The sequence below is a fragment of the Pseudomonas sp. JV245A genome (assembly GCF_032424515.1).
Lineage (GTDB): Bacteria > Pseudomonadota > Gammaproteobacteria > Pseudomonadales > Pseudomonadaceae > Aquipseudomonas > Aquipseudomonas protegens.
On the sequence record NZ_VYKE01000016.1, the window covers coordinates 1 to 57671 of the forward strand.

Below are 57671 nucleotides of genomic sequence, written 5' to 3' on the forward strand. Positions count from 1 at the left end.
CCAGGCTCATCCAGCCGGCCAGGTCGTCATTGCCGGCAGGCTGCAACTGATCGGTCGGCAGGGCGGCAATCAGTGCCCAGATGGCTTCGTGGTTTTTGGCTGCTGCATCATCCTTGAGCAAGGGCGCGATAACGATGCGCTCTTTGGCGGCGGCCAATGTCTGGCCGTCGGCTTCCAGTGCGCGAGCATGAACGCTGCCGGTGCGAATCTGTTGAGCTGCCGGCAGTTCGCTCAGGTGTTGCAGGCTTGGATGGCTCAGTGCGGTGAGGGCAGCCTTTGGCTGGTTGCGCACCAGGGCCAGCTCTGCGGACAGGGTGCTGGCGAAGATTTGCTGGGCAGGCTTGAGTTGATCCAGCGGCACTTGCTGCAGGATTTGTCCGGCGCGTCCGGCATTGCCTTGACGATACGCCAGGTCGGCGGCGCTCAGGCGCAGCAGGGCTGCTTTTTCCGGAGTTTTGCTGGTGGCGGCCTGTTCGAGCAGTTGCTCGATACTGGCATCCGGTGTCCGTGGAAGTTCGCCAAGGCTGGAAGAGGGCGAGCTGGCGCAAGCCACCAGAAGGGTAGCCAGGCAGAGGGCAAGAAACAGCCGCAGGCAAGCGATCATGTAAGTGTTCCTGATACTCGATCAAATGAGCGTGGAATTGTACCCAAGCGCTGGCTGGGGTGCGATGTTACTGGCGATAAACCGTCGATTTAGCTCAAGCAAATGTTGCTTGGCTGCCTGAAAGGTCGCGGCACAGCGCCATACCGGCTGATCGCAAGGCGTATTGAGAATGCTTCAACGCGCTACAATGGCGCTTTTGCCGATCAAGAGGTGTGCGCTTTGACTGCTCCAGGTCCTTTGAATTCCGCTGCTGGCTCGCTTTATGTGGTGGCGACGCCCATCGGCAACCTGGACGATATCAGCGCCCGGGCCTTGAAGCTGTTGCGCGAGGTGTCGTTGATCGCTGCCGAAGATACCCGGCATTCCCAGCGCCTGATGCAGCACTTTGGTATTTCCACGCCCCTGGCTGCCTGCCATGAGCACAACGAGCGTGATGAGGGCAGTCGCTTCATTACTCGTCTGCTGGCTGGGGATAATGTCGCCTTGATCTCCGATGCGGGCACGCCGCTGATTTCCGATCCCGGCTACCACCTGGTGCGCCAGGCGCGGGCGGCGGGTATCAATGTGGTTCCAGTACCGGGGGCTTGTGCTCTGATCGCGGCGTTGTCGGCGGCGGGCTTGCCTTCAGACCGGTTCATCTTCGAAGGCTTTCTGCCGGCCAAGGCGGTCGGGCGCAGGGCGCGGCTGGAAGCGGTCAAGGAAGAGCCGCGTACGCTGATTTTCTATGAGGCGCCGCATCGCATACTTGAATGCCTGCAGGATATGGAGTCGGTATTCGGTGGTGAGCGGCCGGCATTGCTGGCGCGTGAATTGACCAAGACCTTCGAGACCCTGAAGGGGCTGCCACTTTCCGAGCTGCGCCAGTTCGTCGAGTCCGACAGCAATCAGCAGCGTGGGGAGTGCGTGGTGCTGGTCGCGGGGTGGACAGCGCCGGAAAGTGATGAGGCGATCAGTAGTGAGTCGATGCGTATCCTCGACCTGTTGCTCAAGGAAATGCCGCTGAAGCGGGCTGCTGCTTTGGCTGCGGAAATCACCGGCGAGCGCAAGAATGTGCTGTATCAGGTGGCCCTGGATAAACAGAAAGAACAATAAATTGCGTAGCAGGGTGGCCAAAGGCTTTTAGCGCTTGTTCTTCGTTCGCTCTGCCGTTAACCTGCGCGGCGGAGAGTCGATTGGACAGTCGCTGCCCTCTATGAAAATTAGAGGGGGGAGGAAAGTCCGGGCTCCATAGGGCGGAGTGCCAGGTAATGCCTGGGGGGCGTGAGCCTACGGAAAGTGCCACAGAAAATAACCGCCTAAGCACTTCGGTGCCGGTAAGGGTGAAAAGGTGCGGTAAGAGCGCACCGCACGTCTGGTAACAGTTCGTGGCTAGGTAAACCCCACTCGGAGCAAGACCAAATAGGGTTCCAAGGCGTGGCCCGCGCTGGAACCGGGTAGGTTGCTAAAGATGTCCAGTGATGGCCATCGTAGAGGAATGACTGTCCTCGACAGAACCCGGCTTACAGATCGACTCTCCACCTTTTCCCTCCCTGCTTGAATCAATAGCAGAAGCGTTTTTGTAATACCGAAAAAATCTTACTCTTAATAAATTACTTTAACTTCGCGCTGCAGCTTATTGAGCTGTCGGAAGTTGATGCTCTGAAACACCCTTCGAATTCCCGTTACCTCTCCTTTAAGTCTCCTAAATCTCCGTTCTATAAGGCTTTTCCGTCGCCGCGCGCCTTGACGGTGGTGTGGGCGCATTCCTATAGTGTGCGCAAGTGGCGGAAAGTGGCATGAAGTGGGTTTTTTGAGCGCAAAACGCTAAAATTTGGAGAAACGCTGACGTGTTTCGCGGAGCTAACGCTATCAGTCTCGATGCAAAAGGCCGTCTCGCCATGCCGAGCCGGTATCGTGACGAGCTCGTTTCGCGAAGTTCCGGGCAGTTAATCGTCACCATCGATGCCGTTGATCCCTGTTTGTGTGTTTACCCCCTCGATGAGTGGGAGCTGATTGAAACCAAACTGCGCGCACTGCCTTCTCTTCGTGAAGAGAACCGTCGTTTGCAGCGTTTGCTGATTGGTAACGCCGTCGACCTTGAACTCGATGGCAGTGGTCGTTTTCTGGTGCCTCCGCGCCTGCGTGAATATGCCAAGTTGGATAAGCGCGCAATGCTGGTGGGCCAACTGAACAAGTTCCAATTGTGGGACGAGGATGCCTGGAATGCTGTTTCCGCAGCGGACCTGGCAGCTATTCAACAACCGGGCGCCATGCCTGATGAACTGCGTGATTTGATCCTGTGACTATTGATAGCGGCTTTAACCACATCACCGTACTGCTTGACGAAGCCGTCGAGGCTCTCGCCGTACGTCCTGATGGCTGCTATCTGGATGGCACCTTCGGGCGTGGCGGGCATAGCCGGCTGATTCTCAGCAAGCTCGGGCCCCAGGGGCGCCTCCTCGGATTCGACAAGGATCCCCAGGCGATTGCCACCGGGCAAGCGCTAGCGGCCGAAGACGGCCGCTTTGTCGTTGTACAGCGCAGTTTCGCCGAGCTCGGTTCGGAAGTTGCCGAACGCGGCCTGGCGGGCAAGGTCAGCGGTGTCCTGCTGGATCTGGGGGTGTCTTCGCCGCAGCTGGACGACCCTGAACGCGGCTTCAGTTTTCTCAATGACGGCCCGCTGGATATGCGCATGGACCCGACTCGCGGCATCAGTGCTGCGCAGTTCATCGCCACCGCTCCGGTAGAGGAAATTGCCCGGGTATTCAAGGAGTACGGCGAGGAGCGTTTCTCCGGTCGCATGGCGCGAGCCGTGGTCGAGCGCCGCGAGATCCAGCCGTTCGAGCGTACCGCCGATCTGGCTGAAGTGTTGAAAGTCGCCAACCCGGCTTGGGAGAAGGGCAAGAACCCGGCTACCCGTGCTTTCCAGGGGCTGCGCATTCACGTCAACAATGAACTGGGTGATCTCGAGGCTGGCCTTGAAGCTGCACTGGAGTCCCTGGAAGTGGGTGGTCGCCTGGTGGTGATCAGCTTCCACTCCCTGGAAGACCGCATCGTCAAATTGTTCATGCGTCGTCTGGTCAAGGGCGAATCGGACAACCTGCCGCGCAATCTGCCGGTACGTTTCGAAGCCTTTGTGCCGAAAATCAAGATCCACGGCAAAGCGCAGTTCGCCTCCGAGGCAGAGCTCAAGGCCAACCCGCGTGCCCGCAGTGCCGTCATGCGCGTCGCGGAGAAGCTTCGGTGAGCAAGCTTTTCGCCAAGCCACTTCCGGGCGGAAGCTTTTTCATGTTCCTGCTATTCGTCGGCGTTCTGGTTTCCGCGATTGCGGTGTCCTACAGCGCCCACTGGAACCGTCAGTTGCTTAATACGCTGTACGGCGAGTTGAGCGTGCGTGACAAAGCCCAGGCCGAATGGGGCCGTCTTATTCTTGAGCAAAGCACCTGGACTGCTCACAGCCGCATTGAAGTGCTGGCCACCGAACAGTTGAAAATGCACATTCCCGGCGCGGCCGAAGTCCGCATGGTGGCGCCATGAAGCTCGAAGGCGCGCTCTATCCATGGCGTTTCCGTGTAGTGCTGGGTTTGCTGGCGGTCATGGTGTCGGCGATTGCCTGGCGCATCATCGACCTGCAAGTGGTCGACCGTGACTTCCTCAAGGGGCAGGGCGATGCACGCAGTGTCCGGCACATTCCGATTCCCGCGCACCGCGGTCTGATCACCGATCGCAATGGCGAGCCTCTGGCCGTCAGTACGCCCGTGACCACCCTCTGGGCCAATGCCAAGGAAATGCAGCTGGCCAAGGATCGCTGGCCGGCGCTGGCCATGGCACTTGGCCAAGACCCGAAAGCCCTGGCCGAGCGGCTTGAAGCCCAGGCCAATAAAGAGTTCATCTATCTGGTCCGAGGCCTGACGCCTGAACAGGGCCAGGCCGTATTGGATCTGAAGGTCCCCGGTGTCTATGGCATCGAGGAATTCCGACGCTTCTATCCAGCCGGCGAAGTAACCGCGCACATGGTGGGTTTCACCGATATCGACGACCGCGGTCGCGAAGGGGTGGAACTGGCCTACGACGAATGGCTCGCAGGGGTTCCGGGCAAGCGCCAGGTGATCAAGGACCGGCGCGGCAGGCTGATCAAGGACGTCCAGGTCACCAAGAACGCCAAGGCCGGCAAGCCCTTGGCGTTGTCGATTGACCTGCGCCTGCAATACCTGGCCAACCGCGAGCTGCGCAACGCCATCGTCGAGAACGGTGCCAAGGCTGGCAGCCTGGTGATCATGGACGTGAAGACCGGCGAGATCCTGGCCATGGTCAACCAGCCGACCTACAACCCGAACAACCGGCGCAACCTGCAGCCGGCGATGATGCGCAACCGCGCGATGATCGACGTGTTCGAGCCTGGCTCGACCATGAAAGCGATCTCCATGAGTGCCGCACTGGAAACCGGACGCTGGAAGCCCAGCGATACCGTCGAGGTCTACCCGGGCACCCTGCAGTTGGGCAAATACACCATCCGTGACGTTTCCAAGACCGAAGGTCCGGTACTCGACCTGACCGGCATCCTGATCAACTCCAGTAACGTCGGCATGAGTAAGGTGGCCTTCGATATCGGCGGCGAAACCATTTTCCGCCTGGCACAGAAAATCGGTCTGGGCCAGGACACGGGGCTCGGCTTCCCTGGTGAACGGGTCGGCAACCTGCCGAACTACCGCGAATGGCGCAAGGCGGAAACCGCGACCCTGTCCTATGGCTACGGCCTGTCGGTGACCGCGATCCAGCTGGTGCACGCCTTTTCCGCATTGGCCAACAACGGCCGTATTGCGCCGCTGACACTGATCAAGTCCGACAAGACTCCGCAGACCACCCAGGTGATTCCGGAAAATGTCGCCAAGACCATGCAGGGCATGCTGCAGCAAGTGATCGAGGCCCCGCGCGGAGTATTCCGTGCACAGGTTCCGGCCTATCACGTGGCCGGCAAGAGTGGTACCGCGCGCAAGACCTCGGTGGGTACCAAGGGCTACGCCGAGAACTCCTACCGCTCGCTGTTCGCCGGCTTCGGTCCGATGAGTGATCCACGCTACGCCATCGTGGTGGTGATCGACGAACCGAGCAAAGCCGGTTACTTCGGTGGCCTGGTATCGGCGCCGGTTTTCAGCAAAGTGATGTCCGGCACCCTGCGCCTGATGAACATCACCCCGGACAACCTGCCGACCACGCAGCAGGCCAACGCCGCATCCGGCACCCCTGTACGAGCCAATGGAGGGCGCGGCTGATGTCTCTTAGCCTGAACAAGATTTTCGCCCACGCCGGTCGCGATCTGCTGATTCGTGAGTTGACCCTGGACAGCCGTAACGTGCGGGCCGGGGACCTGTTTCTTGCAGTGCCCGGCGCCAAGTTCGATGGGCGTGCGCACATTGCCGATGCCCTGCAGCGCGGCGCTGCAGCGGTGGCTTATGAAGTGGAAGGGGCAACTGTGTTGCCGCTGACCGATGTACCGCTGATTCCGGTCAAGGGCCTGGCGGCGCAGCTGTCGGACATAGCCGGGCGCTTCTATGGTGACCCGAGCCGCCAGTTGAACCTGGTGGGCGTGACCGGCACCAACGGCAAGACCAGCGTTACCCAACTGGTGGCTCAGGCCCTGGATCTGCTCGGCCAGCGTTGTGGCCTGGTGGGTACCCTGGGGACCGGGTTTCATGGCGCGCTGCAAAGCGGGATGCACACCACGCCGAACCCGATTGCCGTGCAGGCCACCCTGGCGGACCTGAAGAATGCAGGAGCCAAGGCGGTGGCCATGGAGGTCTCGTCCCATGGCCTGGATCAGGGGCGCGTGGCGGCACTGGCTTTCGATGTGGCGGTGCTGACCAACCTGTCCCGTGACCATCTGGATTACCACGGGACCATGGAAGCCTATGGCGCAGCCAAGGCCAAGCTCTTTGCCTGGAACGACCTGCGTTGCCGGGTGATCAACCTCGACGACGATTTTGGCCGGCAACTGGCGGCGGACAAACATGAGTCACGACTGATCACTTACAGCCTCGAAGACACCGCTGCCTATCTGTACTGCCGCGAAGCGCGTTTTGACGATGATGGCGTGCGCGCGACCCTGGTGACCCCGCAGGGTGAGCACCACCTGCGCAGTTGCCTGCTCGGGCGCTTCAACCTGAGCAACGTGCTGGCTGCGGTAGGTGCGTTGCTGGGTCTTGAGTACGCGCTGGACGAAATTCTTGCGGCCCTGCCCAAGCTTGAAGGCCCCGCCGGACGCATGCAGCGCCTGGGTGGTGGTACTCAGCCGCTGGTGGTGGTGGATTACGCCCACACCCCGGATGCCCTGGAAAAAGTCTTGCTGGCCCTGCGTCCGCATGCCAAGGGCCGCCTGCTGTGCCTGTTCGGTTGTGGCGGCGACCGGGACCGCGGCAAGCGTCCGTTGATGGCTGAGGTGGTCGAGCGTCTGGCCGACGGCGTGCTGGTGACTGATGACAACCCGCGCAGCGAAGAGCCGGCCCAAATCTTCGACGATATTCGTGCCGGCTTCAGCGCGGCAGAAAAGGTGGAATTCGTAGCCGGTCGCGGGTTGGCCATTGCTCGCCTGATCGCTTCCGCGTCGGCCGATGACGTGGTGGTGCTGGCCGGTAAAGGCCATGAGGATTACCAGGAAATAAACGGCCAGCGACATGACTTTTCTGATCTCGCCGAGGCGGACAAAGCCTTGACCGCGTGGGAGGTGGGCCATGCTTAAAGCCCTGCAACTCAGTGAGGTCTCGGCTCCATTGGACGCCCGCCTGATCGCGGGCGATGCTCGTTTTAGCGGCGTCAGTATCGATAGCCGGGCGATTCAGGCCGGCCAACTGTTTATTGCTCTGACCGGCCCACGTTTTGACGGCCACGATTACTTGAATGAAGTGGCGGCCAAGGGCGCCGTGGCGGCGTTGGTTGAACGTGAGGTTCCCGACAGCACGCTGCCGCAACTGCTGGTCAAGGACACTCGCCTGGCGCTGGGGCAGTTGGGTGCGCTCAATCGCGCCGCGTTCAGCCGCCCGGTCGCTGCGGTAACCGGCTCCAGCGGCAAGACCACGGTCAAGGAAATGCTCGCCAGCATCCTGCGCACCCGTGGTCCGGTACACGCCACTCGGGGCAACCTGAACAATGACCTGGGTGCGCCCCTGACCCTGCTGGAACTGGCCCCGGAACACACAGCCGCAGTGATAGAGCTGGGCGCTTCGCGCATCGGCGAGATTGCCTACACCGTGGCCATGACTCGCCCCCACGTAGCGATCATCAATAACGCCGGTACCGCTCACGTCGGTGAGTTTGGCGGGCCGGAGAAGATTGTCGAGGCCAAGGGGGAAATCCTGGAGGGCCTCGATAGCGCCGGGATCGCCGTGCTCAACCTGGACGACAAGGCTTTCCCTATCTGGAAGGCCCGTGCTGCCGGCCGTCAGGTGCTGAGCTTCGCCCTGACTGACAGCTCTGCCGATTTCTTTGCCTCCGATATCGGTCGCGATGCCCGTGGCTGCCCATCCTTCAAGTTGCACAGCCCCAAGGGTGTGGAGGCGGTGCAATTGAACCTGCTGGGCACCCATAACGTTGCCAATGCCCTGGCTGCGGCAGCCGCGGCCCACGCCATGGGCGTCTCGCTGTTCGGCATCGTCACCGGCCTGAATGCGGTGCAGCCGGTCAAGGGGCGTACCGTCGCCCAACTGGCCAAGAACGGCATGCGGGTCATTGATGACACTTACAACGCAAACCCCACCTCAATGTGCGCCGCCGTTGATATACTCGCCGGCTTTTCCGGCCGCACCGTCCTGGTGCTCGGAGACATCGGCGAGTTGGGCGAGTGGGCGGAGCAGGGGCACCGCGAAGTAGGTGCATATGCCGCTGGCAAGGTTTCGGCCCTCTACGCCGTAGGCCCGATGATGGCTCATGCCGTTGCCGCCTTCGGCGAGCACGCGCGCCACTTCGCCAGCCAGGCTGACCTGATTGCCGCCCTGGGCGTCGAGCGAGACCCAAATACCACCATTTTGATCAAAGGATCGCGCAGCGCGGTGATGGAAAACATCGTCGCGGCTTTGTGCGGCTCCAGTACGGAGAAACATTGATGCTGCTGCTGCTAGCGGAGTACCTGCAACAGTTCTACAAAGGCTTCGCGGTCTTTCAGTACCTGACCCTGCGCGGGATCCTCGGGGTACTGACTGCGCTGTCTTTGGCGCTGTGCCTGGGGCCGTGGATGATCCGTACTCTGCAGAACCGCCAGATCGGCCAGTCCGTGCGTAACGATGGTCCGCAATCTCACCTGTCCAAATCGGGCACACCGACCATGGGCGGCGCGCTGATTCTCTCGGCCATCGGTATCAGCACCCTGCTGTGGGCCGACCTGCGCAACCACTATGTGTGGGTCGTGTTGCTGGTGACCCTGGCCTTTGGCGCCATCGGCTGGGTCGACGACTATCGCAAGGTGATCGAGAAGAATTCCCGTGGCCTGCCCAGCCGCTGGAAGTATTTCTGGCAATCGGTGTTCGGCCTGGGCGCGGCGATCTTCCTTTATATGACTGCCCAGAGTCCGGTGGAAACCACTCTGCTGATTCCGATGCTCAAGGACGTGAGCATTCCCCTTGGCATCGGCTTCGTGGTCCTGACCTATTTCGTCATCGTCGGTTCGAGCAACGCGGTCAACCTGACCGATGGCCTCGATGGCCTGGCGATCATGCCGACGGTGATGGTGGGCGGTGCGCTGGGGATCTTCTGCTACCTGTCGGGTAACGTGAAGTTCGCCGAATACCTGCTGATTCCCTATGTCCCCGGGGCGGGAGAGCTGATTGTCTTCTGTGGTGCGCTGATTGGCGCGGGCCTGGGCTTCTTGTGGTTCAACACTTACCCGGCGCAGGTGTTCATGGGTGATGTTGGCGCCCTGGCGCTGGGCGCGGCCCTGGGCACTATCGCGGTCATCGTCCGTCAGGAAATCGTTCTGTTCATCATGGGCGGCGTGTTCGTGATGGAAACCCTGTCCGTGGTGATCCAGGTTGCCTCCTTCAAGTTGACCGGCCGCCGTGTGTTTCGCATGGCGCCGATTCACCACCATTTTGAACTCAAGGGCTGGCCCGAGCCGCGCGTGATCGTCCGTTTCTGGATCATCACCGTGATTCTGGTGCTGATCGGCCTTGCCACCCTGAAGCTGAGGTAGAACGAGTGTCTCTGATCGCTTCTGACCACTTCCGCATCGTTGTCGGCCTCGGCAAGAGCGGCATGTCCCTGGTTCGCTTCCTGGCGAGCCGGGGCGTTGCCTTTGCGGTGGCCGATACGCGGGAAAATCCACCTGAGCTGGCCACGCTGCGGCGTGACTACCCGCAGGTGGAGGTGCGTTGTGGCGAGCTGGACGTGGACTTCCTGTGCCGTGCCGACGAGCTCTACGTGAGCCCCGGCCTGGCCCTGGCGACCCCGGCCCTGCAGGCTGCTGCAGCCCGTGGGGTGAAATTGTCCGGTGATATCGAGCTGTTCGCGCGTAACGCAAAGGCACCGATCGTGGCAATCAGTGGTTCCAACGCCAAGAGCACCGTGACCACCCTGGTGGGCGAGATGGCAGCGGCGGCGGGCAAGCGCGTGGCGGTCGGCGGCAACCTCGGGACCCCGGCCCTGGACCTGCTCAGCGATGACGTCGAGCTGTACGTGATGGAACTGTCCAGCTTCCAGCTGGAGACCACCGACCAGTTGGGCGCCGAAGTGGCCACCGTGCTCAACATCAGCGAAGACCACATGGACCGTTACAGCGGCCTGCCGGCCTACCACCTGGCCAAGCACCGGATCTTCCGTGGCGCCCGGCAGGTGGTGTTCAACCGCCAGGACGCTCTGACCCGGCCATTGATCGGTGAAGGCCTGCCATGCTGGACCTTCGGCCTGAGCAAGCCTGATTTCAAGGCCTTCGGCCTGCGCGAAGAGGACGGCGAGAAGTACCTGGCCTTCGAGTTCCAGAACCTGATGCCCGTGCGCGAGCTGAAGATCCGCGGCGCCCATAACCAGTCCAACGCCCTGGCAGCCTTGGCCCTGGGTCATGCAGTGGGCTTGCCGTTCGACGCCATGCTCGCGGCGCTGCGCACTTTCGCCGGCCTCGAGCATCGCTGCCAGTGGGTTCGCGACCTGGATGGCGTGGCGTACTACAACGACTCCAAGGCCACCAACGTGGGCGCCGCCCTGGCGGCCATCGAAGGCCTTGGCGCCGACATCGAAGGCAAGATCGTGCTGATCGCCGGTGGTGACGGCAAGGGCGCCGACTTCAAGGATCTGCGCGGCCCGGTGGCGGCTAATTGCCGCGCGGTGATCCTGATGGGGCGCGACTCCGATCAGATCGGCGAAGCCATCGGTGACGCCGTGCCGCTGATTCGTGTCGGCTCGCTGCAGGAAGCCGTGGAGCAATGCCGCGTCACTGCCCAGCCCGGTGATGTGGTGCTGCTGTCGCCGGCCTGCGCCAGTTTCGACATGTTCAAGAACTACGAAGACCGTGGCCACCAGTTCGTCCGCGTTGTGGAGGAACTGGCATGAACCTGAGAAACATCATCAAGCCCTATCCATCGCCGATCATCACCGGTCGGGGCATCGACCTCGATTTCCCGATGCTCGCCGGTTGCCTGACCCTGCTCGGCCTGGGCCTGGTCATGATTGCCTCGGCCTCCACTGAAGTGGCGGCGGCGCAGTCGGGCAGCGCCCTGTACTACATGATTCGCCACCTGATCTACATCCTGCTGGGCCTGGGGGCCTGCATCGTAACCATGATGATCCCGATCGCCACCTGGCAGCGCCTGGGCTGGTTGATGCTGATCGGTGCCTTTGGCCTGCTGGTGATGGTGATCATTCCGGGGATCGGCCGGGAAGTGAACGGTTCGATGCGCTGGATCGGCTTCAGCTTTTTCAACGTCCAGCCTTCCGAGATCGCCAAGGTGTTCGTGGTGATCTACCTCGCCGGTTACCTGGTGCGGCGCCAGAAAGAAGTGCGCGAGAGCTGGATGGGCTTCTTCAAGCCGTTCATCGTGCTGCTGCCCATGGCTGGCCTGCTGCTGATGGAGCCGGACTTCGGCGCCACTGTCGTAATGATGGGCGCCGCTGCGGCCATGCTGTTCCTGGGAGGGGTCGGGCTGTTCCGGTTTTCCCTGATGGTGGTGCTGGCGGTTGCCGCGGTGGTGCTGCTGATCCAGATGCAACCCTATCGTATGGCTCGTCTGACCAACTTCGCCGACCCCTGGGCCGACCAGTTCGGTGCCGGCTACCAGCTGTCCCAGGCGTTGATCGCCTTTGGTCGCGGCGAGTGGCTGGGCGTCGGCCTGGGCAACAGCGTGCAGAAACAGTTCTACCTGCCGGAGGCCCACACAGACTTCGTGTTCTCGGTACTGGCTGAAGAGCTGGGCGCCGTCGGTTCGCTGTGCACGGTGGCGCTGTTCGTCTTTGTCTGTATCCGCGGCATGTACATCGGCCTGTGGGCGGAAAAGGCCAAGCAGTTCTTTGCCGCCTATGTCGCCTACGGACTGTCGTTTCTGTGGATTGGTCAATTCCTGATCAACATCGGGGTGAACGTCGGCCTGTTGCCGACCAAGGGCCTGACCTTGCCTTTCCTCAGTTATGGCGGCAGCTCGCTGGTGATCTGCTGCGCCTGTCTGGGGTTGTTGCTGCGTATCGAATGGGAGAGCAGGACCCACCTGGGCAGTGAAGAGATGGAGTTCAGTGAAAGTGACTTTGCCGAGGAGCCGAGCCATGGGCGCTAATGTCCTGATCATGGCCGGCGGCACCGGAGGCCACGTGTTCCCGGCACTGGCCTGCGCCCGCGAGTTCCAGGCCCGTGGCTACACCGTGCACTGGCTAGGCACCCCACGTGGCATCGAAAACGATCTGGTGCCTGCGGCCGGGTTGCCGTTGCACCTGATCAACGTCAGCGGTTTGCGGGGCAAGGGCAAGCTGTCCCTGCTCAAGGCGCCGTTCGTGTTGATCAAGGCCGTGCTCCAGGCGTGGCGGGTCATTCGCCAGTTGAAGCCGGTCTGTGTCCTGGGTTTTGGCGGTTATGTGACCGGCCCTGGTGGAGTTGCCGCGAAGTTGTCCGGGGTGCCGGTCATCGTTCACGAACAGAACGCCGTGGCCGGTACCGCCAATCGGCTGCTGGTGCCGTTGGCTGCCCGAGTCTGCGAAGCTTTCCCGGACACCTTCGGTGCCTCGCAAAGCCGGCGCACCACGGGCAACCCGGTACGCACCGAACTGTTCCTCGAAACACCGCGCGAGGCCCTGGCCGGACGCAAGGCGCGTTTGCTGATCCTGGGCGGAAGCCTGGGCGCAGAGCCGTTGAACAAGCTGTTGCCGGAAGCCTTGGCACAGGTCGCCCCCGAGCTGCGCCCGGAGGTGTTCCACCAGGCCGGCAAAAACCACGATGAAGTCACTGCAGAGCGCTATCGCGCCGCCGGCGTCGAGGCGCAGGTGCAGCCCTTTATCAAAGACATGGCCCAAGCCTATGGCTGGGCCGACCTGGTGGTCTGTCGCGCAGGCGCGTTGACCGTCAGCGAACTGGCTGCCGCCGGTCTGCCCTCGATGCTGGTGCCTTTGCCCCACGCGATCGACGACCACCAGACCCGCAATGCCGAATATTTGGCTCGTGAAGGTGCTGCCTTCCTGATGCCGCAAAGAACGACTGGTGCTGCGGACCTTGCCGCTCGCCTGACAGAGGTTTTGATGCAACCAGAACGACTCGACAACATGGCCCAGGCCGCCCGCCGCCTGGCCAAGCCCGGCGCCACCCACGACGTAGTGAATATCTGCCTGGAGGTGGCCCATGGTTGAGAATCAGAAAGCCATGCCGCAGCCGGAAATGCGCCGCATCCGCCGCATCCACTTCGTCGGTATCGGCGGCGTGGGCATGTGCGGGATTGCTGAAGTGCTGCTGAACCTGGGCTACCAGGTTTCCGGTTCCGACCTCAAGGCATCGCCGGTTACCGAGCGCCTGGAGTCCTTTGGCGCACAGATTTTCATCGGCCACCGCGCCGAGAACGCTGCCAATGCCGATGTGCTGGTGGTTTCCAGCGCCGTGAACACCTCCAACCCGGAAGTTGCCACCGCTCTGGAACGGCGTATTCCAGTGGTGCCGCGGGCGGAAATGCTCGCCGAACTGATGCGCTACCGTCACGGCGTGGCCGTGGCCGGCACCCACGGCAAGACCACCACCACCAGCCTGCTGGCCTCGGTATTCGCCGCTGGCGGCCTGGACCCGACGTTCGTCATCGGCGGGCGGCTGAATGCAGCGGGCACCAATGCACAACTGGGCACCAGCCGTTACCTGATTGCCGAAGCCGACGAAAGCGATGCCAGCTTCCTGCACCTGCAACCGCTGGTGGCTGTGGTCACCAACATCGACGCCGACCATATGGCGACCTACGACGGTGACTTCAACAAACTGAAGAAAACCTTTGTCGACTTCCTGCACAACCTGCCGTTCTACGGGCTGGCAGTGATGTGCCTGGACGATCCGGTGGTGCGCGAGATCCTGCCGCAGGTCAAGCGTCCGACCGTGACCTACGGCTTCAGCGAAGAAGCCGACGTGCGCGCCATCAATGTACGCCAGCAAGGCATGCAGACCTTCTTCACCGTACTGCGTCGCGACCGCGAGCCGCTGGACGTGTCGGTGAACATGCCGGGCAACCACAACGTGCTGAACTCCCTGGCGACCATCTGCATCGCCACCGACGAAGGCATCAGCGATGAAGCCATTGTCCAGGGCCTGTCGGGCTTCCAGGGTGTGGGCCGACGCTTCCAGGTCTATGGCGAACTGCCAGTGGAAGGGGGCAACGTGATGCTGGTGGACGACTACGGTCACCACCCGACCGAAGTCGCTGCGGTGATCAAGGCCGTGCGCGGTGGCTGGCCGGAACGCCGCCTGGTGATGGTCTACCAGCCGCACCGTTTCAGCCGTACCCGCGACCTGTACGACGACTTCGTGCAGGTACTGGCCGATGCCAACGTATTGCTGCTGATGGAGGTCTACCCGGCCGGCGAAGAGCCGATCCCGGGCGCCGACAGCCGTCAGTTGTGCCACAGCATCCGTCAGCGTGGCCAACTGGACCCGATCTACATCGAGCGTGGGGTCGACCTGGCACCGCTGGTCAAGCCGTTGCTGCGCGCCGGTGACATCCTGCTGTGTCAGGGTGCCGGTGACATCGGTGGCCTGGCGCCAAAACTGCTCGGCAGCCCGCTGTTCGCCGGTGCTGTAGCCGCTGGCAAGGGGGCGAAATGACCGCTGCCTACGCCAACCTGTTCTCTACCGTGAAACCGAGCGATTTCGGTCGCGTCGCCGTTCTTTACGGTGGCAAGAGCGCCGAACGCGAAGTGTCGCTCAAGTCCGGCAAGGCCGTGCTTGAAGCGCTGCAGAGCGGCGGTGTGAACGCCTTCGGCATCGACGTCGGCGATGATCTGCTGCAACGTCTCTTGAGCGAGAAGATCGATCGTGCCTTCATCATTCTCCACGGTCGTGGCGGTGAAGACGGCAGCATGCAAGGGCTGCTGGAGTGCCTGGGGATTCCTTACACCGGCAGCGGCATCCTCGCTTCGGCCCTGGCCATGGACAAACTGCGTACCAAGCAGGTCTGGCACAGCCTGGGCATTCCGACGCCGCGCCACGCCGTATTGAGCTCCGAGGCCGATTGTATTTCCGCGGTGGCGGAACTGGGCCTGCCTTTGATCGTCAAACCGGCTCATGAAGGCTCCAGTATCGGTATGGCCAAGGTGACTTCCGCGTCCGAATTGATCGACGCATGGAAGGCGGCCAGTACCTACGATTCGCAAGTGTTGGTCGAGCAATGGATCCAGGGTCCGGAGTTCACCATCGCGACCCTGCGTGACCAGGTGCTGCCACCCATCGCCCTGGGCACTCCCCACACATTTTACGACTACGACGCCAAGTACCTGGCTTCCGATACCCAGTACCGGATCCCGTGCGGGCTCGACAGCTCCAAGGAACAGGAACTCATGGAACTCACGGCGAAAGCCTGTGAGGCGCTCGGTATCGCCGGTTGGGCACGTGCCGACGTGATGCAGGACGCCCAGGGGCAGTTCTGGTTCCTGGAAGTGAATACCGCTCCGGGCATGACCGATCACAGTCTGGTTCCGATGGCGGCCCGCGCGGCCGGCCTGGATTTCCAGCAACTGGTATTGGCCATCCTGGCAGCCAGTCTTGAGGCGAGAGGTTAAGTCCATGCAAGGCGCGTCGCTTCGTCATCAGCAACCCGCACCCGGCCGCAAGCCGGTGCCGCGGGGTGCCAGCCGAATGGTGGCCAAAGAGCCGATGTCGGCGCGCCTGCCGAAAGCCAACTTCGGCTTTCTGAAAAGCTTGTTCTGGCCGGTGCTGCTGGTGGCTCTGGGGTTTGGCACCTATGAAGGGGCCCAGCGCCTGCTGCCGTACGCCGACCGCCCGATCACCAAGATCGCGGTGCAGGGGGACTTGAGCTACATCAGCCAGCAGGCGGTGCAGCAGCGGATCGCGCCTTATGTCGCGGCGAGCTTCTTCACCATCGACCTGGCGAGCATGCGCACCGAGCTGGAGCAGATGCCCTGGATCGCCCACGCCGAGGTACGTCGGGTGTGGCCGGACCAAGTGGTGATTCGCCTGGAAGAACAACTGCCGGTGGCCCGCTGGGGCGACGAGGCGCTGTTGAACAACCAGGGCCAGGCCTTCACCCCGCGTGAACTGGCGAACTATGAGCACTTGCCGCAGTTGTTCGGGCCGCAGCGGGCCCAGCAGCAAGTGATGCAGCAGTATCAGGTGTTGAGCCAGATGCTGCGGCCGCTGGGCTTTTCGATCGCCCGTCTGGAGCTGCGCGAGCGCGGCAGCTGGTTCCTGACCACCGGCGCCGGCAGTGCCGGCCCGGGTATCGAACTGCTCCTGGGCCGCGATCACCTGGTGGAGAAGATGCGCCGCTTCATTGCCATTTATGAAAAAACGCTGAAAGAACAGATCACGAACATCGCGCGCATCGATCTGCGCTACGCCAACGGCCTGGCCGTCGGCTGGCGCGATCCGGCGGCACCCACGACGGCGCAACCTGCCGTCGCGAAGAATTAAGAAGAGGCAGGACCATGGCAAATGTGCAAAGCGGCAAAATGATCGTCGGCCTGGATATCGGTACCTCCAAGGTTGTGGCGCTGGTGGGCGAAGTCGCGGCCGATGGCTCGCTGGAAATCGTCGGCATCGGCACCCATCCTTCCCGCGGCCTGAAGAAGGGCGTGGTGGTGAATATCGAATCCACCGTGCAGTCGATCCAGCGTGCGGTGGAAGAGGCGCAACTGATGGCGGGCTGCCGTATCCACTCGGCGTTCGTCGGTGTGGCGGGCAATCACATCCGCAGCCTGAACTCCCACGGCATCGTGGCGATTCGCGACCGTGAAGTCAGCTCGGCGGACCTGGAGCGGGTCCTCGACGCTGCCCAGGCCGTGGCGATCCCGGCTGACCAGCGGGTTCTGCACACCCTGCCGCAGGATTACGTGATCGACAACCAGGAAGGCGTGCGTGAACCCCTGGGCATGTCCGGCGTACGCCTGGAAGCCAAGGTGCACGTGGTCACCTGTGCAGTGAATGCCGCGCAGAATATCGAAAAATGCGTGCGCCGCTGCGGCCTGGAAATCGACGACATCATCCTCGAGCAACTGGCTTCGGCCTACTCGGTGCTCACCGACGACGAGAAAGAGCTGGGCGTGTGCCTGGTGGACATCGGCGGCGGCACCACCGACATGGCGATCTTCACCGAAGGCGCGATCCGCCACACCGCGGTGATTCCGATTGCCGGCGACCAGGTGACCAACGACATCGCCATGGCCCTGCGTACCCCGACCCAGTACGCCGAGGAAATCAAGATCCGTTACGCCTGCGCCCTGGCCAAGCTGGCCGGTGCCGGCGAAACCATCAAGGTGCCAAGCGTTGGCGACCGCCCACCGCGCGAACTGTCGCGCCAGGCCCTGGCCGAGGTGGTCGAACCGCGTTACGACGAACTGTTCACCCTGATCCAGGCCGAACTGCGCCGCAGTGGCTACGAAGACCTGATCCCGGCGGGCATCGTGCTCACTGGCGGCACTTCGAAGATGGAAGGCGCGGTGGAACTGGCCGAGGAAATTTTCCACATGCCGGTTCGCCTGGGCGTACCCCACAGTGTCAAGGGCCTGTCCGACGTGGTGCGCAACCCGATCTATTCCACCGGTGTCGGCTTGCTGCTGTATGGGCTGCAGAAACAGTCCGACGGCATCTCGTTCTCCGGCATCGGCAGCCGCGACAGCTACAGCAGCGACGAGCCCAAGGCGGCACTGCTCGATCGCATCAAGAGCTGGGTACAGGGCAACTTCTAAAGATTTACCGCAACACCGTTTCAAAGCAGTAGGCAGTAGGCGAAAAACTAGAGAAATGAAAGGAGAGGGAAAATGTTCGAACTCGTAGACAACATCCCGCAAAGTCCGGTAATCAAGGTTATCGGTGTTGGCGGTGGCGGCGGCAACGCGGTCAATCACATGGTCAAGAGCAACATCGAAGGCGTCGAGTTCATCTGCGCCAACACTGATGCTCAAGCGCTGAAAAACATCGGCGCGCGGACCATCCTGCAACTGGGTACCGGCGTGACCAAGGGCCTGGGTGCGGGTGCCAATCCGGAAGTCGGCCGTCAAGCCGCCCTGGAAGACCGTGAGCGTATCGCTGAAGTACTGGCGGGCACCAACATGGTGTTCATCACCACCGGCATGGGCGGCGGTACCGGTACCGGTGCGGCGCCGATCATTGCTGAAGTGGCCAAGGAAATGGGCATTCTCACCGTTGCGGTGGTGACCCGTCCGTTCCCGTTCGAAGGCCGCAAGCGCATGCAGATCGCCGATGAGGGCATCCGCGCGCTGAGCGAAAGCGTCGACTCGTTGATCACCATCCCCAACGAGAAACTGCTGACCATCCTCGGCAAGGACGCCAGCCTGCTGTCGGCTTTCGCCAAGGCGGACGACGTGTTGGCCGGTGCCGTTCGCGGTATTTCCGACATCATCAAGCGTCCGGGCATGATCAACGTCGACTTCGCCGACGTACGTACCGTGATGAGCGAAATGGGCATGGCGATGATGGGCACTGGCTGCGCCAGCGGTCCGAACCGTGCACGTGAAGCCACTGAAGCGGCGATCCGCAACCCGCTGCTGGAAGACGTGAACCTGGAAGGCGCACGCGGCATCCTGGTGAACATCACCGCCGGTCCTGACTTGTCCCTGGGCGAGTACTCCGACGTGGGTAGCATCATCGAGGCCTTCGCTTCCGAACACGCCATGGTCAAGGTCGGTACCGTTATCGATCCGGACATGCGTGACGAGCTGCATGTAACCGTAGTGGCCACCGGCCTGGGCGCAAAAATCGAGAAGCCTGTGAAGGTCATCGACAACACCGTCCAGACTTCCATGTCCGCCCAGTCCCAAGCGCCAGCCCCTGCTCGCCAGGAACTGCCGTCGGTGAACTACCGTGACCTGGACCGTCCGACCGTCATGCGCAATCAGGCGCAGTCGAACGCAGCGACCGCGGCGAAGCTGAATCCGCAAGATGATCTGGACTACCTGGACATCCCGGCATTCCTGCGTCGTCAGGCCGATTGATGGAATGCATCAGGGGTATTAGGGTGATTGGTGTTCAGCAAAGGCATGGTCTGCTATTATCGCCAGCCTTTGTTGATACCAGTTCGCAATTTGCGCTGAAGCGGCCCAAGCCATGATTAAACAACGCACCCTGAAGAATATTATCCGTGCCACAGGTGTAGGCCTGCATTCCGGGGAGAAGGTATACCTGACCCTCAAGCCTGCGCCTGTCGACACCGGCATTGTGTTTTGTCGTGCCGACCTGGACCCTGTGGTGCAGATTCCTGCTCGCGCGGAAAATGTTGGCGAAACCACGATGTCGACCACTCTGGTCAACGGTGACGTCAAAGTGGACACGGTGGAGCACTTGCTCTCGGCCATGGCTGGCCTGGGCATCGATAACGCCTACGTCGAGCTCTCCGCGTCTGAAGTCCCGATCATGGATGGCAGTGCCGGACCCTTCGTATTCCTGATTCAATCTGCTGGCCTCGAAGAACAGGACGCAGCTAAAAAGTTCATCCGCATCCTTCGTGAAGTGACCGTGGAAGACGGCGACAAGCGCGCCACTTTCGTGCCTTTCGATGGTTTTAAAGTGAGCTTCGAGATCGATTTCGATCACCCGGTTTTCCGTGACCGCACCCAGAGTGCAAGCGTGGACTTCTCCAGTACTTCGTTTGTAAAAGAAGTCAGCCGCGCCCGTACCTTTGGTTTCATGAGTGATATCGAGTACCTGCGCAAGCACAACCTCGCACTCGGCGGCAGCGTGGAAAACGCAATTGTGGTCGATTCGGATGGCGTACTGAATGAAGACGGTCTTCGCTACGAAGACGAATTCGTCAAGCACAAGATCCTGGATGCAATTGGCGACCTCTACCTGCTGGGCAACAGCCTGATAGGTGAGTTCAAAGGCTTCAAGTCGGGCCATGCACTGAACAACCAGCTACTGCGCAAGTTGATTGAGCAGAAAGATGCCTGGGAAGTCGTGACCTTCGAAGATGCCAGCACTGCACCGATCTCTTACATGCGTCCGGTTGCGGCCGTGTAAGTCACTCTCTCTTTCCTTTTGTTTTTGAAGGCCATCCCCCCGGATGGCCTTTTTTTATGCCTGCGGTTTCAAGCGCCGCGCTTGGAGCCGCCCTGGGACATGTTGGAAACCACCCGGTTGCGCCCGCTGTACTTGGCCTGATACAGCGCCTTGTCGGCGTCGCTCACCCATTGTTCAAGACCGATATCGGCGTTACCCGACCAGGTGTTGATGCCAATGCTCACGGTCAGCGGCGCGGCGTGTTCGCTGATGGCCGGCAAGGCGGCGATGCTGGTGCGGATCTTCTCGGCGAGTACGGCGGCGCCGGCACTGTCGGTACCTGGCAGGATGACCGCAAACTCCTCGCCGCCATAGCGCGCCGCCAAGTCCGATGGGCGCCCGACGCAGGCGCCAATGCTCTGTGCCACCGCACGCAAGGCCTGGTCCCCCAGCGGATGGCCGAAGCGGTCGTTGAAGGATTTGAAGTGATCGACATCGACCATCAATAGCGACAACGGCAGGTTGGCGCGCCGAGCCCGCGACCATTCGTTGCCCAGCACCTGGTCCAGGGTACGGCGATTGGCCAGGCCGGTGAGGGCATCGACGGCTGCCAGGCGCGCCAGTTCCTGCTCGGCGCTCTGCCGGCGCCGCAGTTCGCGGCACAACTGCCAGGTCAGCCAGAACAGGGCGATGCAGAGGGCGCCAGTGGCGCCGCTGATCAGCACCGCGGTGCGTTGCCAGGCTCCGAAGACCTCGTCGATGGACAGCGCGACAATCACGATCAGGGGCAGATCGCCGACCTGGGAAAAGGTGTACAGCCGTTGCTTCTGATCAACGCTGGAGACGCTGCTGAAGCTGCCGTTGCCTTCACGCAGAATGCGGACGAAGTTGGGGCGGCTGCTGAAGTTCTTGCCTATCAGGTCGTCTGCCAGCGGCGGTTGCTGGGCCAGCAGAACGCCGTCGCGGCTCACCAGGTTGATCGTACCGTTGCGACCGATATCCAGATTTCTGAACAGCTCGTTGAAGTAGCTCAGGCGCATGGCCGCTTCGGCCACCCCGATGAACTGGCCATGCTCGTCGCTGAGCCGGCGGCTGAAGCTGATCCGCCAGTCGTGATCGGCGGTGCGCGCGCGGAACGGCGGGCTGATCATCATCCTCGGGTCCGGATTGTCGATGTGCGATCGAAAGTACTCGCGATCGGCGTAGTTGCCCGTGCGCGGCACGACCGAGGCCGAGTCGGCCAGCACGTCGCCGTGCCTGTCCAGCAGCAGGATGTCGCCCTTGTAGGGCGCTGCGGTGGCCCGGTCGAACAGCGCCAGGTGACGTATGGACGCCGAAACATCCTTCAGATCGTCACGTTGCGCGGCACTGATCAGTCCCTTGAGAGACAGGTCGTAGAGCTCGACGTTGCGCAATACATCGGCGTCGATCAGTTGCACGATGTTGTTGGCGGCACGTGTGGCAGCCTGTTCGGCAGCGGCGTGTTCGCGGATCAACAGGTAGGTGACGATGCCGAGAATGGCTACAACGATCAGCGAGCTGGAGAGGATCAGCAGGCGCTCGGTATTTGACGCGATCTTCCCTGTGCGGGGTGTCGCACTACTCACGTTCATGATTTTGATTTCTGCTGCGTCGACAGTTTTGAGTCTAGTGTGGACGTGGGCTACAGAAATCGGTCACGCCTGCGCGCTTGTATAAATCTCCGATAAAAAAAAGACCAGCAAAACATGCTGGTCTTTTTGTTTGAGTGGCTTAGAAGACGTTGATCGGGTAGTCGACGATCACCCGGTATTCGTCGGTGTCGTTGTCCAGCGCGCCGTAGCCGTTGCCGCCACGGTTGGTGGCCCACTGCAGGCGTACGGCGAGGTCCTTGGCGCTGCCGCCCTGCACCACGTACTTGAGGTCCAGGTCGCGCTCCCAGTGCTTGGCGTTCTTGCCGTCGGCGCTGTACCAGCTGGCATAGCCGCGGCTGGCCGGATCGACCTTGGTCAGGTCCAGCTCGCCGCGCGAGTAGGACAGCGCCGAAGTCAGGCCCGGCAGGCCGAGACCGGCAAAGTCATAGGCGTACTTGAGCTTCCACGAACGCTCGTTGGGGCCGTTGAAGTCCGAATACTGCTGGGAGTTGTCCAGGTAGATGCTGTCGCCCTGGGCGATGTAGTCGAACGGTGTGTTGCCGTTGACCCGCTGATAGGCCGCGGTGACGCTGTGGTTACCCACGCCGACGGTGAAGTGCAGGCTGTAGGTGTTGTTGTCGATGTTGCCCAGCAGCGCCTGGCCGGTGTCCTGAGTGTGATAGAAGTGCAGGCCCGGGTTGAGGCTGACCAGTTCGTTGACCGCGTAGGTGTAGTCCAGGTCGTAGTAGTACTGGTTCCAGATGTCCTTGAGTTCGGACGCGTAGAGGCTGCTGGTCAGCCCTGGCACGCCGCTCCAGGCCATGCCGGCCCAGTTCAGGTGCAGGCTCTCGTCGCCCTCGCGCAGGCTGCCGTAGGAAGTACCGATGCGTTTGTGTCCACTCTGGTTGTACGGCTTGGTGAAGCTGGCCTGGCCGCCCTCGATCAACCAGCCGTCGAAGCTGTGGTTGGTCAGGCTCACGCCGCGGAAGGTCTGGGGCAGCATGCGGCTCATGCCACCGGCGATCACCGGGTTGTTGAGGAACAGGTCGCCAGCCTTGAGCTCGGTATCGAAGGCCCGCATTTTCAAGGTGGCGCCGGCGGTGGAGAACGAGCCGGGTGCCTTGTGCCGGCCATCGTCGCTGATAGGCAGGATGCTCGACTTGGTGGTGCCGCCACCACCGTCCAGCTTGAGGCCGAGCATGGCGTTGGCATCAAGGCCGAAACCCACGGTGCCCTGGGTGTAGCCCGACTCGAAGACGCCGAGAAAACCCTGGCCCCATTCGATGTTGTCTTTGTTCTGCTGCAGGCGGTTGCGGTTCATGTAGTAGTTGCGGGCGTTGAGCTTGAGGCTTGAACCCTCGACAAAACCCTCGGCCTTCGTTTCTTCGGCGGCTTGCCCGAGTGTCGGGATCGTTGCGGCGATTGCAATGAACAGGGGGCTGATCTTTAGTGAGGTCTTGAACAACGTTTAGCTCCTTTGGTGAACGACAATGGCTTCTTATTGTGAATTCGGGTGTTTCTTGTTCTGGGTATGACGAGTGTGCCGAGGGTTTCCATACGGCAAAAAAAAGCCGCTGAACTCAGCGGCTTTAAGACAACTTACTCCCGGGTTGAAAGCAGAGAAGTTGTCGAGGGAAACAAGTCGAAAGCTAGGATCAACTGTCTTTCTGAGTGTCGCTCTTGCTTTGCTCGGCAGTGATCTTCTGGGCTTGCTGAGTGTTTTGCTGCTGGGCTGCCTGGGCGATCTGGGCTTGTTCGAAAGCGGCGGCGCGTGCGGCATTTCTTGCCACGAATCCCTGGGATTCTTCGGCCATGGCCATTGGTGCCACGAACAGGGAAGACAAAACAAACGCGCTGGCGATACCCATACTGTTGGACATTTCTGAAGACCTTCTTGCAGAGCAAGTTCAATTCGGTGCGACAAAAATATAACCACGTGGCTGTTGGAAAAAGAGCCGAACAGGATAAGGACTGTTACAAAAAAAACAATAGTAGGAGCTGGCTTGCCAGCGAACGCGCCCTATCGCCTTGCGCCGGATGTGTTGACGCCTTCGCCGGCAAACCGGCTCCTACAGAATCCGAGAATCCGAGAATCCGAGAATCCGAGAATCCGAGAGTTCCGAGTCAGAGAGGCAGGTACAGGCCGAAGGTATTGATGCCCCGGTCACTGCGCACGAACACATCGCCGCCATGCATCAGGGCGATGGCCTTGACGATGGCCAGCCCCAGGCCGTGATTGGCACCGCTGTTGCTGCGCGAGGCATCCACCCGGTAGAAACGCTCGAACAGCCGTGGCAGGTGTTCACTGGCAATGTCCTGCCCCGGGTTGCTGACGGCGATCGCCACCTGGTGTTCCTGGACCTCGATCCGCACCTGGATCACTTCCCCGGCTGCGGTGTGCTGCACCGCGTTGCTCAGCAGGTTGATCAGGGCCCGGCGCAGGTGGGCAACCTCGATCCGCACCTGGGCATCGCCCTGGACCTCGACCCTGACCTGGGCGTCTTCGAGGATGAAGTCCAGGTAGTCCAGGGTCGTTGCCACTTCCGCCGCCAGGGAACTGGTGGTGAGCTTGGTGGCCTTGCTGCCCTGGTCGGCACTGGCCAGGAACAGCATGTCGTTGATGATCGAACGCAGCCGCTCCAGCTCTTCGAGGTTCGATTGCAGTACCTCGAAGTAATGCTCCGCCGAGCGCCCCCGGGTCAGGGCGACCTGGGTCTGGCCGATCAGGTTGGTCAGGGGCGAGCGCAGTTCGTGGGCCACATCGGCGTTGAACGACTCCAGGCGCGAGTAGGCGTGTTCGACCCGTTCCAACGTGGAGTTGAAGGAATTGACGAACTGCTTCAGTTCCGGCGGCAGTGGCGACAATTGCAGGCGCCCGGACAGCCGTGGCGGTGCCAGGCGCTGGGCTTCCTGGGAGAGCTTGATCAGCGGCTTGAGGCCGATCCGCGCCACCCAGTAGCCCAGGGCCGAGGCCAGCAGCACGCCGACAATGGCCAGGCCGATCAGGGCCATCAGCAACTGATGCTGGGTCTGGTGGAAGGTGTCGGTGTCGATGGCGATCAGAAAGCGCAGGGTCGGGCGCTGTTCCTTGGCCGGCAGCTGGCTGACCAGGACTTTCAGCGGATAGGGGTGATCGCTCAGGTTCAGGTCACGCATGCCCAGGGGGCCTTGGGCGAATTCGCGGATCTGCGCGTCGGGGCTGCCGTATTCATAGCCGGGGTCGCCGCTGATGGCCCAGAAGCGGATGCGCTTGTCTTCCTCGCTCAGCAGCTTGAGCTTGGCGTTGATCTTGGCCCAGTGCTCGGGGTTGCCGTAGCGGGTCAGGGCCGACTCCAGCACGCTGTAGCGCGCATCCAGTTCGGCTTCCGGGAGCAGCCCCAGGCCCTTGTCCACCTGCTGGTAGAGGGCCCCGCCAATCAGCAGGAAGATCAGCAGCGCCACCAGAGTGAACAGCCCGCTCAGGCGCAGGGCGATGGAGTTACTCGGCACCGCGGCTCTCCAGCACATAGCCCATGCCACGGATGGTGTGCAGCAGTTTCTGTTCGAAGGGGCCGTCGAGCTTGGCCCGCAGGCGCTTGATCGCCACTTCGACGACATTCGCGTCGCTGTCGAAATTGATGTCCCAGACCATTTCAGCGATGGCGGTCTTGGACAGGATCTCGCCCTGGCGCCGGGCCAGCACGCTGAGCAGGGAAAACTCCTTGGCGGTCAGGTCCAGGCGGCTGCCGGCACGGCTTGCCTTGCGGCTGATCAGGTCGATCCACAGGTCGGCGATGCTGATCTGCACCGGCTCATGCCCACCGCTGCGACGGGTCAGCGCTTGCAGGCGGGCCACCAGTTCAAGGAAGGAGAAGGGCTTGCCCAGGTAGTCGTCGGCGCCATCGCGCAGGCCCTTGATGCGGTCTTCCACGCGTTCGCGGGCGGTGAGCATGATCACCGGGGTCTGCTTGCGCGCACGCAGTGCTCGCAATACGCCAAAGCCATCCAGGCCGGGCAGCATCACATCCAGCACTATCACGGCATAGTCGCCCTCCAGAGCCATGTGCAGGCCTTCGACGCCGTCCCGGGCCAGGTCGACGGTGTAGCCTTGCTCGGTCAACCCGCGGTGCAGGTAATCGGCCGTTTTTTCTTCGTCTTCGATAATCAGAACGCGCATGACCCGCCTCAGGTAGTGGTGGCCGGCAACAGGGCCGGCTGGGGCCGGTGGAACAGCCGCTCAAGCCACAAGTATATGACCGGCGTGGTGAACAGCGTCAGGGCCTGGCTGACCAGCAGGCCGCCCACCACGGCAATCCCCAGGGGCTGGCGCAGTTCGGCGCCGGCGCCGTAGCCGAGCATCAGCGGCAGGGCACCGAGCAGGGCGGCCAGGGTGGTCATGATGATCGGCCGGAAGCGGGTGATGCAGGCCTGGTAGATCGCCTCCTCGGGAGGCAGGCCGCCGTGGCGCTGGGCTTCCAGGGCAAAGTCGATCATCAGGATGCCGTTCTTCTTGACGATGCCGATCAGCAGCACCAGGCCGATCAGCGCCATGATGGAAAAGTCCTGGCCGCACAGCCAGAGCATCAGCAAGGCGCCCAGCCCGGCCGAGGGCAGGGTGGAAATGATGGTCAAGGGATGCACGAAGCTTTCGTACAGCACCCCGAGAATGATGTACACCGCCACCAGCGCCGCCAGGATCAGGTACGGCTGGCTGGCCAGCGAGCTCTGGAAGGCCTGGGCCGCGCCCTGGAAATTGCCGCTGATGGCCGTTGGCATGCCGATCTCGCTCTTGGCCTGGTTGAGCAGGATGACCGCATCGCCCAGGGCCACGCCGGGGGCCAGGTTGAAGGACAGGTTGGCCGCCGGGAACATGCCGTCGTGGGCAATCGACAGCGGGCCGATGGTGGGCGCATCGAAGCGCGCCAGGGCAGAGAGCGGGACCATTTCTCCGGTCAGCGGCGAGCGCAGGTAGAAGTAGTTGAGGCTCTCGGCCTTGCCCCGTTGCTGGGTGTCGAGTTCAAGGATCACGTTGTACTGGTTGATCTCGGTCTGGAACTCGTTGATCTGGCGCTGGCCGAAGGCGTCGTACAGTGCCTCGTCGACATCGCTGGCGGTAAGGCCGAAACGCGCGGCAGCCGTGCGATCGATCTGGATGTGGGTGATGCTGCCGCCCAGTTGCAGGTCGTTGGAGATGTCACGGAAGGCCGGGTTGCTGCGCAGCTTTTCCGTCAGGCGCTGGGTCCAGGTGCTCAGGGTCGGGCCGTCGTTGCTTTTCAGTACGTACTGGTACTGGGCGCGGCTGGGACCAGAGCTGAGGTTGATGTCCTGGCCGGCCCGCAGGTACAGGACAATGCCGGGCACCTTCATCAGTTGCGGGCGGATGCGGTCGATGAAGGCACTGGCAGACACGTCCCGGTCGCCACGGTTCTTGAGGGAAATCCAGAAGCGGCCGTTGGCGATGGTCTGGTTGCTGCCCGAGACCCCCACGGAGTGGGAGAAGGCCTGCACTGCCGGGTCGGCGGTGACGATCTCGGCCAGCGCCTGGTGCTTTTTCACCATGTCCGGGTAGGAAATGTCCGCCGCAGCTTCGGTAGTACCGAGCACGAAGCCGGTGTCCTGCACGGGGAAGAAGCCCTTGGGGATCAGGATATAGCCGGCAATGGCCATGCTCAGGGTCAGGCCGAAGATCCCCAGCATCAGTTTCTGGTGGGCCAGGGCCTTGCGCAGGCCGCGCTCGTAGACCGCCAGCAGGCGCTCGCCGAAGCCCGGCTTGGCATGGGCCGGGTGCACCGGCGCGCGCATGAACAGGGCCGCCAGGGTGGGGGCCAGGGTCAGCGAGACCACCACCGAAATCATGATGGTGGAAGTGGCGGTCAGGGCGAACTCCTTGAACAGCCGGCCCACCACGCCGCCCATGAACAGCAGGGGAATGAACGCCGCCACCAGGGAGAAGCTGATGGAGACCACGGTGAAGCCGATCTCGCCGGCGCCCTTGATTGCCGCCGCGCGCATGCCGTCGCCGGCTTCCAGGTGGCGGTGGATGTTCTCCACCACGACGATGGCGTCATCCACCACAAAGCCCACGGCCACGACAATGGCCACCAGGGTCAGGTTGTTCAGGCTGAAGCCCAGCACGTACATCAAGGCGAAACTGGCGGTCAGGGACACGCCCAGCACCGCGGAGACGATCAGGGTCGCGGACCACTGGCGCAGGAACAGCGCCATCACCGCCACCACCAGCAGCACGGCGATCAGCAGGGTGATCTCCACTTCGTGCAATGAGGCGCGGATGGTCTGGGTCCGGTCCACCAGCACCTTGACCTGCACCGAGGCCGGGAGCATGGCCTCCAGGCCTGGCAGGGCAGCCTGGATGCGGTCCACGGTCTCGACGATATTGGCCCCGGGCTGGCGCGAGATCACCAGGTTGACCCCCGGTTGGTCGCCGGACCAGGCCTGGACGTAGGCATCTTCCGAACCGTTGACTACCCGCGCCACATCCTGCAGGTGCACGGGGGCACCGTCCTTGTAGGAAACGATCAACTGGCCGTATTCCTCGGGATGGAACAACTGGTCGTTGGTGGACAGGGTGGAGATGCTCGACTCGCCATACAGTGCACCCTTGGCCAGGTTGAGGCTGGTCTGCTGGATCGCCAGGCGGATGTCGGCCAGGGTCAGGCCGATGGCCGCCAGTTTGTCCGCCGAAGCCTGGACCCGGATCGCCGGGCGCTGCTGGCCGGTGATGTTGATCTGGCCGACCCCGTCGATCTGGCTGATCTGTCGGGCCAGCAGGGTTTCCGCGTAGTCACTGAGCTCGGTGCCGGGCATCTGCGTCGAACTGATGCTGAGGATCAGCACCGGGCTGTCCGCCGGGTTGACCTTCTTCCAGGTGGGCAGGGTGGGCATGTCCTTGGGCAACTTGCCAGCGGCGGTGTTGATCGCCGCCTGCACTTCCTGGGCGGCGGTGTCGATGCTCTTGTTCAAGGTGAATTGCAGGGTCAGCAAGGACGAGCCCAGGGCGCTGCTGGAGGTCATCTGGGTCATGCCGGGAATGGCGCTGAATTGCACCTCCAGGGGCGTGGCCACGGAAGAGGCCATGGTGTCCGGGCTGGCACCGGGCAGGGCGGCGGACACCTGGATGGTCGGGAACTCGGCCTCTGGCAGCGGCGCCACCGGCAGGCGCGGGAAGGCAATGGCGCCCAACAGTACCAGGGCGAAGGTCAGCAGGACGGTGGCAACCGGATGGTCGACGCACCAGGCGGACACCGAGCCATGGCCCTTCATGGCTGGGGCTCCGTCGCCTGTACCACCTGGGGTGGATCGCTCAGTACCTGGACCTGGGAGCCGGGCTTGAGCCGCGACTGGCCGTCACTGACCAGCACATCGCCAGCCTGGACCCCGGAGATGATGTTCAACCCGCTGTCCTGATACACCACCTGCACCGGCACGACTTCCACCTGCTGGCCCTTGACCCGGTACACGAAGTGCTGGTCCAGGCCGCGCTGGACCACGGTCGGCGGTACGGTGAGGGCGTTCTGGTCCAGGGCGGTCTGGATTTTCACCGTCACCAGTTGCCCGGGCCACAGCTGCTGCTGGGCGTTGCTGAACTCCGCCTTGGCGCGGATGGTGCCGGTCCCGGCGTTGATCTGGTTGTCGATCAGGGTCAGGTGGCCGTTGCCCAGCAGGGCCCCGGCGCTGTTGCTGTCAGCGCCGAGGAAGGCCTTGACCGCCGCCGGGTCCTGGGCGCGGATCAGTTGCTGCAGGGTTGGCAGCATTTGCTGGGGCAGGGAAAACTCCACGGCAATCGGGTCGATCTGGGTTACCGAGAACAGGCCCTGGGTATCGCTCATGCGTAGGAAGTTGCCTTCATCAACGGTACGAATCCCCACCCGGCCGCTGACGGGAGAGCGGATCTGAGTGTAGGAAAGCTGTACCTGAGCGGCATCAATGGCAGCCTGGTTACCCTGGGCCGTGGCGTTGAGCTGATTGACCAGGGCCACTTGCTGGTCATAGGTCTGCTTCGAGATGCCGTCATCCACCGACAGCAGCTTGTAGCGCTTGAGGTTGATCTGGGCCACCTGCAACTGGGCCTGGTTCTGCGCCAGCTGGGCCCGGGCCTGATCGAGGTTGGCGCGTATCGAACGATCATCGATGGTCGCCAGCAGGTCGCCGGTCTTGACCAGTTGCCCCTCCTTGACCAGCAGCCGGGTCAGGATGCCATCCACCTGTGGGCGAATCACCACGCTGTGCAGCGACAGTACCGTGCCGATGCCGCTGGCGTAACGCGGCACATCCTGCTGGTGCACGCTGACCACCCGTACCGGAATGGCCGTGGGCGCGGCCAGCCTGGCGGTGGCGGGCTTGTTCAGGAACCACGCGAGGCCGGCGATGAGCATCACGAGTACCGCTGCGGTCACGACTGTTTTCTTGGCAATGGGCATGGGGAGAGAGCGCCGGGCAATGATGTCGGAAGGATGGCCATGATCTGGGCACAGTTATAGCCCGACAACCCGGTCAGCACCGTGACGGCCAGCTGTCAGCGCTGTCAGAAAACTCCCGGTGGGCCCCGATCAAAGATGGCTGGCGCACAGGTATACTGGCGCCCACTGCGGCCTGCACCCCGGCGCGGATTTCCTTTCTCTCCTGGAGTTTCCATGACTTCCCCTGCACAACCCGCTGCGGATGACGCCCTGAACGTCGACCCGGCCGCTGACGCAACCGCTACCGACACCCCGAGCACAGCGGCGATCCCGGCGTTCAAGTTTCCCTTCAAGCCTTCCGAGTTTGCTCCTGCCAAGAATGCCCAGCAGCCCTGGTACAAAAATGGTGCCAGCAACGGACACACCAAGACCCCCGGCGCAGCGCCTCCCGGCACTCGTCGCTCCATGGGCAAACGCTGATATCGCCGACATTCGCAGAAAAAATCCCGATTTGCGCTTTTTTAATCGCAATGATGGCTAATTGCTTTAAACCTGAGCTGGATCAGTATTTGTGGCATCAGTGCGCTTAGAGTCAGCAGCCCTGCCGACTCCACCCAACACATACGAGCGCGCTATCCATGAAGATCAACCTTCCGGTTACTGGGCGAAACGTGGACTTTGCCCCTGATGCGAATATCCTTTCGACCACTGATCTGACTAGCGCGATCACCTACGCCAACCCTGATTTCATCAAGATCAGTGGCTACAGCCGTGAGGAGTTGCTGGGCGCGCCGCATAACCTGTTGCGCCACCCGGACATGCCCTCCGCGGCCTTCGCCCACATGTGGCGCACCCTCAAGCGCGGCCGTTCGTGGATGGGCATGGTGAAGAACCGTTGCAAGAACGGCGATCACTATTGGGTCAGTGCCTATGTCACGCCCGTGACCCGCGATGGCCAGGCGGTGGAATACCAGTCGGTGCGCACCAAACCCAGCGTCCGTCAGATCGAGGCGGCGGAGCGGGCCTATGCCCAGCTCAACGGTGCCGGCCCCTCGTGGTGGAGCCTGTTGCCGGTGATCAGCCTGCGGTTGCGTCTCTGGGCCTCCATCAGCGCCGGCTTCATCGGCAGCTACGGCGTTTCAGTGTGGCTGCTGCCCGAATCCTGGATGGTCCAGGGGGCCGTGATGGCCATGGGGTGGTGCCTGAGCCTGACGGCGGTCGGCGTGCAAGCGCGTCCACTGGGTCGATTGGCCGAGCGCGCCCGGCAGATCGGTGACAACCCCTTGAGCCAGGGCATCTATACCGGCCGTACCGACGAGTTCGGGCGCATCGAGTTCGCCCTGCAGATGCTCGAAGCCCAGGTGGGCGCGGTAGTGGGGCGCATCGGCGATGCGTCCCAGCGCCTGGAGGGGCATGCCGCGGAACTGGTGGAGCATCTGCACAGCAGCCACAACAGCACCCTGGAACAGCAGGCGGAAACCGATCAGGTGGCGGCGGCCATTCACCAGATGGCGGCCAGCGTCGCCGAGGTCGCCACCCATGCCCAGCAGGCCTCGGTGGCGGCGGACCAGGCGGAAAGCGAAACCCGTGAGGGCCACCTGCTGGTGGGCGAAAGCCGCAGTGCGGTGCTGCGCCTGGCCAGCGAGCTGGAGCGGGCCACCGAGGTCATCCATCAACTGGAAAGCCATAGCACCGACATTTCCGGGGTGCTGGAGGTGATCCGCAGCATCGCCGAGCAGACCAACCTGCTGGCCCTGAATGCGGCAATCGAGGCGGCGCGGGCCGGGGAGCAGGGCCGGGGTTTTGCCGTGGTCGCCGATGAAGTGCGCGGGCTGGCCCAGCGCACCCAGGATTCCACCAACGAGATCCAGCGCATGATCAGCACCCTGCAAATGGGCGCGCGCAATGCGGTGGAGGCCATGCAGCACAGCAGCCAGCACCTGGAGAGCAGTGTCGACCAGGCCAAGCGCGCGGCGGTGGCCCTGGACGGCATCAGCCAGCGGGTCAACCAGATTACCGAGATGAGCTTGCAGATTGCCGCAGCGGTGGAAGAGCAGAGCGCAGTCAGCGAGGACATCAACCGCAACATCATCGGCATTCGCAATGCCTGTGAGGCGACCGTCAGTGCCGGCCAGCTCAGCCACGTCAACTCAGGCGACGTGGCCGGGCTGGCGGGGGACTTGCGGCAACTGGCCCTGGAGTTCTGGCACAAGCGCGGCTAGGGCTGTTCGCCGCCCCGCCGTTGTCCGCGGCTCAGGCGGCGCGCAGGGAAATGAAGGCGTAGTCCAGAGGCGTTTCACTGACCACCTGGGCACCGGCGGCCTGGACCTGATCGGCGATATCGTCTCCGGACAGGTGAAAGCGCCAGGGCTGGCCCGGTGCTCCGGGTGGTGCAGCCTGGACCTGGTCGATGGCGTTAGCCAGGGCGCCCATGTCCGGCAGGTAAGCGGTGAAACCGTCGCCCTTGAGCGCTGTGGTGCGAATGCCCAGCAAGGCGCAAATGGCTTCCTTGGTGTGGATGTCGTCACGGTCGGCCTGGCGCGAGCGGCGGATCAGCTCGGCCAGCTCCTGATCCACCAGTTCATTCCCCAGAATCAGTTGCGGGCCCTGTTCCCAGGATTCCGGCGGGCATTCCTTGGCCTGCGGGTTGAGGGGAATGTGCGGATTGATTTCCATGGGGTAGATGCGGCACACCAGTGGCCGGCGCTGGTAGATGCGGCACAGCTGGTCTTCGTCAAGATTCCGGCAGGGGCCGACGTTGTAGGCGGCGAAGGTGATCGCCACATAGGCTTCGGTGGCGCCACTGCGGACCCGGCAGGAACGGCGTTCGGCGTGCTCGCGCTGCTGCATCGGCAGCCCCAGGCCATTGCCGAGGAAGGCTTCCACCAGAATGATCACCTGGCCGCCGTCGGCCGCCCAGTCGCGGGCTTCCAGCAGGGTCAGGGGCACGTGGTGATCGTTGCAGCATTTGCCGCAGCCGACGCAGGAAAACTGAGTGTTCATTGCACGAAGCGCCTTGTGGATCAGCAGGAGTCAGGTGGGAAAACCGTCATGGACGCTACCCGGGGCTATGCCGAAGCAAGTTATGCGCCATTCACCGGGCCTTGAGGGCCGGCCGGATCGAGTCCCACTCGCTGACCGCAGCCTGGCCGGTCTGCCTGTTGTACAGGCACAGTTCGATGCCCGATTGGCCGCGCATGTGTTTCTGCGGGTAGCGGCCTTGCAGCAACAGGGCGCTGACGCCGACCTGGTCGGGAAATTGCGCGATGGTTCCCACGGGTTTGGGGTTTTGCAGGCCGCTGGCCTGGGTACAGCTGATTCGGATGGCCTGCTCCAGGGCGGCCCAGGCATCGTCGCTGGAGGCGCTGGCCTGGCCGGTGAGGGTGGCCAGGCAGAGCAGGCACAGAGTCTTGGCGTTCATGGGGCGGCTCCTTGGGGCGCAGGGGCTTTGGGATCGCCGGGGCTGATCCGGCCGTTCGCAGCCTTAGGCGGCGGCTACAGGATAGTGACCGGCGGATCAGTCGAGGGTTTCGTGACGCACGATGTACATGCCTACGCTTTCGTAGAGGCGCCGGGCCCCCAGGTTGCCTTCCAGTACCCGCAGATCGACGCAGCCTTCCCGGCGTTCGGCGAACAGGATGAAGGCTTGCTGCAGCAAGGCGCGCCCCAGGCCCTGGCCGCGCGCTCGGGGGTGTACCACCAGGTCCTTGATGTAGGCGCTGGTCCAGCACTGGGCGACGCCGATCACACCTTCGGCATCCCGGGCCACCAGGCACAGTTCGGGGTCGTATTCGGCATCGCTCTCGAAGGCCTGGCGCCAGCTGTCCAGCACCGGGACGTCGCCGCCACCGTCCTGGTAGCCCAGATGCATCAACTGATGCACAGCCTGCGCATGCTCGGGGCTGTAGTTGTGCACAGTGATGCCGGCAGGCCACTGCGGCGCTGCCAAAGGGGCAGTGAGATCGCGGCGCATCAACAAACAGTGGATCTGGCTCATGCTTCAGGCGCCCTGGGTGGCAATGGTCTTGGCTGCGTCGATCAGGCAGCGGGTCAGTTCTGGCGAGGAAAACTTGGTGAGCACGGCGTTGGCACCGGCCACACGGGCTTTCTCGCTGTTCATGGCGCTGTCCAGGGAGGTGTGCAGCAGCACGTAGAGATGGGCGAAGTCCGGGGTTTCCCGCAGGGTGCGGGTCAGGGCGTAGCCGTCCATCTCCGACATCTCGATGTCCGAGACAATCAGGTTGATCTCGTTGGCCGTGCCTTGCAGTTCCAGCAGGCAGTCGATGGCTTCCTTGGCGCTGCGGGCGGTGTGGCATTGCAGGCCGAGGTTGCGCAAGGTGTGTACCGATTGCTGCAGTGCCACCTGGCTGTCGTCCACCACCAGGATCCGCGCGTTGCCCAGGGCTTCGGCGTCTTCCATGCTCAGCTCGGTGGGCGCCATCTCGATCTGGGCCGGGGCGATGCCATGGATCACTTTCTCGATATCCAGTACCTGCACCAGGGTGCCGTCCACTTGGGTCACCCCAGTGATGTAGGACCGCAAGCCGCCGGAACCGAAGGGCGGTGGACGGATATCGGTGGTCAGGCAATGCACGATCTTGCTCACGGCCTGCACGTGCAGGCCCTGTTTGGAGCGGCTGACGTCAGTGACGATCAGGCAGCCGCTGTCGGGGTCGGCCAGGGGCCGCTCGCCGATGGCCCGGCTGAGGTCGATCACCGACAGCGAGTTGCCCCGCAGGGTGGCGATGCCTTTCACGTGGGGGTGGGATTCGGGCAGCTTGGTCAGCGGCGGGCAGGGAATGATTTCACTGACTTTAAGCAGGTTGATTGCCATCAGCTTGCCGCTGCGCAAGGTAAACAGCAGAAGCGATAGCGAATCTGCGCGGGCTTTGTTGGAGGACATAAAAACCTTCTCTGGAGAAAATTGGCTCGTGGCACGGGCCACGGACAACCATTGATAACGGGTTATCGACGTGTTCAGGGCTGGCTTTAGCGGTGTTCCCGCTTTCCGTCGGCGGCGCGACCCTGGCCGGCAAGCCGGCTCCTGCAGAGGGGCGGGGCGCTTTGTCGGCGCTGGCGTTTACCGCAGGCCCAGGCGCTTGGCCAGGCGGCTCAGGTTGGCCCTGTCCAAGCCTAGCTCACGGGCGGCGCTGGCCCAGTTGTGCTGGTGCCGCTCCAGGCAACTGCTGATCAGTTGGCGCTGGTAGTGGTCGGTGGCCTGGCGCAGGTCGCCGGCTACGGCAGGCATGGCCTGGGTTGCAACAGCAGGCTCGACGGGGGCGCTGGTTCTTTCGCTGGCCCGGGGCAGGTCCAGATCGCCGGCGTCCAGGCTGAGGATCTTCGGTCGCTCGGGGTGGTTGCCCAGCGCTTTCAGAGCGCTGCGCCCGATCAAGTGCTCCAGCTCGCGAACGTTGCCCGGCCAGTGGTAGGCCAGCAGCGCCTGTTGCGCCTCAACGCTCAGGCGCAGGCTGCCCAGGCCCATGCGCGAGCGGTTCTGTTCCAGGAAGTAGCCACTGAGCAGCAGCACATCGCGGCCGCGCTCGCGCAGTGCCGGCACCCGCAGGGGGTAGACGCTGAGACGGTGGTAGAAGTCGGCACGATAGCGGCCGTTGCGCACTTCTTCCGCCAGATCGCGGTTGGTGGCGGCAATCAGGCGCACGTCGACCCGATGCTCCTGGTCCGACCCCAGGCGTTGCAGTTGGCCGCTTTGCAGCACCCGCAGCAGTTTGGCCTGCACGGTCAGCGACAACTCGCCCACTTCATCGAGAAACAGCGTGCCGCCATTGGCCAGTTCGAATTTTCCCCGGCGATCCTGGGTGGCCCCGGTGAAGGCGCCGCGCACGTGGCCGAACAGCTCGCTCTCCACCAGGGTGTCGGGCAGGGCCGCGCAGTTGAGGCTGATGATCGGCTGCTCGGCCCGGGGCGAAGCCGCGTGGATAGCCTGGGCGACCAGTTCCTTGCCGACGCCGGTTTCTCCGGTGATCAGCACCGTCAGGTCGCTGCCGCCCACCAGCTTGATTTCCTCCAGCAAGCGTTTGTGGGCCTTGCTCTGGCCGATCATCTCGCGGTTCTGCCCACTGGCCTGGCGATAGACCTCGGCCCGCTGGTGCTCGTTTTCGGCGCGCTGGGCCAGGCGTTCGATGCGCTGGGCGGCGCTGACCGTTGCGGCGGCGAGGCTGGCGAAGGCTTGCAGGGCATCCAGCTCAATGGGTTCGAAGCGCTGCGGGTCCAGGGCATCGAGGGTCAGCAGGCCCCAGGGGCGCTCGTCGACGAACAGCGGGCAGCCCATGCAGTCATGCACTTCCAGGTGATCATCGAGCCCTTCCACCAGGCCGTCGTAGGGGTCGGGCAAGTCGCTGTCGCTGGCAAAGCGGGTCGGGCCCGGGCTGCTGAGCAGGGCGGCGAAGCGCGGATGCTCGCTGACCTTGAAACGGCGGCCCAGGGTGTCGGTGCTCAAGCCGTTGACCGCCAGGGGCACCAGCCACTCGCCATCCAGGCGTAGCAGTGCGGTGGCATCGCAGGGCAGCAGGGCGCGCAGAGCTTCCAGCAGGCGGCGATAGCGCTCGCCTTCGGGCAGTTCGCGGGACAGGTCGGTGACCAGGGGAAGCAGGGCGGTGAGCAGGGATTTTGCAGTCATAATGACTCCGTGGTGTCTTAATGACTATAAAAGACAGAGTGTCTTTATGACTATATTTATTTTAACTTGTTGATATTTAACGTATTTATTTTTGGCACGAAAACTGATTAGGCATAGGAAACCTGCAAGCAGTCATAAAGTCCAGGAGTTGTCCTTATGCTAAGCGTTCAAGATCGTGCCATTATCAAAGCCACTGTGCCCCTGCTCGAAAGCGGCGGCGAAGCCCTGATTACCCACTTCTACCGGATGATGCTCTCCGAGTACCCGCAAGTGCGGCCACTGTTCAACCAGGCGCATCAGGCCAGCGGCGATCAGCCCCGGGCCTTGGCCAATGGTGTTCTGATGTATGCCCGGCACATCGACCAACTGGACCAGTTGGGGGACCTGGTGGCCAAGATCATCAACAAGCACGTCGCCTTGCAGATCCTTCCGGAACATTACCCCATCGTTGGCGGTTGCCTGCTGCGGGCCATTTCCGAAGTGCTGGGCAGCGAGATCGCCACCCAGGAAGTGATCGATGCCTGGGCCGCCGCCTATAACCAGCTGGCGGATATCCTGATCGGCGCCGAGGCGGCGATCTACGACGAGAAAGCCCAGGCGCCCGGCGGCTGGCGCGGTGCCCGTGAGTTCCGGCTGGTGCAGAAGGTGGAAGAAAGCGCGGAAATCACCTCCTTTTATTTCGAACCGCTGGACCAGGGGCCGATCCTCGCCGCTGAACCGGGGCAGTACATCGGTTTGCAGCTCTTTATAGGGGGCGAGGAAATCCGTCGTAACTACTCCCTTTCGGCACTTTCCAACCAGGGCCAGTACCGCATCAGCGTCAAGCGCGAAACCGGCGGCGTGGCCTCCAACTACCTGCATGACCAATGCCCGGTGGGCACCAGCGTCATGCTGTTCCCTCCTGCGGGGGAGTTCACCCTGGCGGCCAGCGACAAACCGCTGGTGCTGATCAGCGGCGGGGTGGGCATCACTCCAACCCTGCCGATGCTGGAGGCGGCGCTGGCCACCGAGCGTCCGGTGCATTTCATCCACTGCGCCCGCAACGGCCAGGTGCATGCCTTTCGCAACTGGGTCGATGAACTGGCCCAGCGGTATCCACAGCTCAAGCGCTTCTATTGCTACGCCGAGGATGACGGTGTCAGCCCGGCGGCGGACAAGCTGGGCATGCTGACCCGCGAGCAACTGGCCGAGTGGCTGCCGGAGCAACGCGACCTGGACGCCTACTTCCTCGGGCCCAAGGGTTTCATGGCCGCGATCAAGCGCCACCTGCAGGCCCTGGGCATTCCCGAGCAGCAGAGCCGCTATGAGTTCTTCGGTCCGGCAGCGGCCCTGGAATAACCACCCCGGCCGGCTCCCCACGGGCGCCGGCCTTTTCTCTCTCCCCTTCGTTTCATGTCGCTCCGGCATTCGCTGATTTTCCCGAAACCGCCTTTATTCTCGGCGTATTTGGTATGGCGGTTAATCCACTCTTAACCTGCTTGTCGCTATTGTCCGCAACTGGCAAAGCGCCCGAAGCCGCGTTGCAGTGGCGCTGTACGTCCCTGCATTCAAAGGTCATGTTCAACGTGTAGACTTCCCGGCAGCCGGGTGTGCCTCTGCGAGTATTGGCCTGCACGCGATCGACGGGTTCATCGAAGACAATCTCGGTCTGCCGCCTCGGGTCTCGGGGGCAGGCTGAACACAACAGAAAAAGGAATAGGGATGAGTGACGACAGACTGGGTTTGGGACGCGAGCGGCGTTTCCTGGTGCTGCTGGGGATTATCTGCCTGGCACTGATCGGCGGAGCCCTGTACATGCAGGTGGTGCTGGGCGAGGCGCCGTGCCCGCTGTGCATCCTGCAGCGTTATGCCTTGCTGCTGATTGCACTGTTTGCCTTCATCGGCGCGGCCATGAGTTCGCGACGTGGGGTCACGGTCATGGAAACCCTGGTGGTCATCTGCGCCCTCGCCGGCGCGGGCGTGGCGGGGCACCATGTGTACACCCAGTTCTACCCCTCGGTGAGCTGTGGCATCGATGTACTGCAGCCGATTGTCGACAGCCTGCCGTTGGCCAAGATCTTCCCCCTGGGCTTTCAGGTGGACGGTTTCTGCTCCACGCCGTACCCGCCGATCCTCGGTCTGTCCCTGGCCCAGTGGGCGCTGGTGGCGTTCGTGCTGACGGTGATCCTGGTGCCTCTGGGTGTGGTACGCAATCGCAAGAAAACCTACTGATTCACTCGTAAAAGCCCCGGCCTTCCGATGGGGGCCGGGGCTTTTTTGTGCCGTTCATTCGGCACCTGAAAAGTCCGTGATTTGCGGCAAGCGCAGGTGCGGCAAAAGTGCGACATGTTGTCACAGTGCCGCGGTCGCAGAGGGGCGGTTGAGTCGCTGCAACAGACTGCATTCTGGCGCGCTGGTTCAATGAGAGCCTGTCAGTTTGTGTACGCGAGCCTGTCGGCCGAGAACCATAGCCTGCTATCGATACAAATCTTCACAGCGCCCGTTTTACAAGGGGTGAAGCCTGATGGAAGGCGGCCCTCAGGGGGGATCGAGAGTCCTGGAAGGGGGGTGTTTCAGGTCCTTTTTGGGGCTTTTTGTTGCAAATGAAAATCGCTATGATTGCGATCCTTCGCAACAATCATGAGGGATTGTTGCGCCATGGGATAAAAATTATTTCGGGATAAGACATGGTTTATAAAACGCGACATATCTACAATCGCCCGCACTGAATTTCCGACGCTGCTCAACCCTGAGCACACGAGGACGGTCGAGGGGCGGATAGAGCGCTCCATGCGACTGCGGGTGTCGGCGCCTTCCAAACTTCCGCACCAAATGGAATTGGTCTGTAACAAGGCCTTTGACCACGAGATCGAATAAGAACCACTGCTAGCCCGGGATGTGTCGTTGAGCGCTTAACGCAACGGGCAGGCCCTTATTCAATTGAAGAAAAATGCCAACCCTTGGCAGGGTGAAGTGTTGGCGATCAAAACCCAACTGCATTGCGCAAGCTGCTTTAGAGGTCGTGAGATGAGTAAAAACAGGTACCCCAGATTACTAGGCTTATTGCCGCTGCTCGGCATGTTAATGCTGGGAGGCTGCAAGTGGACCTTGCTCGATCCCAAGGGTCAGGTCGGTCTGGATGAACGAAACCTGATCATCACGGCAACCATCCTGATGCTGCTGGTGGTTGTGCCGGTCATCATCATGACCTTCGCCTTCGCCTGGAAATACCGCGCCTCCAACAAGGACGCGACCTACGCGCCGAAGTGGTCCCACTCCACCAAGATCGAGATCGCGGTGTGGCTGGTTCCGGTGCTCATCATCATTGCCCTGGGTTATGTCACCTACAAGTCGACCCACGCCCTGGACCCTTACCGTCCGCTGGATTCCGACGTCAAGCCAGTGACCATCGAAGTGGTCGCCATGGACTGGAAGTGGCTGTTCATCTATCCCGACCAAGGGATCGCCACCGTCAACAAGATCGTTTTCCCGGCCCATACCCCGGTGAACTTCCGCGTGACCTCCGACACCGTGATGAACTCGTTCTTCATCCCGGGCCTGGGCGGCCAGATCTACGCGATGGCGGGCATGACCACCAAGCTGCACCTGATTGCCAACCAGAACACCGAACTTGAAGGTATCTCCGCCAACTACAGCGGCGCGGGTTTCACCGGCATGAAGTTCAAAGCGATCGCTACCAGTCAGGAAGATTTCGACGCCTGGGTAAACGAAGTCAAGAAGGCACCTAAACAGCTGGACACCGCTGAATACGAAGCCCTTTCCAAGCCAAGCCAGAACAATCCTGTAGAGCTCTACTCCGCCTACGCGCCAAACCTGTTCCAGACCGTCATCGACAAGTATGAAGGCATGAAACCGGGCAAGCCGCTCAAGCACGAGAAGAAAGAAAAGGAAGTGGCCGCAACGGAAGGGATGGACGTGAGTTCGCATTCAGCTGCCGGGGCAGAGGAGTAAACGATGTTTGGTAAATTAAGTCTGGAAGCGATTCCGTTCCACGAGCCGATTGTCATGGTCACCGTTGCCATGATTCTGCTCGGTGGCGTGGCGCTGTTCGCGGCAATCACCTACTTCAAGAAGTGGACCTACCTGTGGACCGAGTGGCTGACGTCCGTCGACCACAAGAAAATCGGTGTGATGTACATCATCGTCGCCATGGTCATGCTGCTGCGTGGTTTTGCCGACGCCATCATGATGCGTACCCAGCTGGCCATGGCCACCGAGGGTTCGCCTGGCTACCTGCCACCTGAACACTATGACCAGATCTTCACCGCTCACGGTGTGATCATGATCATCTTCATGGCGATGCCATTCTTCACCGGCCTGATGAACCTTGTCGTGCCGCTGCAGATCGGCGCGCGTGACGTGGCCTATCCGTTCCTCAACTCCCTGAGCTTCTGGCTGCTGGTTTCGGGCGTGGTGCTGATCAACCTGTCCCTGGGCGTTGGCGAATTCGCCAAGACCGGCTGGGTTGCCTATCCGCCGCTGTCGGGCTTGCAATACAGTCCGGGCGTGGGTGTGGACTACTACATCTGGGCGCTACAGCTATCAGGGCTGGGGACAACGCTGACGGGGGTCAACTTCCTGGCCACCGTGCTGAAAATGCGTACCCCGGGCATGAAGATGATGGACATGCCGATCTTCACTTGGACCTGCACCTGGGCCAACGTGCTGATCGTGGCTTCGTTCCCGATCCTCACCGCTACCCTGGCACTGCTGACGCTTGACCGTTACATGGATTTCCACATTTTCACCAATGAACTTGGTGGCAATCCAATGATGTACGTGAACCTGTTCTGGGCCTGGGGTCACCCCGAGGTGTACATCCTGATCCTGCCGGCGTTCGGTATCTTCTCCGAAGTGATCTCGACCTTCTCCGGCAAGCGCCTGTTCGGCCACCATTCGATGATCTACGCTTCCGGCGCGATCTCGGTACTGGGCTTCATGGTCTGGCTGCACCACTTCTTCACCATGGGTTCGGGGGCCAGCGTCAACGCCTTCTTCGGCCTGGCGACGATGCTGATCTCGATTCCGACGGGGGTGAAGCTGTTCAACTGGCTGTTCACCATCTACCACGGCCGTCTGCGCATCACCAGCCAGGTTCTGTGGACCCTGGGCTTCATGGTGACCTTCGCCATCGGCGGCATGACTGGCGTACTGCTGGCCATTCCGGGTGCCGACTTCGTTCTGCACAACAGCCTGTTCGTGATCGCTCACTTCCACAACGTGATCATCGGCGGCGCGGTATTCGGCTACATCGCCGGCTTCAGCTTCTACTTCCCGAAAGCCTTCGGCTTCAAGCTGCATGAAGGTTGGGGCAAGGCTGCGTTCTGGTTCTGGATCTCCGGCTTCTTCGTCGCGTTCATGCCGCTCTATGCACTGGGCTTCATGGGCATGACCCGTCGTCTGAACGCCACCACCAACCCTGAGTGGGTGCCGTACCTGTACGTCGCCATGGTAGGTGCGGTGATGATCGCCGTGGGTATCGCCTGCCAGCTGATCCAGCTGTACGTCAGCGTGCGTGACCGCAAGCAGAACATGTGTGTATCCGGCGACCCTTGGAACGCCCACACCCTGGAATGGTCGACCTCGTCGCCACCTCCGTTCTACAACTTCGCGGTACTGCCGAAAGCCGAAGGCATCGATCCGTTCACCGAAGCCAAGGAAAACGGCACTGCCTACGCGCAGCCTGGCCGCTACCAGCCGATCCACATGCCCAACAACACCGCTACCGGTCTGGTCATGGGTGCTCTGCTGACCGTGTTCGGTTTCGCCATGATCTGGCACATCTGGTGGCTGGCCATCGCAAGCCTGGCCGGCACCGTGATCTATTTCGCGATCCACGCTGCCCGTGATGATCAAGGCTACATGGTGCCGGTCGAAACGATCGAGCGCATCGAAGCCGAACAGCACAAGCGTCTGGTATCGGAGAACAAGATCCCGGCTACCCGTGTTGAAACCTCGTTGGAACAGGCTTAATCCATGTCGAACTTAGTGACCAATGCTGGACACGCCCATGTCGATGACCATGGGCACGATGACCATCACCACGACTCGGGCGAGATGACCGTATTCGGTTTCTGGCTCTACCTGATGACCGACTGCATTCTGTTTGCGTCGATCTTCGCGGTATACGCGGTACTGGTTAACAACGTAGCGGGTGGCCCGTCGGGCCACGACATCTTCGAACTGCCATACGTACTGGGTGAAACCGCCCTGCTGCTGTTCAGTTCGATCACCTACGGCTTCGCCATGCTGGCGTTCTTCCGGGGCAACAAGAAGCAGGTACTGGGCTGGTTGGCCATGACCTTCCTGTTTGGCCTGGGCTTCATCGGCATGGAGATCAACGAGTTCCACCTGCTGATCTCCGAAGGCTATGGCCCTAGCCGTTCCGGCTTCCTGTCCGGGTTCTTCACCCTGGTCGGTACCCACGGTCTGCACGTGACCAGCGGTCTGATCTGGATGGCGATCATGATGTACCAGGTGCAGAAAAACGGCCTGACGGCGACCAACAAGACCCGTCTGAGCTGCCTGAGCCTGTTCTGGCACTTCCTGGACGTGGTGTGGATCTGCGTATTCACCGTTGTTTACCTGATGGGGACTATGTAAATGGCCAACACACACTCCCACGACGAAGCCGGTCACGGCAGCGTCAAGTCCTACGCCATCGGCTTCATCCTGTCGGTCATCCTGACACTGATCCCGTTCGGCCTGGTGATGTACCCATCGCTGCCCAAAGACGTGACCCTGTGGATCGTCCTGGCGTTCGCAGTCATCCAGGTGCTGGTGCACCTGGTGTACTTCCTGCACCTGGACCGTTCCGAAGCACAGCGCAACAACGTGGTGGCGTTCATCTTCGCCGCGTTGGTCATTGTTCTGCTGGTTGGTCTGTCGTTGTGGATCATGTTCAGCATCCACACCGTCATGATGGCGAAGTGAGGTAAACCCGATGTCGCTCAAGCACTTTATCCAAATCACCAAACCGGGGATCATTTTCGGTAACGTGCTTTCTGTGGCAGGCGGGTTCTTCCTGGCCTCGAAAGGGCATGTCGATCTGGCCATTTTCCTGGCCGCCATGATCGGCACCTCGCTGGTGGTAGCGTCCGGTTGCGTGTTCAACAACTGCATCGACCGTGACATCGACCTGAAGATGGAGCGCACCAAGAACCGCGTGCTGGTCCAGGGCCTGATTTCCCTGGAAGTGGCACTGGTCTACGCCTCTATCCTCGGTGTCGCCGGCGTCGCCCTGCTGTACTACGTGGCCAACCCGTTGGCCGCGTTGTTCGCGGTAATCGGCTTTGTCATCTACGTCGGCTTCTACAGCCTGTACCTCAAGCGCAAGTCGGTTCACGGCACGCTGGTGGGCAGTCTGTCCGGGGCCATGCCGCCAGTGATCGGCTATGTCGCGGTCAGCAACAGCTTCGACATGGCTGCGCTGACCCTGCTGGTGATGTTCAGCCTGTGGCAGATGCCGCATTCCTACGCCATCGCGATCTTCCGCTTCAACGATTACCTGGCCGCATCGATTCCGGTGCTGCCAGTGAAGCGTGGCATCCGCGTGGCCAAGAAGCACATCCTGCTCTACATTCTGGCATTCCTGGTGGCGACCCTGATGCTGACCTTCAGCGGTTATGCCGGCATGAGCTACCTGGCGGTAGCGGCGGCCATGGGCATGTACTGGTTGTACATGGCCTGGACCGGCTACAAGGCAGTGGATGACACCGTGTGGGCGCGCAAACTCTTCGTGTTCTCGATCTTCACCATCACCGCGCTGAGCGTGATGATGTCGGTGGATTTCAAGGCCCCGACCGAGCTCCTGCTGACCTACGCACACTAAGCTGTCCAGGCCACAGGAAAAGCCCCGCCTTCGCAAGAAGCGCGGGGCTTTTTTCATTGCGCTGGATTGATGGTCACATCATTTAAAGTTTTTCGGCCCGAAGGCCTGGCCTGGCCGGGTAAAATGCGCCGTTCGTGGATAGAACCTGAGTGGATGCAATGGAAAACCGTATTGAACTGTACGACTCGAAGGCGCGCTATGGCGTCATCAGTCGCGGACTGCACTGGGCCATGGCCCTGGCCTTTGCCTGGATCTACAGCACCACCAGTGCGCATTACCTGCTGGCCGATTCGGCCCTGGACAAGTTCCTCTGGCCGACCCACAAGCAAGTCGGCCTGCTGTTGATGGCCCTGCTGCTGGTGCGTGTGGTCTGGAGCCTGTTGAACCGTCATCGCCGGCCGCCGAGCCTCAACCTTGCAGCAACCCTGGGGCATGGGCTGCTGTATGCCGGGATGTTTGCCATTCCGTTTCTCGGCCTGTTGCGTCAGTACGGCTCGGGTCGCGCCTTTTCCGCCTTCGGTCTGCCGGTAATGAACGGCTTCGACGGGCCGAAGATCCAGTGGATGACCGAGCTGGGCAACAATTTCCACAGCCTCCTGGGCTGGACCCTGCTGGTGCTGATCGTCGGCCATGTGGCGGCGCTGATCCTGCACTGCATCAAGGGCCAGGGGCATATTCTGCGGCGCATGGCCGGCAGTGCACGCTCGGCGTGAGCCGCGCACCCGAACACGGAAAAGCCCCGCCTTCGAGAGACGCGCGGGGTATTTTATTGAGAGCCCTTGCGTGGGCTGCCCAACTATTCAAATGACCCAACTCATGCAGGAAGCAGAATGATGAAGAAAACAGCGGTTATCGTGTTCAGCGGCGGACAGGACTCGACAACCTGTCTGATCCACGCCTTGCCGCTCTATGACGAAGTGCACTGCATTACGTTCGACTATGGCCAGCGGCACCACGCGGAAATCGAGACCGCGCAGCGGCTATCCAAGCAGTTGGGGGCGACCGTGCACAAAGTGCTGGACGCTTCGTTACTCAACGAACTGGCGATCAGCAGCCTCACTCGGGACAACATTCCGGTGCCCACGGTGAACAGTTCAGGCGAGAGCTTGCCCAGCACCTTTGTACCCGGAAGAAACATCCTGTTCCTTACCCTGGCCTCTATCTATGCCTATCAGGTAAAAGCCGAGACCGTGATTACCGGAGTGTGCGAGACCGATTTCTCGGGTTACCCCGATTGCCGCGATGAATTTGTAAAGGCATTGAACAAGGCCCTCGAACTGGGCATGGAGTACAAGTTGCGCCTCGAGACTCCACTGATGTGGCTGAACAAGGCAGAAACCTGGGCTCTGGCGGACTACCACAATCAACTGGAGCTGGTTCGCGAGCAAACCCTGACTTGCTACAACGGCATCATGGGCAGTGGCTGCGCCAACTGCGACGCCTGCAATCTGCGGGCAAAAGGCTTGAACGCTTATCTGGAGAACAAGACGCAAGTCATGGATAGCCTGAAGAGCAAGATGGGTCTGAAGTGAGGATTTGAGCAGCTTGCTGCCCTTGGAGCCCAACACTGAACCTGCCTGGCAGATAGGTGTTGAGCTCCGGCGTCGCTCTACAAACAGCGATCGATCATTTTGCCTGGCTATCCGTTATGTATCTCTTGAACAGTGATCGTGCGCCATAGGCGGGCAATATATTGAAGAATGCAAAACAGACCTTGATTGCGATCTGAACATAAATCATGTTCAGGATGTCGTTGTTTTGCATGGATCCATAGAATGCGATGTAGCAAAACACGAAGCTGTCGATGATGACCGCAAACAAGGTGCTGAGGAATATCCGCAGAAATAGGAATCTGGAATTTGTGAGTTCCTTTATCTTGCACAGCAAATATGAGTTTATGTTTTCAGAAACAAGGAAGGAAACGGAAGACGCTACGAGTACAGACGACACCTGGATAATAACGTCGTTATAAGGTGTATCGAGTTTCCAGCCTGGCAGTCCGGGGAGAAAAGTGGACGCGTAGAGCAGGATGATGATCATGGCGTTGCTTGCAAATGCAAACAGAATGGCTCTTCTGGCGAGCCTGAGTCCGAAGTTCTCGTTCAGCAGGTCAACGATCAGGAATGTCAGAGGGTACAGAAAGGTGCCGGGGGTAATAATGATGTCGAGGGATTCAAGGTAGATCGGCTTTGTTGCAGCGATGCTGGTGAAAATATAAAAGGTAAAGAGCAGCAGGTTGAGGATGATGTAGATCATCCATGAGTTTTCATTGCGGTCGTTCAAGTCGTATGCAGTAAGTGTTCCTCCTTGTGAGTAGAACTTTTTATACAGGTTTTTAACTTCCATTTTGTTTAAGTTATCCATTATTTCGCTGTTCACTACTTCGCTCAGCTTTATTTTTATGACCTTGCCGGTGTCGATGATCATGATCACGGCCAGGTTTTTATTGTTCTCAAACCCCAGAAGCTTGTACTTGCTGTTCTCGATATCACCTTCATAGGCAGTCATTGAAGCGTTCCTCAATGATATCGCCGACGACAGATATACGATCTGGGTCGAAGACGACCTCGTTCATGATCAGCAGTTTCCTGGTCTGTTTGTCGTAAGCCAGTTTTTCCTTTTCATCGGTGATCGTCCCCTTTTGCACGATCAGCAGGTCGCCGACCTCATACATGCCCTTGATATCGTTTTCCAGGCGCACGGCTATCAAGTTAGAGGATGTACCGAAGTAGTAGGTCAATGGGAAACAAGTGGCGAGTTCGCCAATACGTTTATCCATGTTGGCCATCAACTGGCTTTCCTTGAGGATCGGAACAGCAGCCGGGTTCATGTTCCCTTGCGGGGAAATGCTGCTTTCGATGATCTCCTTCTCTTCAAAGTCGACGGTTTCTATTTCCTCATAGGAAATACCGAAGAAGTCGGAGATTTTTCGAATGGTGGACTGCTGGACGTTGCTGACCTTGCCTTCCAGGATGTTGTATATGGTTGTTCTGGTCAGGCCACTGGCGTTGCATAAAGACAGTTGTGTCTCTCCGCGACTTTTAATCAGGTATTTGATATTGCTTTTTAAATACTCTGTTCTTTCTCTTCTGTGCATCAAATGCCTCACCATTTCCTTATAGTCGTAATGCATCGAATTTTTTAGCGTTCACATCGCGCATGACATCGATTGCCTGGTGCCAATAGCGGGATCACTGTGGCAGAAGCCTGTCAGTTGCTTGTGTGTTGTCTGGTAATTCGCTAGTGCTCCTTTAGCCAGCCTGTATCCGTCCTGGGATACTTCGCTACGGGGACTGTGGGCGATCAAGTCGCTGAGAGGGGCCGGTTTGCACAGGGCCGCAACGGACAAGTGTTGCATGCGTCAGCCATGACAATAAAGCCCCAGGGGTTGGGCATTATCACTCTCGCCCTGAGGCTTGCACCGGCAAGGCTGCGCCGATGTCCTTCCACTTCAAAAAAGAAGCATTTAACTTTGGGGATGTTTAATTTTTTGATTAATTCTGTTACGCCTTATACAGTCTTGACCCAGGGCCCGGATCAGCCCGATTCACACCAACGAACGTAAAACCCAGGAAGCACGTCCTCGTTCGTGGCGCGCAGCACTCAAGGAAGGGGCACAGATTTATGGCAGCCGATACCGAACCACTGAGGAACCAGGCCGACTTGCTGCGATGTGGCTTGGCGGACCTGCGAACAGAAGACGCCGAGCTGGCCAGGATCCTGGACGCTGAAGTAAGCCGGCAACAACGCACGCTTTCCCTGGTTTCATCCTCCTGTGCAGCCACTCCCAGAAGCCTTGCCGCCTCGGCCTCGGCGCTGGTCAACGTGACGGCGCAGGGGGTTGCGGGCAAACGCCATCACGCCGGGTGCGAAAACGTCGATCTGGTGGAATCCCTGGCGATCCGCAGGGCACGGGAGCTGTTTGCCGCGCAATACGCCGCGGTGCAATCGCACTCGGCCTCGAACGCCAACTACCAGGTGTTGTCCGCGCTGCTTGAGCCGGGGGACACCCTGCTCGGGATGGCCCTGGATCATGGCGGCGACCTGACCCACGGCAGCTCCCTCGCTTTTACCGGTGCCCACTACAAGGCGATCCGCTACGGCACCACGGCCCAGGGCACCATCGACTACCAGGAGGTACGTCAGCTGGCGATGGCCCATCGCCCGCGCATCATCATCTGTGGGGCAACGGCTTATTCGCGGGTCGTGGACTTCCAGCGTTTTCGCGACATTGCCGATGAAGCCGGGGCCATCGTCCTTGCCGACATCTCCCATATCGCCGGCCTGGTTGCCACGGGGCGTCATCCGAGCCCGATCGATGTGGCGCACGTCACCACCACTTGCACCCACAAACAGCTCGCCGGGCCACGCGGCGGCCTGATTCTTTCCGGGCGGGACGCGGACACCAAGGTGCCCGGCCTGAGGTCGAGCTTTCGTCGGGTGCTCGACCAGGCAGTTTTCCCCGGGATGCAGGGGGCGCCTGCAGTCAACATGATCGCCGCCAAGGCGGCCGCGCTGGGCTATGCCATGTCTGCACAGTTCGATGCCTACATGGGGCGGATTCGCGCCACGGCGGATGAAATGGCCTGCGCGTTCATGGCGCGGGACTACGAGGTAATGGGCGGCGGGACGGAAAACCACACGATCCTGTTGCGTTTGCCTAAGGGCATCAGCGGCTCCCTCGCCGAATCGGCATTGGAAAAGTGCGGAATCATCGTCAGCAAAAAACGCGCACCGGGGGAGACTCGATCGTCATTTGCCGCCAATGGCTTGTGTATCGGCACGGGCTCCATCGCACAGCGCTATGTGGACCCCCAGGGCTGCCGGCAGATCGTCGACCTGGTGTGCCGGATACTGGATCAGCTGCAGCCGCGGGGCGAGCAGCCATACGTTCTGGAGCCTGCGCAGCAGGAGTGCTTCCGGCTGGAGACCGAGGCGTTGTGTGCGATGTACCCCATCCTTGAGTACGGGGATCGCTGAAGAAAGAAAAGCCCCGTCTTCACGCTGGAATACGGGGCTTTTCAGGTCTGCAGAAGGCTGTGCTGGCGCTTCGCGAGCAAGCTCGCTCATGCAGCGGCGGGTTACAGCTGTTGTTGCGCGCTGTAGCCTTCGAACGCGGTCTGCTGCTGGATCGCGGTAACGATGTTCTTGCGGGTGGCCTGCTGTTCGTTGCCATCCTTGTCGAGGAACATCTCGCTTTCCAGTTCCGCCTCGTCGCCTTCGCCGACAAAGCTGAAGCCGAGGAATTCGAAGGCTTCACGGTCGACGTTGGCCTTGGAGCGCGGGCGCATCGGCAGGGTGACGCTGACGCCGTCCTTGCTGATGGCGAACACTTCCATTTCCTTCTTCGGACGCGCCTTGCTCTTGCCGCCGCTGGGGTTGCTGATGGCCTGGTGGGTCTGGTTCAGCACCTTCAGGGCCAGGCCGTAGACCAGCTCCTGGAAGTCCGGATCGTCCTTGTAGCTGGAGAGAATCCGGCTGATGGGGAATTTCTTGCTCAGGTCTTCCAGGGCGGCGAGGTCGGCGGCCTCGGCGTCTTTGAGCTGCTTGAGCTGGCCCATGAGTTCATAGGCGGTGTCGTCGTCAAAGCGGTCGTGGGCCTGGCGAATCGCTGCGCGCAGTTCGCGAATCTGGTCACTTTCTTTCGAGGTGTGGAAGGCGTCGAGCACCATCTCGCTGATGGTCTTGGCCTGGGACACGTGTTGTGAAAGATGAATGGCGTTTTCGTATTCGGCCTTGTTGGACAGGGCGACTACGGATTCTTCGGTGTTGGAATCAGGCATTGAACATCCACTACTTGGTTTAACAGGTTTGAGGCGCGAAAGGCCCAGGGGGATTTTCGGGGGCGCCTAATCTATTGGACCCGGGCCCTATTGTCACGGACCAAGCGACGGCCCTGCAGCCGCGCCTCTTTCAGACCGGCCTTCGCGCCACAGATTCCCTGTCGTTCAAAGCACTTGTGTATCGCTGACCCCAGCCTCCAGTTCCTGGCGCAGATCGCTGCCTCGGCGGGCGATGAATACCAATTGCGCGGCATGCTCGGTGGGCTGATCGGCGGCCAGGGTGAACTGGCTGCGGTTGCCCACATGCTGCAACCAATAAGGTTGTTCATTGCCTTCAAGGCGCACCAGGCCCTTGAGGCGCAGCAGGTCGGCGGGCAGGCGCGCCAGCCAGTCCCGCAAAGCCTTGGGCTGCAGCGGTCGCGAGCTTTTCCACACCCAGCTTTCGAACAACTGGTCGTGGGCCTGGGGCAGGGCCTTGAACAGCACTTCGGTGGAGCGCACCGGCGGCGCCAGCAGCAGCTCAGGGGGCAGCTCGGCCTGCACCGTGTCGAACACCGGGGCGCGATTGCCGAGGCTGGCGCGGATGCTCTGCAATTGCTCGGCGCTCACCAGGTCGGCCTTGTTCAGCAGCACCCAGTCGGCGCAGGCCACCTGGGCTCGGGACAGGCGGGCCATTTCCCCTTCCAGGTCCTGGTAGCCGCTGGCGTCCACCAGGGTGATCACCGCGTCCAGGTGCAGGCGGTTGCGCAGTTGCGGGTAGCCGATGGTCTGCACGATGCGCTGCGGGTCGGAGACGCCGCTGCACTCGATGACAATTCGCTCCAGGGCCGGGCGCAGCTTGGACAGGCTCACCAGTTGCGCCAGCAGGTCCTCCTGCACGGTGCAGCAGATGCAGCCGTTCTGCAGGCTGTACACCGCGTCGGTGACCTCGGCGATGATCGCCGCATCGATGTTCAGCTCGCCGAAATCGTTGACGATCACCGCCAGCCGGCCGCTGTCGGCGCGTTGCACCATGCGGTTGAGCAGGGTGGTCTTGCCGGCGCCGAGAAAGCCTGCAACCACGGTTACCGGGATGCTCGGGGTGCTGTTCATTATTCCTTGCCCTCGATCACCGGTGGCAGGCCTTCCCACACCGCTTGCAGCGGGGTGTCGCTGAAGGTGCCCTGGCGGTCGTAGACCAGTTGCCCCTCGACGAAGGTCAGTTGCACCTGGGTGTGGTGGATGTAGTTGCGTGCGCCCTGGGCGAACAGGTCGCGGTCGAGGACGATCAGGTCCGCCGACTTGCCGGCCTCCAGGCTGCCGGTCAGGTGCTCCAGGCCCATGGCGTGGGCGCCGTTGAGGGTCGCCACTTGCAGGGCCTGTTCCAGGCTGATGGGGTCACCGAAGGTGTCGGGTTCCTGGTTCCACGGGTTCTGCCGGGTGACCATGGTTTCCAGGGCCAGCCATGGATCGATGGACGCCACCGGCCAGTCGGTGCCGAACACCGCGATGCCACCAGCTGCCAGCACGCCCTTGAAGTCATAGATGCGCTTGAGGCGTTCCTGGCCGTAGCCGGAGCGTGCGCCGCTGGCGAACGGAGTCGGGTACCAGGCTGCCGGAGAGAACTCGGCGATCACGTCCAGGGCCTGGAAACGCTTGAGGTTGCCCGGGTGCAGCAGGGTGCTGTGGGCGCACTGGTGACGGATGCCGCTGTTGCCGTTGCGCCGCCGGGCCTCGGCCACGGCATCGAGGAACACGTCGGAGGCGCCGTCGCCGGTGCAGTGGGCGATCACCCGCAGGCCGCGCTTGTCCATGTCCACCACCATGTCGGTGATGTGTTCCGGGGTCAGGTTGAGCTTGCCGCGCCAGCTCGACTCTTCCGGCCAGGGGGTCAGCAGGTAGGAAGACTTGGGCTCCACGGTGCCATCGAAGTGGAACTTCACCGCGTTGGCACTCAGGCGCGCGCTGCGATAGAAATGCCGCTCGCCACTGAGCAGTTCCCAGCGCCGGCGCACCGGGAAGATGTCGTCCTGCCAGCTGATGGCGGCTTCCACCCGCAGGGTCAGCTCGCCGGCATCGTCCAGTTCCTTGAGGGCCTGCAGGCGGTTTTCGCAGACGTGCACGTACTTGGTGGCGGTGACCCCGCGAGAGGTCTGGAAGTGCACGCCATCGCGATAGGCACGGCGCAGCACCGACACCGGAGTTGGCGGCATGGCGGCGTGGATCAGGGCGTAGGCGCCGTCGATCAGCAGGCCGTTGGGCTCGCCGGTCAGCTCGTCGCGCTCCAGGTAGCCGTTGCGCGGGTCGCTGGTGTGGCGGTCGATGCCGGCCAGTTCCAGGGCCTTGGAGTTGACCATCATGGTCCCCCACATGCGGTCCAGCAGGGCCACCGGGCGGTGCGGCATGACGCTGTCGAGCCATTCGCGGCCCGGGGTCAGCCCGGCTTCGCGGAAGGTGTAGCGCACCCAGTACTGGCCGTAGATCCAGCCGTCGCCGGGATGGCTGTCGGCATAGGCGTGGATCGCGGCTGCCAGTTGCTCCGGGGTCGGGTCTTCGATGCCCACGTCCAGGTCGTCGGCGTAGCGCGGGGCCAGGGCCAGGTCCGGGTGGGTGTGCATGTCATGCAGGCCGGGCATGCAGAAGGCCCCGTCCAGATCGTGCTGGCGGGTATTGGGCCCGATCAGCGAGGCCAGGGAAGCGAGGCTGCCCACCGCGATCAGCTTGCCCTGGCGGATGGCCACGGCGTCGGCCCAGGGCTGGGCCGGATCGAGGGTGTACATCCGGCCGTTGTGCAGCACCAGTTCAGCGTATTGATCGACGGCGCTATGGGTGGAGTTGAATTGGTCGGAAGCGGTCACGGGGTCAACCTCTCAAGCAGGGGGCCCTTCAAAGGTGGGCAAAAAAGTATGGCGCAGCAGTGTTCTTGTCAGAGGTACCAGGGCCGCTGGGCGGCCCGGGTCATGCATTCAGCGTTGTGCGCCCAGGGTTTCGACAAAGCCGGCAATGCGCTGGCAGGCGTCCTTGAGCACCTCGTCGGCGACGGTGAAGGAGATCCGCACGAAGCCCTCGGCACTGGCGCCGAAAGCCTGGGCGTCGAGCACCGAGACCCCGGTGGCGCGGAACAGCTGCCAGGCGAAATCCATGCTCGACAGGCCGGTGCGGCGCACGTCCACCAGCATGAACATCCCGGCTTCCGGCTCGCGGCAGTCCAGCAGTTGCACCTGCTTGAGGCCCGCCACCACCAGGTCGCGGCGCCGGCGATAGACCTCGCGGGCGCTGCCGATCACTTCTTCATCGAGCTCCAGGGCCTTGAGCGCGGCTTCCTGGATAAACCCCGGCAGGCCGTAGAGCATGCACAGCAAGAGGTTGTCCAGATGCCCGACCAGGGCCGGCGGGGCGATCACCCAGCCCACGCGCCAACCGGTCATGGCATGGGTTTTCGACAGGCTGTTGAGGATTACCGTGCGCTCGGCCATGCCCGGCAGCGAAGCGATGCTCAGGTGTTCGCGGTCGTAGGTCAGTTGCCCGTAGACCTCGTCGGAGATCACCCACAGGTCATGCTTGCGCGCCACCTCGGCCACGGCTTCCAGCTCCTCACGGCTGTAGACGTTGCCGGTGGGGTTGCACGGGGTGGCCAGGGCAATGCCGCGAGTCTTGTCGGTGAGCGCCGCTTCCAGGGCCGCGGCGGTCAGGCGAAAGCCATTGGCCGCCGGCTGCTGGACGCAGGCGATCTGCGCCCCCGAGGCGTGGATGCAGGCCTCGTAGGTCAGGTACATGGGTTCTGGCACCAGCACTTCGTCGCCGCTGCTGAACAGGCACAGCGATGTGGCGAACAAGCCGTTCTGCGCACCCGCCACCAGCGCCACGTTGTCGGCGCTGACCTCGATGCCCAGCAGGCGGCGCTGCTTGGCGGCGATGGCCTCACGCAGGGCCGGGCGGCCGAGGACGTGGGTGTAGTGGGTGTCGCCTTGCTCCAGGGCGGCACTGGCGGCAGCGCTGATGCGCTCGTCGGTGGCGAAGTCCGGGTCACCGACGCTGAGCACGATCACGTCTTCGCCGCGCCCACGGGCCTCGATGGCCGCGTAGTGGATGTCCCAGGCGCTGACGGATTCGCCGCTGATGCGCTGTACGAAAGGTGAGTAACGCATGTTGTTCTCCTCACGGGCCTCGCTGCCCGCGCAATGAATGGGTTCAGGCCTGACGCTGGGGGACCTTGCCCAGGCGTGCGCACAGATGTTCGATGACAAAGGCCAGGACGATGTAGATCAGTGCCACGGCCAGCAGCGGCTCGTAGACTTTCAGGGTCTGGGCCCGTACCAGGTTGGCCGCGCCCAGCAGGTCGGTGACCGCCACGGTGGACGCCAGTGCAGTGGCCTTGAGCAGCAGCACGCATTCCCCCACCAGGGTCGGGCGCACCAGTTCCAGGGCCCGGGGCAGCCACACCCGGCGCAGGGTCAGCCAGTGGCCCATGCCATAGGCGCGGGCGGCTTCCAGCTCGCCTCGGGGCACGGCCCGCAGGCCGCCACGCAGCACTTCGCCGACGTAGGCGCCGACACTCAGGGTCAGGGCCAAGGCCACATACCAGAAACCTTCGCGCAGGTAGGGCCAGAGAAAGCTGCCGCGAATCGGCGGGTAGGCGGCGAACAGGCTGCCGACCCCGTAATAGAGGATGTAGATCTGCACCAGCAGCGGGGTGCCGCGAAACACACTGATGTAGAACTGCATCGGCGCACGAATCAGAGGATTGCGCGACACCCGGCCCAGGCCCACCACTACTGCCAGGGCAAAGCCGCAGATTCCGCTCAGCAGCAGGAGCTTGAGGGTGATGCCCAGGCCGCGCAGCAGCTCGCTGGAAAAACCGTTGATCCAGGAAAAGTCCATCCGAGTCTCCTAGTGCTGGGGCAGCCAGCGGTTGGTGCGTCGTTCGAGCACGCGGAACACGCTGCCGGACACCAGGGTGATGACGAAGTAGAAGGCTGCGACCGCCAGGTAGAACACTAGGTAGTGCTTGGTGGAACCGGCTGCCTGCTTGCCCACCGAGAGCAGCTCGCTGTAGCCGACGATGCTGATCAGCGCGCTGTCCTTGACCAGTACCAGCCACAGGTTCGATAGCCCGGCCATGGCATAGGGCAGCATGCTCGGCAACAGGATGCGCCGCACCAGCAGCCAGCGTTCGATGCCGTAGGCCCGGGCCGCTTCGATCTGGCCGTAGGGAATGGCCTGGATCGCGCCCCGGATGATCTCCGCCGAATAGGCGCCCTGGACGATGCCCAGCACCAGCACCGCGGCGATGAAACCGTTGACCGTGACGCTCGGCCGGTCCATGGCGGCCATGGCCATGTTCAGCAGGTCGGTGCCGGCGTAGTAGAGCAGCAGAATCAGCAGCAGCTCGGGCATGGCCCGGTACAGGGTGGTGTAGGCGTTGGCCAGCTTTACCAGCCAGCGCGGCCCCTTGAGCTTGATCATCGCCACCAGCAGGCCGATACCCAGGCCGAGCACAAAGGCCCCGGCGGAAATCTGCAGGGACACCAGCGCGCCCTGGGCCAGGGCGCCGAGCCAGCCGTCGGCGACGAACAGTTGGGAAAGGTCGGACAGAGAAATCATGACGTATCCAGTCAACGCCGGCGGCCCGCGCAAACGGGCCGGCCGGACGGCTTAGTTGGCAGAAATGTCGACGCTGAAGTAGCGGCTGCGGATCTTGTCGTAGGTGCCGTCGGCCTTGAGCGAGGCCAGGGCGGTGTTGATCCGCTGCTGCAGGGCGCTGTCACCCTTGCGCAGGCCGACCCCGATGCCGGAACCGAACAGCGGGTCCTTGGGCGCCAGGCCCTTGTCCGCCAGGCCGGCGCCGGCCGCGGTCTTGAGGATCGGCTCGATGGTCAGGGCGTCGGCCAGCATCACGTCGATGCGCCCGCTCTGCAGGTCGGCGATCATGTCGTCCTGGGTGGTGTAGTAGCGCAGGGTCGAGGTCTTGCCGTAGTAGGTCTTGGCGAAGGTCGCGTTGGAGGTCGAACCCTGCACGCCGATCAGCTTGCCCTTGAGGCCTTCGGGGGTGGTGACCAGCTCCAGGCTCTGGTCGGCGACCCACATGGCCGGGGTCTGGTAGTAGGGCGCAGAGAAGTCGATGACCTTTTCCCGTTCGTCGGTGATGCTCAGGGAGTTGAGGATGGCGTCGATCTGGCTCGATTGCAGGGCCGGGATCAGGCCGTCCCAGGCCACTTCCTTGAGTGGGCACTGGGCCTGCATGCGGTCGCACAGAGCCTTGATCAGCTCCGGTTCGAAGCCGCTCCAGTCGCCGTTGCCGCTTTTCATCGAGAACGGCGGGTAGGGTTCCAGGGCGATGCCGAAGACGATCTTGTCGGCGGCCACGGCGTGGCTGGCCAGTGCACTGAACAGGCAACCGGTGGCGAGCACCTTGAGCAGGTTTTTCATGGCTTTACCCTTTATCGAAGTTGTTGTTTTCAAGGATTGAAGCGAAACGTCAGACGCGGTTTTCCTGAGCCATGACGAATTGCCGGCAGCGCTCGCTGACCGGGTTGAGGAACACTTGCTGGGGTGGCCCTTCTTCTTCCACCAGCCCCTGGTGTAGGAACATCACCTTGCTCGACACGTCCCGGGCAAAGGCCATTTCGTGGGTCACCAGGATCATGGTACGGCCTTCCTCGGCGATGCCCTGGATGACCTTGAGCACCTCGCCCACCAGTTCCGGGTCCAGGGCCGAGGTCGGTTCGTCCATCAACAGCACCTGGGGGCGCATGGCCAGGGCCCGGGCGATGGCCACCCGCTGTTGCTGGCCGCCGGAGAGAAAGGAAGGGAAAGCGTCGCGCTTGTTGGCCAGGCCGACCTTTTCCAGCAGGTGCTCGGCATGGGCGATGGCGTCCTTGCGGTCTTCACCGAGGACATACACCGGCGCTTCGATGACGTTTTCCAGGACGGTGCGGTGGGGCCACAGGTTGAAGCTCTGGAACACCATGCTCAACTGGGTGCGCAGGCGCGCCACCTGGGCCGGGTCGGCGACCTGCGGGTTGCCGGCACGGTCGGTCCTGATGCGCACTTCTTCGCCATTGATGCGCAGGCTGCCGCTGCAGGGAATCTCCAGCAGGTTGATGCAGCGCAGCAGGGTGCTTTTGCCCGAGCCGCTGGAGCCGATCAACGACACCACTTCGCCTTCATTGGCGCGCAGGGCGATGCCCTTGAGCACGTGGTGATCGGCGTAGCTCTTGTGCAGATCATC

Annotated in this window: 51 protein-coding genes, 1 other RNA gene and 2 pseudogenes (1 of these 54 running past the window's edge); 31 read left to right on the forward strand and 23 right to left on the reverse strand. The window is 61.9% G+C overall.

What is annotated here, in order from left to right; translation table 11 throughout:
• Positions 1 to 604, reverse strand: a 604-nt coding sequence (locus F6S12_RS07115; protein ID WP_315868803.1) for a penicillin-binding protein activator, incomplete at its 3' end; no start/stop codon positions are given.
• Positions 605 to 823: 219 nt separating this feature from the next.
• Between F6S12_RS07115 and rsmI the strand changes: the two genes are divergently transcribed.
• The 18 genes from rsmI to lpxC all read left to right on the forward strand — a co-directional run bounded on the left by rsmI (position 824) and on the right by lpxC (position 20222).
• On the forward strand, positions 824 to 1696 hold the full coding sequence (gene rsmI, locus F6S12_RS07120) for a 16S rRNA (cytidine(1402)-2'-O)-methyltransferase (RefSeq protein ID WP_019093695.1): 873 nt from the start codon (positions 824 to 826) through the stop codon (positions 1694 to 1696).
• A gap of 72 nt (positions 1697 to 1768) precedes the next feature.
• Positions 1769 to 2122: RNase P RNA component class A (gene rnpB / locus F6S12_RS07125), an RNA gene on the forward strand.
• 308 nt (positions 2123 to 2430) lie between these two features.
• A complete protein-coding gene (gene mraZ / locus F6S12_RS07130) occupies positions 2431 to 2886 on the forward strand; it encodes a division/cell wall cluster transcriptional repressor MraZ (protein WP_011063319.1) in 456 nt (151 codons plus the stop codon).
• Complete coding sequence (gene rsmH / locus F6S12_RS07135; protein WP_011063318.1) at positions 2883 to 3830, forward strand: 16S rRNA (cytosine(1402)-N(4))-methyltransferase RsmH; 948 nt, start codon at positions 2883 to 2885, stop codon at positions 3828 to 3830. Before mraZ ends, rsmH begins: the two co-directional genes overlap by 4 nt.
• Complete coding sequence (gene ftsL / locus F6S12_RS07140; protein WP_011063317.1) at positions 3827 to 4120, forward strand: cell division protein FtsL; 294 nt, start codon at positions 3827 to 3829, stop codon at positions 4118 to 4120. Before rsmH ends, ftsL begins: the two co-directional genes overlap by 4 nt.
• Positions 4117 to 5856 (forward strand): peptidoglycan D,D-transpeptidase FtsI family protein, encoded by a 1740-nt coding sequence (locus tag F6S12_RS07145; RefSeq protein ID WP_047285249.1) that lies wholly within the window; start codon positions 4117 to 4119, stop codon positions 5854 to 5856. The genes ftsL and F6S12_RS07145 overlap by 4 nt, the downstream gene beginning before the upstream one ends.
• A complete protein-coding gene (locus tag F6S12_RS07150; protein WP_315868804.1) occupies positions 5856 to 7319 on the forward strand; it encodes a UDP-N-acetylmuramoyl-L-alanyl-D-glutamate--2,6-diaminopimelate ligase in 1464 nt (487 codons plus the stop codon). The genes F6S12_RS07145 and F6S12_RS07150 overlap by 1 nt, the downstream gene beginning before the upstream one ends.
• The gene (murF, locus tag F6S12_RS07155; RefSeq protein ID WP_315868805.1) at positions 7312 to 8679 is read left to right on the forward strand and encodes a UDP-N-acetylmuramoyl-tripeptide--D-alanyl-D-alanine ligase; all 1368 of its coding nucleotides are present in this window, start codon (positions 7312 to 7314) and stop codon (positions 8677 to 8679) included. The genes F6S12_RS07150 and murF overlap by 8 nt, the downstream gene beginning before the upstream one ends.
• Positions 8679 to 9761, forward strand: a complete 1083-nt coding sequence (gene mraY / locus F6S12_RS07160; RefSeq protein ID WP_011063313.1) for a phospho-N-acetylmuramoyl-pentapeptide-transferase — start codon at positions 8679 to 8681, stop codon at positions 9759 to 9761. The genes murF and mraY overlap by 1 nt, the downstream gene beginning before the upstream one ends.
• A gap of 5 nt (positions 9762 to 9766) precedes the next feature.
• Entirely contained in the window at positions 9767 to 11113 is a 1347-nt protein-coding gene (murD, locus tag F6S12_RS07165; protein WP_236203320.1) for a UDP-N-acetylmuramoyl-L-alanine--D-glutamate ligase, read from the forward strand.
• Positions 11110 to 12327: a putative lipid II flippase FtsW gene (ftsW, locus tag F6S12_RS07170; RefSeq protein ID WP_011063311.1), complete on the forward strand. Its 1218-nt coding sequence runs from the start codon at positions 11110 to 11112 to the stop codon at positions 12325 to 12327. The genes murD and ftsW overlap by 4 nt, the downstream gene beginning before the upstream one ends.
• Positions 12317 to 13387: an undecaprenyldiphospho-muramoylpentapeptide beta-N-acetylglucosaminyltransferase gene (gene murG, locus F6S12_RS07175; RefSeq protein ID WP_065365214.1), complete on the forward strand. Its 1071-nt coding sequence runs from the start codon at positions 12317 to 12319 to the stop codon at positions 13385 to 13387. Before ftsW ends, murG begins: the two co-directional genes overlap by 11 nt.
• A complete protein-coding gene (murC, locus tag F6S12_RS07180; RefSeq protein WP_011063309.1) occupies positions 13380 to 14834 on the forward strand; it encodes a UDP-N-acetylmuramate--L-alanine ligase in 1455 nt (484 codons plus the stop codon). The genes murG and murC overlap by 8 nt, the downstream gene beginning before the upstream one ends.
• A complete protein-coding gene (locus F6S12_RS07185; protein ID WP_011063308.1) occupies positions 14831 to 15787 on the forward strand; it encodes a D-alanine--D-alanine ligase in 957 nt (318 codons plus the stop codon). Before murC ends, F6S12_RS07185 begins: the two co-directional genes overlap by 4 nt.
• A 4-nt stretch (positions 15788 to 15791) precedes the next feature.
• The gene (locus F6S12_RS07190) at positions 15792 to 16658 is read left to right on the forward strand and encodes a cell division protein FtsQ/DivIB (protein WP_015636926.1); all 867 of its coding nucleotides are present in this window, start codon (positions 15792 to 15794) and stop codon (positions 16656 to 16658) included.
• Positions 16659 to 16672: 14 nt separating this feature from the next.
• Entirely contained in the window at positions 16673 to 17932 is a 1260-nt protein-coding gene (gene ftsA / locus F6S12_RS07195) for a cell division protein FtsA (RefSeq protein ID WP_011063306.1), read from the forward strand.
• Positions 17933 to 18004: 72 nt separating this feature from the next.
• The gene (gene ftsZ, locus F6S12_RS07200) at positions 18005 to 19198 is read left to right on the forward strand and encodes a cell division protein FtsZ (protein ID WP_011063305.1); all 1194 of its coding nucleotides are present in this window, start codon (positions 18005 to 18007) and stop codon (positions 19196 to 19198) included.
• Positions 19199 to 19310: 112 nt separating this feature from the next.
• Entirely contained in the window at positions 19311 to 20222 is a 912-nt protein-coding gene (gene lpxC, locus F6S12_RS07205; RefSeq protein WP_011063304.1) for a UDP-3-O-acyl-N-acetylglucosamine deacetylase, read from the forward strand.
• 68 nt (positions 20223 to 20290) lie between these two features.
• Here the strand turns inward: lpxC and F6S12_RS07210 are convergent, their stop codons facing one another.
• The 7 genes from F6S12_RS07210 to F6S12_RS07240 all read right to left on the reverse strand — a co-directional run bounded on the left by F6S12_RS07210 (position 20291) and on the right by F6S12_RS07240 (position 30231).
• On the reverse strand, positions 20291 to 21814 hold the full coding sequence (locus F6S12_RS07210) for a diguanylate cyclase (RefSeq protein ID WP_011063303.1): 1524 nt from the start codon (positions 21812 to 21814) through the stop codon (positions 20291 to 20293).
• 139 nt (positions 21815 to 21953) lie between these two features.
• The gene (locus tag F6S12_RS07215) at positions 21954 to 23279 is read right to left on the reverse strand and encodes an OprD family porin (RefSeq protein WP_315868806.1); all 1326 of its coding nucleotides are present in this window, start codon (positions 23277 to 23279) and stop codon (positions 21954 to 21956) included.
• 190 nt (positions 23280 to 23469) lie between these two features.
• Positions 23470 to 23694 (reverse strand): hypothetical protein, encoded by a 225-nt coding sequence (locus tag F6S12_RS07220; protein ID WP_011063301.1) that lies wholly within the window; start codon positions 23692 to 23694, stop codon positions 23470 to 23472.
• Between the two features lie 244 nt (positions 23695 to 23938).
• Positions 23939 to 25303 carry a heavy metal sensor histidine kinase gene (locus F6S12_RS07225; protein ID WP_011063300.1) on the reverse strand — a complete coding sequence of 455 codons (1365 nt, stop codon included), beginning with the start codon at positions 25301 to 25303 and terminating at the stop codon, positions 23939 to 23941.
• Positions 25293 to 25970 carry a heavy metal response regulator transcription factor gene (locus F6S12_RS07230; protein ID WP_011063299.1) on the reverse strand — a complete coding sequence of 226 codons (678 nt, stop codon included), beginning with the start codon at positions 25968 to 25970 and terminating at the stop codon, positions 25293 to 25295. The genes F6S12_RS07225 and F6S12_RS07230 overlap by 11 nt, the downstream gene beginning before the upstream one ends.
• Positions 25971 to 25978: 8 nt before the next feature.
• Complete coding sequence (locus tag F6S12_RS07235; RefSeq protein WP_315868807.1) at positions 25979 to 29074, reverse strand: multidrug efflux RND transporter permease subunit; 3096 nt, start codon at positions 29072 to 29074, stop codon at positions 25979 to 25981.
• On the reverse strand, positions 29071 to 30231 hold the full coding sequence (locus tag F6S12_RS07240; protein WP_015636921.1) for an efflux RND transporter periplasmic adaptor subunit: 1161 nt from the start codon (positions 30229 to 30231) through the stop codon (positions 29071 to 29073). The genes F6S12_RS07235 and F6S12_RS07240 overlap by 4 nt, the downstream gene beginning before the upstream one ends.
• Before the next feature lie 213 nt (positions 30232 to 30444).
• Between F6S12_RS07240 and F6S12_RS07245 the strand changes: the two genes are divergently transcribed.
• From F6S12_RS07245 to F6S12_RS33760, 3 genes and pseudogenes are all read left to right on the forward strand, one after another.
• A complete protein-coding gene (locus F6S12_RS07245; protein ID WP_011063296.1) occupies positions 30445 to 30690 on the forward strand; it encodes a hypothetical protein in 246 nt (81 codons plus the stop codon).
• Between the two features lie 158 nt (positions 30691 to 30848).
• A pseudogene (locus F6S12_RS33755) lies at positions 30849 to 31130 on the forward strand (PAS domain-containing protein); the annotation flags it as partial.
• Positions 31131 to 31445: 315 nt separating this feature from the next.
• Positions 31446 to 32432, forward strand: a pseudogene (locus tag F6S12_RS33760) (methyl-accepting chemotaxis protein); the annotation flags it as partial.
• A gap of 31 nt (positions 32433 to 32463) precedes the next feature.
• Here F6S12_RS33760 and F6S12_RS07255 read toward each other — a convergent pair.
• The 5 genes from F6S12_RS07255 to norR all read right to left on the reverse strand — a co-directional run bounded on the left by F6S12_RS07255 (position 32464) and on the right by norR (position 36847).
• Positions 32464 to 33213 carry a YkgJ family cysteine cluster protein gene (locus F6S12_RS07255; protein ID WP_019093700.1) on the reverse strand — a complete coding sequence of 250 codons (750 nt, stop codon included), beginning with the start codon at positions 33211 to 33213 and terminating at the stop codon, positions 32464 to 32466.
• A 91-nt stretch (positions 33214 to 33304) separates the two neighbouring features.
• Positions 33305 to 33631 carry a hypothetical protein gene (locus F6S12_RS07260; RefSeq protein WP_015636919.1) on the reverse strand — a complete coding sequence of 109 codons (327 nt, stop codon included), beginning with the start codon at positions 33629 to 33631 and terminating at the stop codon, positions 33305 to 33307.
• 96 nt (positions 33632 to 33727) lie between these two features.
• Entirely contained in the window at positions 33728 to 34207 is a 480-nt protein-coding gene (locus F6S12_RS07265) for a GNAT family N-acetyltransferase (protein WP_015636918.1), read from the reverse strand.
• Positions 34208 to 34210: 3 nt separating this feature from the next.
• Complete coding sequence (locus F6S12_RS07270) at positions 34211 to 35113, reverse strand: chemotaxis protein (protein ID WP_011063291.1); 903 nt, start codon at positions 35111 to 35113, stop codon at positions 34211 to 34213.
• A gap of 177 nt (positions 35114 to 35290) precedes the next feature.
• Entirely contained in the window at positions 35291 to 36847 is a 1557-nt protein-coding gene (norR, locus tag F6S12_RS07275; protein ID WP_015636917.1) for a nitric oxide reductase transcriptional regulator NorR, read from the reverse strand.
• Positions 36848 to 37003: 156 nt separating this feature from the next.
• On the opposite strand from norR, the gene hmpA reads away from it, so the two are divergent.
• The 9 genes from hmpA to queC all read left to right on the forward strand — a co-directional run bounded on the left by hmpA (position 37004) and on the right by queC (position 46210).
• Positions 37004 to 38185, forward strand: a complete 1182-nt coding sequence (gene hmpA / locus F6S12_RS07280; RefSeq protein ID WP_011063289.1) for an NO-inducible flavohemoprotein — start codon at positions 37004 to 37006, stop codon at positions 38183 to 38185.
• 363 nt (positions 38186 to 38548) lie between these two features.
• A complete protein-coding gene (locus F6S12_RS07285) occupies positions 38549 to 39058 on the forward strand; it encodes a disulfide bond formation protein B (RefSeq protein WP_011063288.1) in 510 nt (169 codons plus the stop codon).
• A gap of 795 nt (positions 39059 to 39853) precedes the next feature.
• Positions 39854 to 40798 carry a ubiquinol oxidase subunit II gene (cyoA, locus tag F6S12_RS07295; RefSeq protein ID WP_011063287.1) on the forward strand — a complete coding sequence of 315 codons (945 nt, stop codon included), beginning with the start codon at positions 39854 to 39856 and terminating at the stop codon, positions 40796 to 40798.
• Between the two features lie 3 nt (positions 40799 to 40801).
• The gene (gene cyoB, locus F6S12_RS07300; RefSeq protein ID WP_011063286.1) at positions 40802 to 42820 is read left to right on the forward strand and encodes a cytochrome o ubiquinol oxidase subunit I; all 2019 of its coding nucleotides are present in this window, start codon (positions 40802 to 40804) and stop codon (positions 42818 to 42820) included.
• Between the two features lie 3 nt (positions 42821 to 42823).
• Positions 42824 to 43450 carry a cytochrome o ubiquinol oxidase subunit III gene (locus F6S12_RS07305; protein WP_011063285.1) on the forward strand — a complete coding sequence of 209 codons (627 nt, stop codon included), beginning with the start codon at positions 42824 to 42826 and terminating at the stop codon, positions 43448 to 43450.
• Positions 43451 to 43780, forward strand: coding sequence for a cytochrome o ubiquinol oxidase subunit IV (gene cyoD, locus F6S12_RS07310; protein ID WP_011063284.1), 330 nt, complete (start codon positions 43451 to 43453; stop codon positions 43778 to 43780). It begins immediately after the preceding gene.
• 10 nt (positions 43781 to 43790) lie between these two features.
• Complete coding sequence (cyoE, locus tag F6S12_RS07315; RefSeq protein ID WP_011063283.1) at positions 43791 to 44678, forward strand: heme o synthase; 888 nt, start codon at positions 43791 to 43793, stop codon at positions 44676 to 44678.
• A 158-nt stretch (positions 44679 to 44836) separates the two neighbouring features.
• On the forward strand, positions 44837 to 45391 hold the full coding sequence (locus F6S12_RS07320; RefSeq protein ID WP_019093706.1) for a cytochrome b: 555 nt from the start codon (positions 44837 to 44839) through the stop codon (positions 45389 to 45391).
• A gap of 120 nt (positions 45392 to 45511) precedes the next feature.
• Positions 45512 to 46210 carry a 7-cyano-7-deazaguanine synthase QueC gene (queC, locus tag F6S12_RS07325; RefSeq protein ID WP_011063281.1) on the forward strand — a complete coding sequence of 233 codons (699 nt, stop codon included), beginning with the start codon at positions 45512 to 45514 and terminating at the stop codon, positions 46208 to 46210.
• Positions 46211 to 46304: 94 nt separating this feature from the next.
• Here queC and F6S12_RS07330 read toward each other — a convergent pair whose 3' ends face one another.
• Positions 46305 to 47186 carry a queuosine precursor transporter gene (locus F6S12_RS07330; protein WP_015636913.1) on the reverse strand — a complete coding sequence of 294 codons (882 nt, stop codon included), beginning with the start codon at positions 47184 to 47186 and terminating at the stop codon, positions 46305 to 46307.
• Positions 47173 to 47775: a helix-turn-helix transcriptional regulator gene (locus tag F6S12_RS07335; RefSeq protein ID WP_041120706.1), complete on the reverse strand. Its 603-nt coding sequence runs from the start codon at positions 47773 to 47775 to the stop codon at positions 47173 to 47175. Before F6S12_RS07335 ends, F6S12_RS07330 begins: the two co-directional genes overlap by 14 nt.
• A 527-nt stretch (positions 47776 to 48302) precedes the next feature.
• Between F6S12_RS07335 and glyA the strand changes: the two genes are divergently transcribed.
• Positions 48303 to 49658 (forward strand): serine hydroxymethyltransferase, encoded by a 1356-nt coding sequence (gene glyA, locus F6S12_RS07340; RefSeq protein WP_053159994.1) that lies wholly within the window; start codon positions 48303 to 48305, stop codon positions 49656 to 49658.
• A 101-nt stretch (positions 49659 to 49759) separates the two neighbouring features.
• Here the strand turns inward: glyA and F6S12_RS07345 are convergent, their stop codons facing one another.
• From F6S12_RS07345 to F6S12_RS07380, 8 genes are all read right to left on the reverse strand, one after another.
• Positions 49760 to 50461, reverse strand: coding sequence for a hypothetical protein (locus F6S12_RS07345; RefSeq protein ID WP_011063277.1), 702 nt, complete (start codon positions 50459 to 50461; stop codon positions 49760 to 49762).
• A 165-nt stretch (positions 50462 to 50626) separates the two neighbouring features.
• Positions 50627 to 51553 (reverse strand): CobW family GTP-binding protein, encoded by a 927-nt coding sequence (locus F6S12_RS07350; protein ID WP_011063276.1) that lies wholly within the window; start codon positions 51551 to 51553, stop codon positions 50627 to 50629.
• The gene (locus tag F6S12_RS07355) at positions 51553 to 53298 is read right to left on the reverse strand and encodes an amidohydrolase (RefSeq protein ID WP_011063275.1); all 1746 of its coding nucleotides are present in this window, start codon (positions 53296 to 53298) and stop codon (positions 51553 to 51555) included. Before F6S12_RS07355 ends, F6S12_RS07350 begins: the two co-directional genes overlap by 1 nt.
• A gap of 108 nt (positions 53299 to 53406) precedes the next feature.
• A complete protein-coding gene (locus F6S12_RS07360) occupies positions 53407 to 54588 on the reverse strand; it encodes a pyridoxal phosphate-dependent aminotransferase (RefSeq protein ID WP_011063274.1) in 1182 nt (393 codons plus the stop codon).
• Between the two features lie 43 nt (positions 54589 to 54631).
• A complete protein-coding gene (locus F6S12_RS07365) occupies positions 54632 to 55321 on the reverse strand; it encodes an ABC transporter permease (protein ID WP_011063273.1) in 690 nt (229 codons plus the stop codon).
• Positions 55322 to 55330: 9 nt separating this feature from the next.
• Positions 55331 to 56044: an ABC transporter permease gene (locus tag F6S12_RS07370; RefSeq protein ID WP_015636909.1), complete on the reverse strand. Its 714-nt coding sequence runs from the start codon at positions 56042 to 56044 to the stop codon at positions 55331 to 55333.
• 51 nt (positions 56045 to 56095) lie between these two features.
• Positions 56096 to 56869, reverse strand: coding sequence for a transporter substrate-binding domain-containing protein (locus F6S12_RS07375; protein ID WP_011063271.1), 774 nt, complete (start codon positions 56867 to 56869; stop codon positions 56096 to 56098).
• 49 nt (positions 56870 to 56918) lie between these two features.
• Positions 56919 to 57671, reverse strand: partial view of an ABC transporter ATP-binding protein gene (locus tag F6S12_RS07380; RefSeq protein ID WP_011063270.1) — the 3' portion only. It continues 42 nt past the right edge of the window; only the last 753 of its 795 coding nucleotides appear in the window; its start codon lies off the right edge, out of view; the stop codon is at positions 56919 to 56921.

Coding starts and splice junctions, on each gene's coding strand:
- F6S12_RS07145 (WP_047285249.1), top strand. CDS start 4,117: ATGAAGCTCGAAGGCGCGCTCTATCCATGGCGTTTCCGTGTAGTGCTG.
- F6S12_RS07150 (WP_315868804.1), top strand. CDS start 5,856: ATGTCTCTTAGCCTGAACAAGATTTTCGCCCACGCCGGTCGCGATCTG.
- murF (WP_315868805.1), top strand. CDS start 7,312: ATGCTTAAAGCCCTGCAACTCAGTGAGGTCTCGGCTCCATTGGACGCC.
- mraY (WP_011063313.1), top strand. CDS start 8,679: ATGCTGCTGCTGCTAGCGGAGTACCTGCAACAGTTCTACAAAGGCTTC.
- ftsW (WP_011063311.1), top strand. CDS start 11,110: ATGAACCTGAGAAACATCATCAAGCCCTATCCATCGCCGATCATCACC.
- murG (WP_065365214.1), top strand. CDS start 12,317: ATGGGCGCTAATGTCCTGATCATGGCCGGCGGCACCGGAGGCCACGTG.
- murC (WP_011063309.1), top strand. CDS start 13,380: ATGGTTGAGAATCAGAAAGCCATGCCGCAGCCGGAAATGCGCCGCATC.
- F6S12_RS07185 (WP_011063308.1), top strand. CDS start 14,831: ATGACCGCTGCCTACGCCAACCTGTTCTCTACCGTGAAACCGAGCGAT.
- F6S12_RS07190 (WP_015636926.1), top strand. CDS start 15,792: ATGCAAGGCGCGTCGCTTCGTCATCAGCAACCCGCACCCGGCCGCAAG.
- ftsA (WP_011063306.1), top strand. CDS start 16,673: ATGGCAAATGTGCAAAGCGGCAAAATGATCGTCGGCCTGGATATCGGT.
- ftsZ (WP_011063305.1), top strand. CDS start 18,005: ATGTTCGAACTCGTAGACAACATCCCGCAAAGTCCGGTAATCAAGGTT.
- lpxC (WP_011063304.1), top strand. CDS start 19,311: ATGATTAAACAACGCACCCTGAAGAATATTATCCGTGCCACAGGTGTA.
- F6S12_RS07210 (WP_011063303.1), bottom strand. CDS start 21,814: ATGAACGTGAGTAGTGCGACACCCCGCACAGGGAAGATCGCGTCAAAT.
- F6S12_RS07220 (WP_011063301.1), bottom strand. CDS start 23,694: ATGTCCAACAGTATGGGTATCGCCAGCGCGTTTGTTTTGTCTTCCCTG.
- F6S12_RS07230 (WP_011063299.1), bottom strand. CDS start 25,970: ATGCGCGTTCTGATTATCGAAGACGAAGAAAAAACGGCCGATTACCTG.
- F6S12_RS07235 (WP_315868807.1), bottom strand. CDS start 29,074: ATGAAGGGCCATGGCTCGGTGTCCGCCTGGTGCGTCGACCATCCGGTT.
- F6S12_RS07240 (WP_015636921.1), bottom strand. CDS start 30,231: ATGCCCATTGCCAAGAAAACAGTCGTGACCGCAGCGGTACTCGTGATG.
- F6S12_RS07245 (WP_011063296.1), top strand. CDS start 30,445: ATGACTTCCCCTGCACAACCCGCTGCGGATGACGCCCTGAACGTCGAC.
- F6S12_RS07255 (WP_019093700.1), bottom strand. CDS start 33,213: ATGAACACTCAGTTTTCCTGCGTCGGCTGCGGCAAATGCTGCAACGAT.
- F6S12_RS07260 (WP_015636919.1), bottom strand. CDS start 33,631: ATGAACGCCAAGACTCTGTGCCTGCTCTGCCTGGCCACCCTCACCGGC.
- F6S12_RS07265 (WP_015636918.1), bottom strand. CDS start 34,207: ATGAGCCAGATCCACTGTTTGTTGATGCGCCGCGATCTCACTGCCCCT.
- F6S12_RS07270 (WP_011063291.1), bottom strand. CDS start 35,113: ATGTCCTCCAACAAAGCCCGCGCAGATTCGCTATCGCTTCTGCTGTTT.
- norR (WP_015636917.1), bottom strand. CDS start 36,847: ATGACTGCAAAATCCCTGCTCACCGCCCTGCTTCCCCTGGTCACCGAC.
- hmpA (WP_011063289.1), top strand. CDS start 37,004: ATGCTAAGCGTTCAAGATCGTGCCATTATCAAAGCCACTGTGCCCCTG.
- F6S12_RS07285 (WP_011063288.1), top strand. CDS start 38,549: ATGAGTGACGACAGACTGGGTTTGGGACGCGAGCGGCGTTTCCTGGTG.
- cyoA (WP_011063287.1), top strand. CDS start 39,854: ATGAGTAAAAACAGGTACCCCAGATTACTAGGCTTATTGCCGCTGCTC.
- cyoB (WP_011063286.1), top strand. CDS start 40,802: ATGTTTGGTAAATTAAGTCTGGAAGCGATTCCGTTCCACGAGCCGATT.
- F6S12_RS07305 (WP_011063285.1), top strand. CDS start 42,824: ATGTCGAACTTAGTGACCAATGCTGGACACGCCCATGTCGATGACCAT.
- cyoD (WP_011063284.1), top strand. CDS start 43,451: ATGGCCAACACACACTCCCACGACGAAGCCGGTCACGGCAGCGTCAAG.
- cyoE (WP_011063283.1), top strand. CDS start 43,791: ATGTCGCTCAAGCACTTTATCCAAATCACCAAACCGGGGATCATTTTC.
- F6S12_RS07320 (WP_019093706.1), top strand. CDS start 44,837: ATGGAAAACCGTATTGAACTGTACGACTCGAAGGCGCGCTATGGCGTC.
- queC (WP_011063281.1), top strand. CDS start 45,512: ATGAAGAAAACAGCGGTTATCGTGTTCAGCGGCGGACAGGACTCGACA.
- F6S12_RS07330 (WP_015636913.1), bottom strand. CDS start 47,186: ATGACTGCCTATGAAGGTGATATCGAGAACAGCAAGTACAAGCTTCTG.
- F6S12_RS07335 (WP_041120706.1), bottom strand. CDS start 47,775: ATGCACAGAAGAGAAAGAACAGAGTATTTAAAAAGCAATATCAAATAC.
- glyA (WP_053159994.1), top strand. CDS start 48,303: ATGGCAGCCGATACCGAACCACTGAGGAACCAGGCCGACTTGCTGCGA.
- F6S12_RS07345 (WP_011063277.1), bottom strand. CDS start 50,461: ATGCCTGATTCCAACACCGAAGAATCCGTAGTCGCCCTGTCCAACAAG.
- F6S12_RS07350 (WP_011063276.1), bottom strand. CDS start 51,553: ATGAACAGCACCCCGAGCATCCCGGTAACCGTGGTTGCAGGCTTTCTC.
- F6S12_RS07360 (WP_011063274.1), bottom strand. CDS start 54,588: ATGCGTTACTCACCTTTCGTACAGCGCATCAGCGGCGAATCCGTCAGC.
- F6S12_RS07365 (WP_011063273.1), bottom strand. CDS start 55,321: ATGGACTTTTCCTGGATCAACGGTTTTTCCAGCGAGCTGCTGCGCGGC.
- F6S12_RS07370 (WP_015636909.1), bottom strand. CDS start 56,044: ATGATTTCTCTGTCCGACCTTTCCCAACTGTTCGTCGCCGACGGCTGG.
- F6S12_RS07375 (WP_011063271.1), bottom strand. CDS start 56,869: ATGAAAAACCTGCTCAAGGTGCTCGCCACCGGTTGCCTGTTCAGTGCA.